The organism is Nocardiopsis lambiniae (assembly GCF_031845465.1).
Lineage (GTDB): Bacteria > Actinomycetota > Actinomycetes > Streptosporangiales > Streptosporangiaceae > Nocardiopsis > Nocardiopsis lambiniae.
Genome location: NZ_JAVREP010000018.1, coordinates 1 through 57,537 on the forward strand (window position 1 = coordinate 1; position 57,537 = coordinate 57,537).

Below are 57,537 nucleotides of genomic sequence, written 5' to 3' on the forward strand. Positions count from 1 at the left end.
CTTTCCTGGGGAATCTACGGGACGACCGGGGGGAGCGTGCCGGGGGCGACCTCCCCGCCCGTCAGGCGACGGGCTCGCTGGCGCGGTTGTGCTCCAAGGCGTACCTGAGGAGGGTCTTGAGGACCTCCCCCGGAGAGCCGCTGGCGGGCGTCGAAGTCGATGATGGGGACCTCCGGGCTGACCTCCAAGGCCTCGCGTACCTGTTCGGCCGTGTAGTCCAGCTGCCCTTCGAACCGGTTCAGCGCCACGATGTAGGGAATGCGCTTGTTCGTCTCGAAGTAGTCGACGGCGTCGAAGGAGTCCGCCAGACGACGGCAGTCGACCACGACGACGGCGCCCACCGCACCTCTGACGAGATCGTCCCACATGAACCAGAACCTCGCCTGGCCCGGTGTACCGAACATGTACATGACGAGTTCGTCGTCGATGGTGATCCGGCCGAAATCCATCGCGACGGTGGTCGTCGTCTTGTCGGGGGTGATCGAGGTGTCGTCATGACCGATGCTCGCCTCGGTCATGATCGCCTCGGTGGTGACGGGCGGGATCTCCGAGACCGAGCGCACCAACGTCGTCTTGCCGGCACCGAAGCCACCGGCGATGACGATCTTGCTCGACATCTTCTTGCGATTGGACCGCTTGTCACTGGAAAAGTCGTTCGAGACCACGAAGAGCCCTCTCCAGAACCTGGTTTTCCGATGGACTGCTGCCGGTGATGGTCGGGTGGATGTACACCAGGTCCTGTTCCGCCAGGTCACTGACCAGGACCTGGGTGACGCCCAGGGGGATGTTCAACTCGGCCGAGACCTCGGCCAACGACCGGGTCTCCCGGCACAGCTTGTAAATACTGATCGACTCCGGCATGAGGGTGCCAGGAGGTTCCTGCCCGGGCTCGGACGTCGAGACCAGGGTCTGCACCATCAGCGGATGCCGTGACCGCGTCCGCCCACCGGTGAAGGTGAACGGGCGAACGCGGTTACTCCTTCGCCTACGGAAGCTCATTGACGTGGCAACCTCATTCCTGCCGAACCGTAACGGGTCACCGTCGTCAGTTCTGGATGACTTCGCGCAGCTGCGAGCGCAACTGCGGCGTGAGCACATGGGCGACGTTCTCGACGAGCTTGGCCATCTGGAAGCCGACGAGCTTCAGCTCGGTCCCGGGGGCGGTGAGCACCGCCATGCAGGAACCGTCGCTGATCGCCATGATGAACAGGTGTCCGTGGTTGAAGCGGACGAGCAGTTGCTCGCACTCACCGCGCTGGAACAGGCTCGCCCCGCCCACGGCCAGGCTGTGCAGGCCACTGGCGATGGCGGCGAGCTGCTCGGCGTGCTCCTCGGGGAAGTCGCTGGAGTGGGTCAGCACCAGGCCGTCGGAGGAGACCACGACGGCGTGCTCGACACCGCGCACGTCCCGCACGAACCGGTCGATGAGCCACGAGAAGTTCTCAACACTGTCGTTCACGGATTCAGTCATGCTCTACCTGCCTCGGCCGAGTGTCATAGGGGTTCGGGGGGATGTGCGCGCGCACTCCGGGTGCGCGCGCCGGGGGGTACGGCCGCTCATTCCTCGGCCTTCCCACCCGCGTCGTCCGTGGTGCCGTCGAGATCCTCTCCCTCCAAGGCCGCACGCTCGCCTTCGAGGAAGTCGCCCAGCTCGTCCCGGATCTGTTCGGCCCGAGCCTCTCCGGTGAGCTTGGGCGGTGTGTTCTCGCGCGCCTTGGAGGCGGCACCGCCGGGTTCGGGGCGCGGCATCATCCGCAGCGGCGAACCGTGCGGGGTGGCGCTGCGCCGGGGCAACCCGGCCGAGGTGATGGAGGAGGTGGCGCCGGAAGGAGCGGACCCACCGGTCGGCTTGCCGTTGGGGGGCGCGGTGGTCGGCGCCGCGGACGCCGGCCGCGTGGCGGGGGCGGTGCCCGTGGGGATCGTCGACGTGCGCGACTGGCCCGGGGTACGCGGCGTGGCCACGCGCAACAGCTCCTTGGGGACGATCGCGTAGGCGCTGACCCCTCGGAAGGCACGGGACTCCAGCTTGGCTTCGAGACCGTGCTTCTTGGCGATGCGGCTGGCCACGTAGAGGCCCATGTGCCGGGGCACCTCCTCGTCGAGCACGGGGTCGCCGGACAGACGCTCGTTGAGTTCGGCGAGCTGCCGGTCCGGGATGCCCACGCCCTCGTCCTCGACGACGATCATCAGACGGCCGTCGTCCATCTCCTGGCCGCTGATGACGACCTGGGAGTGCTCGGGCGAGTTGGCGGTGGCGTTGTCGAGGAGTTCGGCCAGCAGGTGGCTGATGTCGTCGGCCGCCATACCGGTGATGGAGGTCTGCGGCAGCTTGCCCAGCATGACCCGGGGATAGTCCTTGATCTCGGACATGGCGGCGCGGGCCACGTCGAGCAGGGGGACGATCTCGTCGTGGGCGTCGGACTCGCCGCCGTCGTGTCCGGTGAGCACCAGGAAGTTCTCCCCGTTGCGCCGCATCCGGGTCGCGAAGTTGTCGATCTGGAAGAGCTTGTCGAGCAGGTCGGGGTCCTGGGCGTCGGCCTCCAGTTCCTCGACCATCTCCAGGAGCGCGTCGACGAGGGACAGGTCGCGCATGGCCAGACCCGCCAGGGCCTCGTTGAGCAGCCCCTTGCCGCCCGCCACCGCCGAGGGGACGGGCAAGGGAGCGTCGCCGACCGGCTCTCGGGGCGTCTCCCCGGCGCCCCCGGCCTCGGCGAGGGTCGCCGGGGCGGTCTCCTCGACGGCCGCGGCGGTCGTGTCGTCCGCCGCGGGTTCGTCGTCGGAGGCCCGCTGCGCCTCCTCGACCGGCTCGGCCCGGGTGAGCGCCTTGTCCTCGCGGTCCTCGCGGTCCTCGCGGATCTCGGTGGCCTGGGTCTGTTCGGCGAACAGGGTGGCCGCGGAGTCGGCGGTGATGACCTGCGGCGGCTGACCGGCGGTGAACACGATGACGTGCTGGACCGGCTGGCCGTAGGGGTTGGCCTGCCCGGGGTAGAACACCGGCTGGCCCTGGACCACGTAACCGGGGGGCTGGAACGGCGGCGGGTAGACGTTGGGGTAGGCCATCGGGTGCTGGAAGGGCGGCGGGTACACCGGGTAGGGGTAGGCCATCGGCGCCTGGGGGTAGGGGTACTCGCCCTGGGGGTGCGGCGGCTGCGGCGGCGGGGGACGGTAGGCCTCCGGCCGGGGGGCCCGCGGATCCTGCCCGTAGGGGCCGTGGTGGGCACCGTGGTCGGGACCGTAGGGGCCGTGGTGGGCGCCGTGGTCGGGACCGTAGGGGTCGCGGTGATCCGCGCGGGGCTCGCGCGCCGCGTAGGGATCCCGGTAGGGGTTGCCCCGGGGGGCGCGGTCGTAGCGGGGTTCCTCGCCGCGGGAGGGATACTCCGCGCGGGGCGCCCGCTCACCGTATCCGGGGTCGTAGGAGGGCTCTCCGCGCAGCGGCGCCTCGGAGGCGTAGCGGTCGGACTCGGCCGGGCCGCGGCGGGCGCGCCAGGACTCCTGGCGGTGCCGTCTGTCGGGGTCGGGGCCCGGTTCGGCCGCCGCGGCGCGGGGCTCGTGGTGCCCGGAACCCCCTTCCGGAAAGCGACCGCGGTGGTCGTCGCCCTGGGGCGACTCCCGGCGGAGGGGCTCGGGCAGCGGGGACTCCGGTACGGAGGACGCGGGGGTGTGTGACACAGGGGCCTCGAATTGCTCCGTGTGAGGGGGCTCGGACGCGGGACCGGTCGCCGAGGGGACCGGCCCCTCGAACGCGAACGGGGTCTGGTGCACCGGGGCCTCCTCCTCGGACGCGGTGTGCTCCGTCGGAGCGGTGACTTCGGGAGTGCGCGGTTCGGGCTCGTCGAGACCGACACCGCGCCATTGACCGACGGGGGTGACATCGGGCGCGACGTCGTCGATCTCGACGCGCCGGACCGTGGTGTAGGGGTTGGGGACACCGGGCCGGGTGGCGGGTCGGTAGCCGTTCTCGGCGGAGCCGGAGAAGGGGCCGACGGGCCGTTCCACCGAGGGGAGGTCCCCGGGCGGGGCGCTCTGGGCGCCACCCGCCTTAGTCTCCCCCGTCACGGGAGAGGACCCGGCGGTGTACCGACCGCCGTCCCGGTCCGCGGTGCGGCCGGGTTCCTGCGAGTGCGGATGCACGGGCTGATGCACGGGATTTCCTTGCTCGGTCTCCATGGAGCGGGTTTCCTGGATCCTGACCATACGGTAGATGGCCCTACGGAAACGCCCCTCTCGCCTGACTGTGGGCTCCTCCTCCGTCGACGCCTTGGGCCCGTCCCCGGGGGACCGGGGGGCGGAGCCGTCTGCCGGCGGTGGCGCCTCTGCCACTGTCTCGTCTCCTTGGCTCGGGTGGGCGGATCGCCCCCACTCGCACGGGGCGGGGATGGGAACCCATTCCGGAGACAAGCATCCACGGCCCGCACAATTCCTGCACTTCCACCGGTAATCGTCGTTCGGTTCGCCAGACTAACAAAGGTGGACCGGCTTGGCAGAAGAATCGGAGAAGCACCGGAAAAGGGACGCGAACATCACTCTTGACCAGGGAGGACGACAGGGGCCAGAGAGGCGGATCAATGGATGGTTAATGTATTTTATTGTATTTTGTCCAGCTAGGGACTTTGGTCGGTTTTCGGTCAGCGGACCCATGGTTCACACGCCGTCCCGGGGCCGCGCCCTTTCGGCCCCTTCCCCGCGCCGGGCGTTGACCAGGGCCACCCTGTTCCCCCAGGGGTGAACGTTCTCATAGACCTCCTGATGCGCCTCACCGATCTCGTCGAACTCCACCACCGAGGTCACGCAGGGGTCCAGGAGTCCCCGGTCCACCAGGTCGACGACGGCCCGGCAGTCGGCGGTGGTGGCGAAGTGCGAGCCCTGGAGGCGTTTGAGGCGCATCCACAGGAAGCGCAGATCGATATCGGCCCGATACCCCGACGTGGCCCCGCAGGTCACCACCATGCCCTCGTTGTCGCACACGTAGAGGGAGGTCGGCAAGGTGTCCGCCCCGCTGTGCTCGAAGACGATCCGCGGGCCGCGCCGCTCCCCCAGGACCTCCCAGAACCGACGGCCGAAGGCGCGGACGCCCGCGGACCAGGCGGCGTGGGCCTCGGCGTCGCCCTCCTCCGGCATCCGCCCCCAGTGGTCGAACTCCGTGCGCAGCAGGACCCCGACCGCGCCCAGTTCCCGGCACACCCGCGCCTTCTCCTCGGTGGAGACCACCGCCACCGCCCGGCCGCCCGCGTTGCGGACCAGTTGGACGGCGAAGGAGCCCAGGCCTCCGGCCCCGCCCCAGATCAGCACCGGGTCGCCGGGGCGGACCACGTGGGGGTGCCACCCGAAGAGCTGCCGGTGGGCCGTGGCCGCGGCGGCCAGGAACCCCCCGGCCACCTCCCAGGACATGCCCTCGGGCCGGGGGTGGCACTGCACATCGCGCACCAGGCAGAACTGACCGAAGGAGCCGTGGTTGGACTCGTAACCCCAGGCCCGCATGCTCCGCGAGGCGGCCGGGTCCCGGCCGAGACGGATGTCCTCGGAGCGTTCGTCCCAGTCGCCCGGGGAAAGGATCACGTGGTCGCCCACCTCGACCCCGCGCACCCCGTCGCCCACCGCCCAGACGATGCCCGCTCCGTCGGAGCCGCCGATGTGGTGGTCCTCGGTCGCGCCCGCCCTCCGCCGGACCGCGATGACGTCGGCGGGACTCCCCAACGAGGCCCAGACGTTGTTGTAGTTGATCCCCGCGGTCATCGTGTAGACGAGCACGTATCCGGCCTCGACCCGGGGGACGGGAACGATCTCACGGGCGAACGCCCCGCGCGGGGGCCCGTAACGCTCGGCGCGGATCGTCATGGCGTGCATACGGGCGGGCACATGTCCCAAGGGAGGCATGTCGCCGAGGTCGTACAGGTCTGCGGCCATGGGAGGGGGCCTTCCACATCCGTTACGGGCGCGGGGAGGGAGGGCCGGGGCGGTGGAACTCTCCCGGCATTCCAGGAGACTATCGCCAGAAAACCCCCACCAGGTTCCACTCGTCCACTTTCGTGATCAAGCTCGGGACTTTGGTCCCGGCCCCCGCGGACCTCGGGAACGGGGCGGGCCCCGCGTGGGCCCGCCCCGTGACGGCGGTCGCACGGCGCGAGGGTCACTCCCGCCCTCCCGCCGGGTGCGGGCGCCCCGTCACTCCACCGGTTTCAGGTCGCCCTGGATCAGCGACAGGATGACGTGGTTGTCCCGGTAGATCTGGTTCTGCGCGGCCGGGTGGCCGTCATCGAAACTCTCCACGCGGACCCCCTCCAGTGCGGGGGCCAGGTACTTGTACGTCCAGATCGGGATGCGCGGCAGCAGCTCGTTGAAGACGATCGACATCGTCTTCAGGGCTTCGATCTGCTCCTCCTCGCTGGGAGCGGTCTTGGCGACCTCGACCAGCTTCTCCAGGTCCACCTCGCCCTGACTCGGGCTGTCGACCTTCAGGTCGAAGTCCTGGCCCGGGTTCTCCTCGGTGCGCGCGTTCTCCACCAGGTAGTTCATCTGGAAGGCACCCCAGTAACCCGGGATCTCCGGGTTGCCCCAGTGGCGGACGGCGACCTCGAAGTCTCCGGCGGCCCAGATGCCCCACGGGTTGTCGGAGGGGACGTTGGACGCGGTGGTCTTGATACCGAAGTCGTTCCAGGCCTCCTCGACCTGGGTGGCGGTGAGCTCGAAGTCACCCCAGCCGACCACACCGATGACCTCGAAGGCCGCTTCCTCGCCGTCGGGCAGGAGCCAGATCCCGTCCTCCTTGGTCCATCCGGCGTCCTCCAGCAGCTCGGTCGCCTTGTCGTGGTCCAGGTCGTAGGTCTCGAACCCGGCCAGCTCGTCCGCGCTGAAGATCTGCTCGGCCTGGAGGTCGACCAGACCCGCGTAGTGATCGACGCGGCCGTAGGCCTCGCCGCGCGCGACCTGGCCGATCTGGTCGCTGTCGAGCAGGTGGGCCAGCGCCTTGCGGACGCGCACGTCCTTCAGCTCGGGCTTCTTCCTGTAGTTGAACATCAGACCGCAGCCGTCGTAACCGGGGTGCTCGACCGAACGCAGCCCCTCCACGCTCTGGAACGCCTGCTGGTCGGCGGCGGAGGTGGCCAGGGTGGAGTAGTCGACCTCGCCCTGCTGGATGAGCAGGGAGGCCTGACGGTTGTCGCCCTTGTGGACGACGATCTCGTCGAAGCCGACCTCCGTGCCCTGGTAGCCCTCCTCGTTGCGGACCAGGGTGATGCGCGCGTCGGCGAGCTGGCCCGGGTCGAACTTGTACGGACCGCTACAGATGATCTCGTCGGGGTCGAACGCGATGAACTCGGCGTTGAACTCGTTGTGCTCGTCATCGCCCTGGCGGACACCGCCGCCGAACAGCTCGATGGCGCGTTCGCCGAAGTCCCCGTAGGTGGACTTGGAGAAGATGCGGTGCTTGAGGACTTGCAGTTCGATGCCGGGGAACGGAGCGTCGAAGCGGGCCCGGACGCTGAGGTCGTCCAGCTTCTCCAACTCGGTGATCTGCGGGAAACCGACGGACCAGGACGGGGCCTCCAAGGCGCGGATGGCGTAGTTCTGGTGGAGGTCGTCGGCGTTCAGGTCGGTGCCGTCGCTCCACTTCAGGCCCGGGCGCAGGCTGACGATGAGGTCGTCGCCCTCCCACGTGCTGCTCTCCACGAGCAGGTAGTCCCATTCGTGGGTCGCCCAGTTGTAGAACGCGCTCGACGTCAGGAACAGGTCGACGTAGACGGAGTTGGTCAGCAGCGCCCCGTCCTCCACGGCGACGTTCCGGGTCTGGGCGTCCAGGTCGAAGTCGTAGACACCGGTGAACTGGCCGACCGTGGCGTTCGCCGCGTTGTCGCCGCCGGCGCAGGCGGTCAGGACGTTCGCGCCCGCGACGCCGACCGCGCCGAATCCGACGGCCTTGAGAAGGCGTCTGCGGCTGAGGTCCCGGAGGAGGGTGTCGCGGTTGGGGGTGAGGGTCATTCCTGGCGCTTCCTTTCGATGAGGACGGCGAGCAGTCCGAGGGAGAGCACGGTCAGGCCGATCACGACGGTGAGGACACTGATCACGAACTCGGCTGTGCCGGGGGGATTCAGCAGGGCCGTGAGGCCGGCGGTCAGGGTGAGGAAGGCTCCGACGAGCAGGCCGAAACGGCCGATGAGGAGCATCCGCTCACCCCTGGCCGACCACGTGGCAGGCGAGCAGGCGGTCGTGGTCGCGCACCAGTGGCGGCCGGTGGGTGTCGCACACGCCCTGGGCGTACACCGGGCAGCGCGGGTGGAAGTCGCAGCCGGGCGGCAGATCGGTCAGGTCGGGGATGTCCGCGTCGCGCAACCGAACGCGTTCCCTGGTGCGCGCGAGGTCGGGGTCGGGCTCGCACACCGCGGAGATGAGCGCCTTGGTGTAGGGGTGCCGGGGGTCGTTGACCACCCGGGGCGTGGGACCGCGCTCGACGACCTTGCCCAGGTACATGACGGCGATCTCGCCGTCCCAGGCGAAGTACTTGGCCACGGCCAGATCGTGGGTGATGAACAGGAAGCCGACGCCCAGTTCGTCGCGCAGGCGGCCCAGCGTGTTGAGCAGGCTGACCCGGATGGAGACGTCGAGCATGGAGGTGGACTCGTCGGCGATGATCACCTCCGGGTTCATCGCCAGTGCGCGGGCGATGGCGACGCGCTGGCGCTGACCGCCGGACATCTGGTGCGGGTACTTGTCGAGGAAGTCCTCCGCCGGGGTGAGGTCGACCCGTTCCAGCAGTTCGGCGGTGACCCGACGGGCCTCCCTCCGGTCGGCGACCATGCGGTGCCTGCGCAGCCCGGCCGAGACCGTGGAGTGGACGGTGCGCACCGGGTTGAGGGAGGCGTAGGGGTCCTGGTGGATGTACTGGACGGCGCGTCGGAACCCGGACCGCTCCTTCTTGTCCATGGCGTCGATATTCCGGCCGCGGAACAGCACCGAACCCCGGGTCGGGGCGGACAGCCCGGCGGCCATCCGGGCGGTGGTCGTCTTGCCGCAGCCGGACTCCCCCACCAGGCACAGGGCCTTGCCGGGGCGCACCTCCAGGTCGACGCCGGCGACGGCGGGGACGTCACCGCGCGGGCCGGGGAAGACCTGGTGGACGCCGTGCAGGCTCAGCAGGGCGGGGTCCGACGCGGCGTTCGTCGCGGCCCCGGAGGCGGGGTCGGCGGTCGGTGGCACGGAGCGGTCAATCACGGGTGGCCCCCTCGGCGGCGAGTTCACGGGAACGCAGACAGGCGACGGTGTGGCTGAGGCCGTCGCCTCGGGCGTGCAGGACCTCCGGCTCGGGGCGGCGCTCGCGGCACAGGTCGACGGCGTGACCGCAGCGTGGGGCGAAGGAGCAGCCCGGGAGCGGGGAGGACGGTCCGGGTGGGGAGCCGGGCAGGGACTCGGGGACGATCAGGTCCCCGCTGATCGGGGGCACGGAGCCGATCAGCGCGGAGGTGTAGGGGTGGCGGGACCGGTGGAAGATGTCCCGGGTGGTGCCGGTCTCGATGAGCCGCCCCGCGTACATCGTGCCGACGCGGTCGGCGAGTTCGGCGGCCAGTCCCAGGTCGTGGGTGATGAAGACCATCGAGAACCGCAGCGCCTCGCGCAGCTCGCAGAGGCGTTCGACGATGGCGCGCTGGGTGAGCAGGTCCAGGGCGGTGGTGGGCTCGTCCAGGATGAGCAGCTGCGGTTCGAGGGCCAGGGCCAGGGCGATGAGGGACCTCTGGCGCATGCCGCCGGAGAGTTCGTGGGGGAAGGAGCCCAGCACCCGTGCGGGATCGAGGCGGACCATCTCCAGCAGGGCGGCGGACTCTTCGAGGATCTCCCTGCGCCGGCGGGGTCGTCCGGTCTCGTGGGCGCGGAAGGTGTCGACGAAGTGGTCCTCGATCCGGAGCACCGGGTTGAAGGCGTTCATCGCCCCCTGGAAGACCATGGCGGCCTCGCTCCAGCGGAAGCGGCGCAGGTCCTCCTTGGCCATGGAGCGGATGTCGACGGTGGTTCCGTCCTTGCGACGGAAGCGGATCTCGCCGGCCGAGACCAGGCCGGTGCGGGGCAGGAGCCGCAGCAGGCCCAGGCCCAGGGTGGTCTTCCCGCAGCCGGACTCCCCCACCAGGGCCATGGACTGGCCGGGGTGGAGGTCGAAGGAGACGTCGTGGACCGCGGTGAGCAGGGTGCGGCGGCCGGTGCGGTAGCCGATGTCGACGTTGCGGACCGAGAGCAGCGGTCCCTCGTGCGGGACGGGTGCGGTAGGGGATGCGGTCACGGGGATCACCTGTCCCGGAGTCGTGGGTCGAGGGTCTGCTCCAGGGAGCGGGTCATGGTGACCAGGCCGATCTGGAAGAGCATGATCATCGCCATGGGGGCGAGCAGGAACGGTACGGCGGCGGGCACCAGGAAGGCGTTGTTGTCCCAGGCCTGCTGGATCATCAGCCCCCAGTTGGCGGCGGTGCTGGGCAGCAGGCCCAGCAGGTACATGCCGACGACGGCGTAGATCGCGTTGGTGATCGCGATGATGAAGTTGATGAAGATGTAGCCGGCCATGTTGGGCAGCACCTCGACGAAGAGGATGCGGGCGGTGCCCAGGTCCTGGATGCGGGCGGCCTCGACGAACTCGCGTTCGCGGAGCGTGAGGACCTGCGCCCGGATCGACCGCATGAGGTAGGGCCAGGTGACCAGGCCGATGATGAAGGCGACGACCATCGGTGACGTGGTGCGGTAGAAGGACGCCACGACCAGCATCAGCACGATGAACGGGATGGTCATCGTGATGTCGGTGAGCTGGAGCAGGAAGTGGTCGATCCGGCCGCGCACGTAACCGGCGATCCCGCCGAGGACGACGGCGATGGCGACGGTGATCACGGCGGCGACGATGCCGACCCAGATGGGTTCACGGCCGCCCAGGACCAACTGGACGAAGGTGTCCTTGCCCTCGTGGTTGGTGCCGAGCCAGTGCTCGGAGGTGATCGGCCCCCAGATCTTGGTGACGTCGGTGGGGTTGTCGGTGTCGATGAGCAGAGGCCCGACGAAGGCGAAGAGCAGGACGCTCAGGACGATGCACAGGCCGAGGAACCCACTGGTGCTGCGGGTGACGCCCTGCCAGATCGCGCCCCAGACCCCGGCTCCGCCCGAGGCGACGGTGGTGACTGCCATGGTCTCCTACTTCCGGATCCGCGGGTCGAGCCTGGTGTAGAGCAGGTCGGCGATGAGGTTGGCGGCCACCACGCAGGTGGTGAGGACGACGAGGAGGCCTTGGAGGAGCGGGTAGTCGCGGTACTTGACCGCGTCCAGGAGGAGTCCGCCGACGCCCTTGTAGACCAGCACCTGCTCGACGAAGATCGCGCCGCCGACGAGCGTGCCGAAGGAGATGGCGATCTGGGCCACCAGCGGCAGGATGGCGTTGCGCCCCACGTAGGCGACCGCGATGCGCCGGTCGCGCAGTCCCCGGGCCCGGGCGACGGTCACGTAGTCCTCACCGAGGACCTCGGTGGTGGAGGCCTTCATGACGAGCATCCACGTGCCGATGATGGCCAGGACGTAGGTGAAGATCGGCAGCCCGGCGTGATAGAGGGCGTCGCCGACGAACTCGACGTTGAACCCGATCTCGACGCCGGGGCTGAGGGTGCCGCGCAACGCGATGGGGTTGAACCAGCTCAGGTACATACCGCCGCCGACGACCAGGACCATCGCGATGAGGTAGTTGGGGATCGCCCCCAGGACCGAGGCGACGACGCTGAGGGCGTGATCGAGGAGTCGGTTGCGGCGGTAGGCCATGATCATGCCGAGCGTCAGACCCAGGACGACGGCGATGACGGTGCCGACGCCGATGCTGAACAGGGTCCAGGGCAGGTAGGCGGCGATGGATTCGGTCACGCTGAAGCCGGGCCGGTTGATGGTCATGCCCATGTCGAAGGTGAGCAGGCCGACGAAGAAGTCCCACCACTGTCGGTAGAGGGACGCCTCGGGATCGTAGGCCAACGAGTTGGCCGCGATGACGCGCGCCTCCTCCATGCTCATCCCGCCCTGGGTGAGCCGTCCGGCCATGACGTCGATCGGGTCGCCGGGCATCGCGCGACCGAGGAAGAAGGTCACGTTGGCCACGACGAAGACGACCACGACCGCCTTGCGGACCTTGACCAGGACGTAATGACGCCAGATCCGGAGGGGCAGGGGGACCGGAACGTCGTTCGACGCCGTGGTCCCGGCTTCCGGTGGCGGTGGAGAGGCCGTGATTTCGGTGGCCACGGGGCTCCTAGCGGGGAGGGGGCTCGGGGGGCGGGGGCTCCGCTCGTGGGGCACGCGAGAAGGGCCGCAGGGACACGGCCACTTCTATTAGGAAACTTTCCTAATAGAACGACAAGGTAACCCGAGGAGTGTGGCGAGCACCACCCTCGTGACCAAACGGCGTCCTTCGCGCGACGTGATCGGCATGGCAAAAGCCCCAAAAAATAACAAATGCATAGATATCTATTCGTTGGCCATGGCCGCCTCCGGCCACACGCGCGGATCCATGACTTTTGTGGGTGTTGCCCATCCATGGGCGATACGTACGGTTACCGAGCCGATGCACACCCCCCGGCGTCGCCCCCGCGATCCGGACCGGAGAAGCAAAGGAACGACCCCCGTGCGCAGAGCACCCGTCCTCACCACGGCGGGCACCCTGGTGCTCGCCCTGGCCACGTCCGTCATCGCGGCCGCACCGGCCGCAGCCGACGATCCACTGAGCGCGTTCCACGACCAGGAGGTCGTGTGGGCCCCCTGCGAGGAGGACCTCCTCGCCGAACTGGAGTGCGCCGGGATCGAGGTCCCCCTCGACTACGCCGACCCCGGCGGCGAGCGGGCGACCATCGCCGTCAGCCGACGCTCCGCGACCGACCCCGAACGACGACGCGGCATCCTGTTGACCAACCCCGGCGGCCCCGGTGGGACCGGCCGCCATCTGCCGATCGAGCCGCGCCCCGACCTTAACGTCCATTTCACCCTGGGCGACCAGCGTGTCACCGAGGTGTACGACGTCATCGGCATGGACCCGCGCGGCAGCGGTGCCTCCACGCCGCGGCTGGACTGCGGCAGGGGGATGCCGCTTCCCCCGCCCCGCCCCGACGATGACGAGTTCTCGACCATCACCCGGACCGCCATCGCCACGCAGCGGGCCTGCGAGAGCGCCCACGGCGACCTCATCCCGCACATGACCACGGCGAACACCGCCCGGGACATGGACGTCATCCGGGCGGCGCTGGGAGAGGAGCAGACCTCCTACTACGGCGTTTCCTACGGCACCTATCTGGGAGCGGTGTACGGGAGCCTGTTCCCCGAGCGGTTGGACCGAAGCGTCCTGGACTCCTCCGTCACCCCCGACGGGATGTGGCGGGGCGTGTTCACCCGCCAGAGCGAGGGCTACCACGCCAACATGGAGCGGTACACCGCGTGGGCGGCCGGGCACGACGACGTGCTCGGCTTCGGGTCGACACCCGAGGATGTCCTGGCCTCCATCGAGGGCGTGCGCGACCGTCTTGAGGACGAACCCAGGTACGACATCCCGGGAATGCCCGAGGGGGTGCCCTTCACCGGGGACGACTTCGACTTCTACGTCGGCATGGTGGTCCGCCCCCAGCACCTGTGGGACCTGATCTCCATGGAACTGGGGCACTTCGTGCACGACGTGCCCTTCCCCGAGTACGAGTTCCCCGAGCCCGGGGACCCCGGTATCGAACTCGGCAACGACTCCCTGCTCATGGCCGTGTCATGTGAGGCCGAGTGGCCCTCACGACTGTCGGGCTACCACTCCGACATGCGTGAGATCCGCGAGTGGAACCCGTACGGGATCGGGGCGATCTGGCACGCGCCGCAGCCCTGCACGTTCGCGTCCGAGGGGCCGACCGAACCGCTGGTGGAGCTCGAACGCGACGGATACCCGACCGGGTTGATCATCGCGGCCGAGTACGACGCGAACACCGTGTACGAGGGCGGACCGCTCATGGCGGACCGGCTCGACAACGCTCTCATCACCGTCACGGACGAGGGCGGCCACGGGTTCTACCCGATCCCGGGCATGGACTGTGTGACGGACGCCGTGGACGCCTACCTGGTGGACGGCGCGGATCCGGGCGACCTGACCTGTCAGGGGCTGCCCCGGGCCGAGGCCCCCCTCCCGGTCGGCGCGGAGAACGCGGTCGGCGAGGGGATCGCCGAGGTGATGGGGCTCCGGGAGGACCCGCTGCGGGCGATGTCGCCGGTGTGGCGGCCCGCGATCGGCTGACCCGGGGAACGACGACGGCCCGCGCCGCCGAGCGGCGGCGCGGGCCGTGCGCGTCCGTCACCGGACGACCGTCACAGGGCGGTGCCCCCCAGGCTCCCGACGGTGTCGCCGTCGCGGTCGTAGATCAGGCACAGGACCTCGCGGTCGCCCTCGTTCCACCCGTTCTCGACCGGGAAGAGCGGCTCGATGTCCAACGAGGAGGAACCGTGGGCCTCGCCGGTGAACGTCTCGAAGGGCTCGACGCAGAAGTCGAAGGCCATCCGGCCCAGCTCGTCCTGACCGGGATAGGAGCCGCTCTCGGAGAGGTCGCCCACGTGGTAGACCTCGTAGAGGTGCGGCTCCGCGCAGTCCACCCGGGGCACCGAGGAGATCTCGCCCTCACCGAACTCGGTCAGGCAGTCGCCGAGGAAGATGTCGAAGACGTCGGTGTCCTCGGGACCGGCCGGGGTCTCCGTCTCGACGGGCTCCTCGTAGGGGGTCTCCGTCTCGACCGGGTCGACCTCCTCCGGGGTGGGGGAGGGCTGCGCGTCGGTCCGCAGCGCGGGCGGGAGCAGTTCCAGCGGGCCACAGGCCGTCAGCGACAGGGCGGCACCGATGACCAAGGGGCCGATCACGAGACGGCCGTAGGGCGAACGGCGCTTTTCGGACAACATGGCGACTCCACTGGATTCTGTGATTCGTGCCGGTCGGGACATGACCTGTCGGCACTTATCAAGATGCGCCGGAGTCGGTGGTGGTTCCCGGCCGGATCCGGAAATCCGGATCCGGCCGGGTCACCGACGATCGATGAGCGGTCGTCAGGCGGCGTAGCCGGAGAGGGTGCCGGTGACCGTCTCGCCGACGATCACGGCGTAGCAGGTGATGTCGCGGCCGTTCTCGAAGTCCCAGCTGCTCTCGATCGGCAGCAGGGCGCCGTAGTAGATCGTCGAGTCGCCGGCGGGCACACCGTACGAGAGGATCTCGTCGTCGTAGGCGACGCCGACGAACTCGGCGAGCCGGGTGCCGCAGGTCTCGTCCGCCGCCGTGCTCACCACGGAGTCGCCGGGGTAGTCACCCTCGGGCAGCGTCTCGACGTGGTAGATCTCCGAGTCGTGCTCCTCCGAGCAGTCGACCAGGGGGATGTCGCTGACCTCTTCGCTGCCGAGGACGGAGTTCATCTCATCCTCGGTGAAGCAGTCGCCGACGCCGAGGTCGAAGACGTTGCCCTGCGTGCCGAGCACGCTGTTGAGGACGCCGCAGCCGCTCAGGGCCACGACGGCGCCGCACGCCAGGGCGGAAACGGCGAGGGCACGGGGAATGGTGGGGGAAGAGGGCATGGGGAATTCTCCGGAGGAGTCAGGGGAAGCCGACCGGAATGGGCGGCAGGACACCGTTTCACCAGGTGAGGGGCGGCGTCAATCCGTTTATGGATAACTACATTCTGGAAATGGAGCACCACGAAGAGTGGCGGACTCGTTTTCCTCCCGGGCCAAGGGGATCGCGGTACAGCACAGCACACGGCGACGACATTCGTGAATCCGCCCCCTGAGAACGCCACGAGGGCCCCCGGCCAGTGGCCGGAGACCCTCCCGTGTGCGTCATCAGGGACTCGAACCCCGAACCCGCTGATTAAGAGTCAGCTGCTCTGCCAATTGAGCTAATGACGCTCGTCGCGGTGCGGCGACATCGTCGATTCTATCGGAGCCACCGACAGGACATCGCCGTCCTGGGTGTGGTCCGCGCCACCCGGCGCGACCGGGGGCATGCGACAGGATCGACCCCGGTGGAAGGTGTGGCCTTCTGCCGGGGTCGTTCGCCGTGCGTCATCAGGGACTCGAACCCCGAACCCGCTGATTAAGAGTCAGCTGCTCTGCCAATTGAGCTAATGACGCCTGCCGCTCGTGGTGGGAAGCCCGCCCCGTGGGCCGTGCTCCCCGGCGACGTCGTTAACTCTAGCAGGACTCACGGAGTGGTCGCGAACCGTTTGAACGGTCACCGCGAGGCTCAGGCGAAGGCCAGCACCAGCGCGACGATGACCGCGATCGCGGCGACCGCACCGACGCCCGCGAGGACGATCGGCAGGATCGGCCGACGCTCGGGCGCCGCCGCCACGGGGTTCTCATCGACGAAACGGCGGAAGTGCTGGGTGCTCCCCGCCGGGTCCAGGTTGGGATCGTTGTTCTGTGTCATGAGGTCGACACTAGCGACTCCTGTGACCCGACAGCACCCCTGAGAACGGATTCGGGCGATATCACAAGGACGCGCGACCGTCACCCCTGTGAAAGGCGAACGTAAGGGCCCCCGACCAGACTCGTTGCCGGCGGGCCCGAACGACCGGTACTTCCCCGCGGCCGAGACGGCCCTCCTCCGGACCCGGCGCGCGACCGCGCGGCCATCGACACCGCACGGGGACCGTGTGCCGGGTCCGCCCCCACCGGCAGGAACCGGCCCGACCGTTCCGCCCCGGGTCCGCGACGAAACCGGTCACCGCCACGGCCGAGGTACTTGCCGCCGCGCCGCCCACTTGGAATCCTGGATTCTCCCGCTTTTTCCCTTCCGCGCGTTGACTCTGCACCAACACCGAAAGAAACTTTCCTCCATGGCGCACATTCCGAAGCCCACGGAAGGCCGCGTGGAATCCGGGATTCCACAGGTCCCCACCACCGTGCTCCGCATCCGTTCGCTGCTGCCCTCGCTGGCACCGGCCGAACGCCGGGTCGCCCAACGCATCATCGACGACCCCGAACGGGCCGCCGCGTCCTCCATCACCCAGCTGGCGAAGGACTGCGCCACCTCCGAGGCCACCGTGATCCGCTTCTGCCGGACCATCGACTTCAGCGGGTACCGGGAACTGCGACTGGCCCTGGCCACCGAGGCCGGCCAGGCGCGCGGCGCCCGGACCACGGGTGGGCCCGAGCCCGACGGGGACATCAACCCCGACGACACCCTGGTGACGGTGGTCCAGAAGATCGCCTACACGGACGCCCGCGCGGTCGAGGAGACCGGGGCGGCCCTGGACGTCGACGTGCTGCGCACCGTCATCGACACGATGGGCGCGGCCCGGCGCATCGACGTGTACGGAGTGGGCGCGAGCGCGTTCGTCGGTGCCGACCTGCAACAGAAACTGCACCGGATCGGACTCACCTCGTTCGCCTGGTCGGACGCGCACGTGATGCTCACCAGCGCGGCCCTGCTGGACGAACGGGACGTGGCGATCGGCATCTCGCACAGCGGCAGCACCATCGACACGGTGCAGGCGCTGGCCGAGGCCGGGCGCCGGGGCGCGCGGACCGTGGCCATCACCAACTTCCCGCGCTCCCCCATCGGATTCGCCGATCACGTGCTGACCACCGCGGCCCGGGAGACCACCTTCCGGTCCGGGGCGACCGCCAGTCGGCTCGCCCAGCTGACCGTGGTGGACTGCCTGTTCGTGGGGCTGGCGCAGAGCCGGTACACCGACAGCAGGACGGCTTTGGAGACCACCGCCGAGGCGGTGCGGGGACTGCGGATCAACGACGACCGCAAACGTCGTCGGGACCGCTCCGACGACAAGACCAGCGACGACTGAGCCGGGGGCCGTCCCCTCGCCCGGAGACCCGGGCGAGGGGACGGGCGGCACCGGAGGGAAGGGAACGGCAGCGGGTGCGGACCGAACAGGAGAGCACTGTGGAGCACTACGGCGGGGACGAGGGCCCCGGGCGGGCCGATCCCCCGGAGGCCCCCTCCGGAGAGGCCGTGATCGTGCGCGCTCCCACCGAGGCCCGCAACCCCGGTACCCACGACATCGACCTGCTGCCCGCCCTGGAGATCCTGCGCCGGATCAACGCCGAGGACGCCACCGTGCCCGCCGCGGTGGAGGCGGCCCTGCCCCGATTGGCCCGGGCCGTGGAGTTGGGGGTGGCCGCCCTGGAGAGCGGGGCGGCCATCCACTACTTCGGTGCGGGCACCTCGGGGCGCATCGCCGCCCAGGACGCCGCCGAGCTACCGCCCACCTACGGGGTGCCGGCGGACTGGGTGGTGGCCCACCACGCCGGAGGTGGCGAGGCGCTGGCCCGCGCGGTGGAGGGCATCGAGGACGATTGGGAGGCCGGCCGCGCCGACGCCGCCGGCATCGCCCCCGGTTCGCTGGCGATCGGATTGGCCGCCAGCGGACGCACGCCCTACGTGGGCGGCGCCTTGGAGGCCGCCCGGGAACGATCCGCGACGACCGTGCTGATCAGCGCCAACCCGGAGGCCCCGCTGGCGGGTCGGGTGGACGTGCACGTGGGCATGGACACCGGCCCCGAGGTGATCGCCGGGTCGACCCGGATGAAGGCGGGGACGGCGCAGAAGCTGGCGTTGAACGCCTTCTCCACGGCCGTCATGGTCCGCATGGGGCGCACCTACTCCAACCTCATGGTGGGCGTCGACGCGACCAACGGGAAACTGCGCGGCCGGGTGGTGACGATCCTGGCCGAGGCCACCGGGTCCGACGTGGAGAGCTGCGCGGCCGCGTTGACCGACGCCGACGGCGACACCCGGACGGCGCTGGTGTCGCTGCTGGCCCGGGTGCCGGCGGCCCAAGCCCGCCAGGCGCTGTCGACCGCACGCGGCCGTGTCCGCGACGCCCTGGCCACCCTCGCCTGAAGCGCCCCGACCGTGTTCCCGCGAACCCTCTCCGTGCGAGAGCGTTCGAGAACAGGTCCTAATCCTCCGCGGCCGTGGCGAGGGCGTCGTCGACGGCGGTCTCGTAGCGGCCCAGGAAGGTGGGGTCGGGTCGGACGATGACGGTGCCCAGGGCGGCCACCGCCGCGGGGACCTCCCGCAGCCAGCCGTAGGTGGTGGCCGTGGCACGCTCGGCGGCGGCGTCATCGGCGACACCGACCGCGTCGATGCCCGCCGCCCGGCACAGGCGGACCGCGCGGGGCAGGTGGAAGTCCTGGGTGACGACGGTCGCCTCGTCCACGCCGAACACCTCCCGGGCGCGCACACAGGACTCCCAGGTGGAGAACCCGGCGTAGTCGCCGACGATCCGGTCGTCGGGGACGCCGGAGGCCACCAGGTGCTCGCGCATCGTGTCGGTCTCGTTGTAGTGCTCGACACTGTTGTCGCCGGTGACCAGGAGGACCTCGACCTTGCCCGCGAAGTACAGGTCGGCGGCCAGCTCCAGGCGGCGGGCGAGCAACCGGGTGGGCTGCCCGTCGGCGCGCACCCCGGCACCCAGGACCAGGGCGACCGGCCGTTCGGGGACGGCGTCGACGGTGTCGTGGCGCTGTCCGGACGTTCCGGCGAGCATCCACGCGAACGGCGCGCACCCCGCCACCAGGGCGAGGACGAGCGACAGGAGCAGGAGGCGGCCACGGTGGCGGGGACGCCCGGTGGCGGCGTCGTCAGAAGTCAGCACACTCGGGAGACGACCGGCGACGCCGTACGGTTCCGCGAGCCGCCACATCGGTCGGCCCGTCGGTCCGAACGCTCAGGGGCTCTCCCCGTCGCGAGCGGCGTATCGGCGCGGTCGTCGCCGGGCCGGAGGGGGCCGGGACGGTGTCCCCTGGATCGGTGAGGGTCCGGAGGAAGAGGAGGTCTTCGCCTGCGGGACGCCCTTCGCAGGCGCCGGGGCGGCGCACGACAGGGTGTGCACGAACAGGGCACGCCCGTAGGGTCGTCCCATGTCTCCACACCCTGAGAACGACGAACTCCCCCTCCGTCTGCGGGCCTTGGCCGACCTCATGCCCGGGGCGATGCGCGAGGGCGCCGGCATGCACGAGTACGACGGCCGCATCGCCGACCTGTCCCCCACCGGCGTCGAGGCCGCCCTGGCGAACCTGGGCGGCGCGCGGCTGGACGATCCGCACGACGAGGCCCACCTGGCCGCTTTCGAGGCCGGCGCGCGCTACGCGCTGGGCGAGGCGCTGCTGTACCGCGCCAACCCCCTGTACCACCTGGGCGAACTCGACGTCTCCGGCTACGACCGGGACTACGCCCCCGAGGCCGAGCGCGGACGGGCCCGCGACGCCCACCTGACGCAGTGGACGCAGGGGGTGGACAACGCCATCGCCGCCTTGGACCGGATCCCCGCGCCGGTGGCCCGCTCCCTCATCGGTGCCGTCCGAGGGTTGGCCGAGGGGCTGGCCGAGGACGTGCCCGCCGACGTGCGGGAGATCGCCCTGGCCGCGCACGCCCGCCTGGTCGCCCACGTGGAGCGGGCCGCCGTGGAGGGGCCCGAGGACGCCGCCCTGGGCGCCGAGGGACTGGCCCGGCTCATGGGCGTCGGCGAGGCCATGGAGGTCGACCCGGCCGAACTGGCCGACCGCGCGCGGGCCGAACGCGACCGGTTGCGCGCCCGCCTGGCCGAGGCCGTCGGCCGGATCGCCCCGGGCCGCGACGTCATGACGGTGGTCCGGGAACTGACCGCGCGGGGACCGAACGGCGAGCGTGTGCTCGACAGCGCCCGCCGGTGGACGGAACTGTCGCTGGGGTTCACCGCCGAGCGCGGACTGGTGCCCTACGACGACGGCGAGTGCCGGGTGGACCTGTCCCCTCCCGCCCACCGGTGGGCCACCGCGATGATGTCCTGGTCGGGGCCGTGGGAGAGGGACACCCCGTCCTTCTACTACATCACTCCGCCCGATCCCTCCTGGGGCGAGGAGGAGACGAGGGAGTGGCTGGAGATGTTCAGCGACACCACGCTGCCCGCCGTGAGCGTGCACGAGGTGGCGCCGGGGCACTTCTCCCACGGTCGGGCGCTGCGTCGGGCGCCCGGGGCGGTCCGTCGGGCGCTGCACTCGATGACGTTCGCCGAGGGGTGGGCGCACTACGCCGAGGAGATGGTCCTGGAGGAGGGCTTCGGGGCGTACGCCGCCGAACGGTCGGGCGTCGAGGGGTGGACCGCCGATCACTACGAGGCCGGCGTGTGGGTGGAGGCCCTCATCCGGGTGACCCGCCTGTCGGTGGCGCTCGGCATGCACACCGGGACCATGACCGTGGAGGAGGCGGCGTCGCTGTTCTCCGAGGACACCCCGTTGCAGGGCCCGGCGGCGCTGTCGGAGGCACGGCGGGCCACGTTCGACCCCACCTACGGCCGGTACACGTGGGGCAAGCTGGAGATCCTGCGGCTGCGCGAGGAGGCCCGTGAGACGTGGGGGCCGGAATTCTCCCCGGGTCGGTTCCACAAGGCCCTGCTGGACCTGGGCTCCCCGCCCCTGGGACTCATCGGAACCGCCCTCGAACGCGGCTGACCGGAGCGTCGTCGGGCGGTTCCGGTGTCCCCGGGAACGATCGCCGCCGTTCCCGGGGACACCCGTTCCGTCGGCTCAGCGACCGCCGCCGAACAGGCGGCCGAGGATCCCGCCCTGAGGCGGGCCGGTCGGCTCGGGCCGTCCGGTCGGGGCCGACGCCTCCACGACCTCGGGTTCGGCCTCCACGCCCACCAGGGCGCGGAACTCCTCCGGGTCCTGCGGCAGCGCCCAGGCCGCCAGGGTCTCCCGGAACCCCTCGTCCTCCCAGGCGCCGGCGGGCAGTTCGGCGATCGCCCACAGGACCTTGAGGATCTCCTCGTCGTACTCGGCCTGGACGTGCTCCTCCGCGGTGAACCCCTTGGCGCGGGGACCGAGGACGAGTTCCAGCCCCACCCCGGTGACCAGGGCGCGCGAATCGTCCTCGTCCTTGATGAGGCCGAGCAGGATGTCCAGCCGGAGACGACGGGCGCGGTCGCCGGCCCGCCCCAGGGCCAGGAAGCCCAGGACCCGCGGCGAGCGGGGGCCGCAGTGCGGCCACGATTCGTTGAACAGACCCTCGTAGCCGCTGGTGGTGCCGCCGCCCCGCCCGACACGGCGCAGCGCTTCGCGCGGGGTGTCGGGACCGTGGATGAGCACCAGGGCCACCGACGCGGCGAAGGAGTTGTACAGGTTGCCGCCCGCCATCTGGTGGGTGAGGGCGACGGTGAGGTCGATGTCGTCCGGCCCGGCGAGCAGGCCGAGGGCGAACAGTTCGGCGGGCAGGGGTTCGGAGCCGCCCTCCAGCGCCTGGTCCATGATGCCGCGCAGGCCGGAGGCGGTCTGGCGGGTCGGGCGCAGGTCCCTGGCGAGCAGCATCTGGGACGAACCGGTGATACCCGCGACGATCCGATCGGCGTCGGGGGTCAGGAAGGCCAGTACGTAGGAGACCCACTCCCCCGCCCGGTCCAGGCCGCCGCGGTTGCTCGCGCCCTTGAGGAGTTCGAGCAGGTCGGGGACCCGGGCGCGGACCGCCTCGAAGGTGTCGAGTTCGGCTTGGAGCAGGGCCGGGCCCTCGGGCAGCTCCAGGACGTCGAGGCGGTTGCGCATGCGCCACCGCTGCTGCTCGTCGGGGGCCTCCTCCACCCAGGCCCGGTACTGCTCGTGGACCTTGGCGATGTCGGTGGTGGCGATCCAGGCCACCTCGTCGCGCCACTGCCCGAGGTCGCGCGGCTCGGGGAAGAGGTCCTCCGCGTGCGGCGAGACCAGTTCGAGCAGCAGGCTCAAGGGGCGCCAGCGGTCGGTGGCGGGTGTCAGCGGGGAGCAGGCCGCGTCGACGAGGTGGTCGACCGCCTTGGGGGCGGCCGTGTGGCCGGGGGCGGGGAAGGCGATGATGTCGTGCAGTTCGGAGAGGGCGGTGTCGCTCCGGGTGACCTCGGCCAGGAGGGGCGCGATGCGGTCGCCGCCCTCCGGGGCCAGGGCCGCCCAGTCCACGCTCTCAGCGTCGTCGTGTGCGTCGTTTCCCGTGGTCGCGTTCATGTCCCCAAGTATCCCGGTCCGGCCGGTGTCAGGGACCGCTGTGGGCGGGGGCGGGGCGCAGGACGGCGTCGCGCAGGGCCTTGACGGCGGCTGCGGCCTCACGCGCGTAACCGATGACGGTGGAGCGTCGGCGGGCGCCCATGCTGGGATCGCCGACACCGACGGCGTCGATCCCGGCCGCCCGTGCCAGGGCGATGGTGCGGGGCAGGTGGAAGGACTGGGTGACCATGACGGCGGCGCGGACCCCGAACAGATCGCGCACCCGCACGCAGGTGTCCCAGGTCCGGTAGCCGTGGGGGTCCGCGTCGACACGGTCGGCCGGCACCCCGTGGGCCAGGAGGTAGTCGGTCATGGTGTCGGTCTCCCGGCACGACATCTCGCGGTTGTCCCCCGAGACGATGACGCGTTCCACCCGGTCGTCCAGGTACAGGCGTACGGCCAGGTCCAGACGGCGGGCCAGCAGAGGCGAGGGCCCGTCGGTCCAGGCGCCGGCGCCCAGGACGACGGCGACCGGTCGGCGCGGGACCGTGTCGGTGGTGCGACGGCGACCGGCCGAGGCCGTCATGAGCCAGACATAGGGCGTCAGGGCGGCGGCGCACGCTCCGGCCACCACGATCCACAGCGTCACCGGTCGCTCCTCTCCCACCCGTCCCCGGCACCGCCCGCCTCCCGGCCGCCACCCTGGAGGGGTGGCCTGCGGCCGTGGGATGTCCCACTCGCGGACGGCCTGCGGCCGACGGACTTCTTCTCCGTGCGCGCCGTCGTGGCGGGCATCCCCTCATGTTCCCAGGGTCCGGACCCTCAACCGAACAGGTCGCTCCAGGAGAAGGGGCGGCGATGGCCCACCCGGAGGTTGCCGCCGTGGCAGGTGCCGGTGATGACGAAGTGGGGCGCGGGCGGTCTCGGGATCGCGTCGGCGTCGACCTTCATTCCGCCGAACCAGGAGGTGTCGACGTCGACCTCGGCGGTGGCCCGTTCGGGCAGGATGACGTCGGCGCCGCCCCAGGAGATCTCCAGGTGGACCTCGACCCGACCGTGGGGGATGTCGGCCTCGCGGAAGTCGAGCCTGGTGGAGCCGTACTTGTTGCGGATCTCGACGCGGCGGGGCACCTGCCAGCGCCCCTTGCGGACGATGCTGTCGCCGTCGGAGCGGACGATCATCACGTCCTCGGGGTGGACCCGGTCGACGGGGCGGTTGTCCAGGACCACGGGGACGGGTCCGGTGGGGGCGCCGGGCGAGCCGGGTAGGTCGGAGGTGATGGGCTCCAGGTCGGCGTAGGTCTTGGCGTTGAAGGCCGCCTCAAGACGTTCGTCGAGTTCGTCAAGGGTGATGCGCCCTTCGGCCGCGGCCTCCCGGAGCACCTCGGCCACCTGGTGGCGTTCGGCGTCGGAGACCCGCAGACGACCTCTCTCCTCGGAGACCACGTCCCCACCGTTCCCTTCCATCGTTTCCCACTGCCACGGTAGAGCACGGTCCGCGAAGCGGGAAAAAAGGGGGAAGGTCCCCACCCTCCGGCGCTTTGACGCGGGCCGGGGCGGGGTAACGCTTCTGAAGGGTGACCCGGGACTCTGCCGGGGTAGGACGGACCCCGGCAGAGTCCTGGACCACGTGGTGGGCACATGGCCGTCTCCCCTGTGCGTTACACGATCTCGCGCCCGGAACGGATCTGCACAGAGCGTGTCCGAAACCGGCCAGTACGTGAGACACCGCTCCAAGGAGGGCCCGAATCCGGGTGTTCCGGAGCCCGTTCCCCTCGCACGGTTTTCGGTCCACCTGTGCGCAGAGGCACTACGTGTCCCAATGCCCCCACCCTCACCGCCCGGATCAGGCATTGTCGCGGCGCGTGATCAAATTTCGGACAGTCGATAAACACCTTTGAGGACACCAGAAGATCGCGGAGAACCGCAGGTCAGGGATCCCCCTCCCCCGCCCCTAGGAAAAGCCCCCGATCACCCTCGAACGGGAGTTCGTAGAACCTGCTCTGACCTGCGACCATGACACGGGGGAAAACCTCCGGGAACCTGACGGGAATCCGACTCTGAGCAGCGTTTGCCGGAATTCCGCGCCGAGCATGTTCTCTGGTGAGAGCGGCGGCCGACCCGCCCTTCGCCCCGACACCGCCCGCCCGCTCCGAGCACCTCGGACCCCGGACCATCACCTGGTCGAAGACCGGAGGAGACCCACGACGTGTCCGCCTTTGCGATCGCCCCGACCTTCCTCAGCGACTTCACCCACCTCACGCCCGACGTCCAGCTCAGCACCCTGGCCGTGATGCGCGCCTACCAGGCCGGGGAACGCCCCGACCTGGAATCCGTGACGGACGCCGCCGACCCCCGGGTCCGGATCGTCGGCATCGCCCCCGACTGGTCCGGCGTCGTCGTCCCGGCCCCGGCCGACGACGACCGCGAGGACGAGGGCCCCGGAACGCACCCGGAGACCCGGTACCGCCTGCTCACGGTGCTCCCGCACGAGGAGGCGCTCCGCTTCGCCCGCCGACTGCTCCCGATGGGTCCCAAGATCGTCCCGCTCGGTCCGGGGGGTCCGATCGATCCGCGCCCCAGCGGGCCGCCCGAACTCGCCGGCGCCCTGCGCGCGCCCTTCCGGCAGTGGCAGGTCACGCTCCACCCCGATCAGCACCGCATCACCGAGGCCCACTACAACGGCGCCGTCCAGATCACCGGCGGCCCCGGCACCGGCAAGACCGTCATCGCCCTGCACCGCGCCGCACACCTGGCCGAGCGCGATGCCGCCGCCCACCCCGAGGACCACCGTGAGTCGGTCCTGCTCACCACCTACAACCGGGCCCTGGCCCAGTCCCTCGCCGACCGCCTCGACCAGTTGCTGCCCGACCCCGACGTACGCGCCCGGGTCCGGGTGGCCACCATCGACGGCCTCGCCCGGTCCGTGGTGCAGGCCCACGGCGTTCCGCCGCGCCTCATCGGCAAGGACGAACTGGCCCGTCGCTGGCGGGCGGTGGCCATGGCCGACGGCCTGCCCTTCTCCGGCCGTTTCCTGGTCGACGAGTGGGAACAGGTCATCCTCGCCAAGGGGCTCGACCTGCTGCCCGAGTACATCCGCTGCGAGCGCAGCGGACGGGTCCAGCACCTGGCGCCCGAACACCGACGCCAGGTGTGGGAGACCATCAGGCGCTATGTCGGTGCCATGCGGGTGGAGGGTCTGTGGTCCTACCCGCAGCTGGCCGCCGAGGCCGCCCGCGTCCTGGGCCGGAGCGGCCCGCTGTTCCGGCACGTGGTGGTCGACGAGGCCCAGGACCTGCACCCGGCCCAGTGGCGGATGGTGCGCGCCGCCGTCCCCGAGGGCCCCGACGACCTGTTCATCGTCGGCGACCCGCACCAGCGGGTGTCCGACAACCGGGTCTCGCTGGCCTCGCTCGGCATCAACGTGCGCGGACGCGGCCACCGGCTCCGGGTGAGCTACCGGGTCACCCAGGAGATCCTCGACTGGAGCATGCCGATCCTGGGACGGCGGGCGGCCCTGGGCATGGACGACGACGCCGACACCCTCGCCGGTTACCGCTCGCTGCTGCGCGGTCCGGCACCGGTGGTGCGCGGCTGCGCCGACCGCGCCGAGGAGCTCACCGCCCTGGGCGACTGGGTACGGGTGTGGCTGGAGGCCGGGGTCGATCCGACCGAGATCGCGGTGGCCGGGCGCAACCACTGGGTGGTGCGCGGCATCGCCAAGGAGCTGACGGCCCGGGGCATCCCGACCGCTCCGCTGGAGGAGTCCGGTGGCGCGGAGGCGGTGCGCGTGGGCACGATGCATCGGCTCAAGGGTCAGGAGTTCCGTTGCGTGGCGCTGGTGGGCGTCAGCGACCACCTGTTGCCGCCCAAGGCCGCCATCGAGTCCGCCGACGGCGACCAGGTCGCCCTGGAGCACGCCTTCCAGCAGGAGCGGACGCTGCTGTTCACCGCCTGCACGCGGGCCCGCGACGCCCTGTACGTGTCGCACGTGGGCCGGCCGAGTCGGCTGATCACCGAGGTCCGGTGAGCGTCCGCTCCCGGTGAGGGGACGGACGGAGCAGACGGGGGCGTCGCGCGGATCGCGCGGCGCCCCCGCCGGTTCTCCAGGGCGGTCAGCCGCCGTACAGCCCGTTCAGGTTCGGGATGTTCATCCGATCGGTCCCCGCCGTGGGTCGGGAGACGTCCACGTCGGTGACGTACATGTACGGCAGCAGCAACGGCGGGGGGAAGTCCGGCGTGAAGGTGAGCGGGATGCCCAGGATGCGGACCCTCATCCGGGTGACGTGCATGGTGACGTCGCCGTCCATGACCATGGTCGGCAGTCCCAGGCTCATCCGGGCCCCGGCCTCCTCGAACCACAGCTCCCCGCCCCGCAGGTCGGCCCGGCCCATGGTGAGCCGGAGGTAGCGCTGCGGGCCGTCGGCGGTCGGGCATTCCACGACGCCCCGGTAGCGGGCGCCGCTCATGGTCAGGCTGTCGGCGGTCAGGCCGGAGGGGTTGACCGAACCGCGAAAGCAGTCGTAGCCCTCGTCGACCGTGATCTCGGGGAGTTCGTCCGCGTCCAGGGCCGCCTGGCAGGCCAGGACCGTGTCGAGGAACTCCTGTTCGCTCTCGGTCAGGGCACCGTCGCCGATGCGGAGCTCGCAGTCGGCGGGGTCGGCCTCCCCGTCCTCCTCGGTCCCCTCTTCGTCGGTCTCCTCCTCCGGTCGCTCCTCCCCGGGTTCCTCGGATCCGGGGTCGGTGCCGCCCCCCTCCGTTCCGTTCCCGGGTGCTCCGGGCGACGGTGACGGGGAAGGCGAGGGGGAGGGGGAGGGGGAGGACTCGTCGTCCGGTCGTTCCTCCTGGCCCCCGCCGTCGGGGAGGAACCAGTCCCACGGCCACCCCAGGGTGGGCGCGGGCGCGGCGGTCAGGAGGAGGGTGGCCGCCACGGGGAGGGCGAGCGCGGCCAGAGGCCGGGTGCCGCCCTCGCCCGTGGGCAGTTGATCGGCGCGGGTGCCGGGGTCGTCCCCGTCGGAGGGGTCGCCGTCCGCGGCCGTGCCCTCGGGGGCCCCCGCCCGTCGGCGCCCGCGCGGGCGCCGACGGACCTTGGGACCCCACGCGAACACGAGCGACCCACCGACGATACCGAGCAGCATGCCGATGACGAATCCACCGAAGTTGGAGGTCACGAAGGTCACCAGGGCGAGCAGGACTCCGACGACGCCGAAGAACGTGTGCTGGGCCGGCTGGAGCCAGCTCAGCACACCGAGCACGATCATCAGCACCGCGATGAGGGTGCCGGACACGCCGGCGATGCCGGCGTAGATGATCAGGTCGATCGGGAGGACGAGGGTCTGCGCGGCCGGGGCGACCAGCAGCTCGATCCCGGCCGCGATGAGGATGACGCCGCCCCAGAACGGGCGGTCGCGCCGCCAGTGGCGGAACCGTCCCCACCCCGAGCGCAGGAGGGTCAGTGCACGGGTCATGGGATCAGAAGCACTCGTGGGCGCCGGGCTTGATCGACAGTCCCAGACCGGACAGCCGCAGTGAGCCCGAGGTGACCGCCCAGGTGGTCATCTTCATGTCCGAGACGGTGATCTTGTCGGCCTGGAGACCGAAACCACCGGCGGGTCCCTGACCGCCGTCGGCCTTGTCCAGGGTGCTGGCGTCGCGGCCGATCTCGATCTCGCTGAACTCGGCGTTGCCGCGGAGCTGCTCGATGTCGATGACGAGGTCGGTCCCCTCCACCGGCGTGCTCGCGCCCGCGGTGATGACGAGGGTGGCCTGGCCGATCGGCATGTCCCAGAGCGAGGACATGCAGAGGTTTTCGAGTTCGGCGGTGTTGACCGTGGACAGGCCGACCGCGCGGCCGGTGCCGTCCACGGACGTGGCGACGTCACCGTACTGGGTGAAGCCGTTCCCGACGAGGCTGTCGGCGGACATCTTGAAGCTGTCGCCGGAGACGGCGAACGAGGCGGCGAGCAGGCCTTGGGTGGTCATACCGCCGAGGACCGCGGCGGCCACGAAACCGGGCACCGCGACGAGGGCGAAACGGCGCCAACGGGTACCGCGCGCACCTTCGTCCTGCTCAGGCGCATCCTGGGACACCTCTGGCGTCTCGGAAGCGTGGGGCATGAGAACCTCCAGTGATCCACCGCCCCGGGGGGCGGTGCGGGGGAGAGAAACTTGCGCCGATGCACGCCTCGCGTGTTACATGGAACACACCTTACTCGGCGGTAGTGACGAACATTACAATAGTTATTGTCACAATTCTAGATGGCGCAAAGAATGTTGCGGACTCGTATCCGGCGCACTACGGACCATCCGCAACCGAGGGATAGCGAGACCTGGACGTGCCCCGAGAGAGCAATGCGGGTTCCCCCGCCAACCCCGACAAGACAACCGATACCGACGGAAACGACCGATTCGACTACGACGTGGTGGTCATCGGGTCCGGATTCGGCGGATCGGTCAGCGCCCTCCGCCTCACAGAGAAGGGTTACCGCGTCGGCGTCCTGGAGGCCGGGCGTCGTTTCACAGCCGAAACCCTGCCGTCATCCTCCTGGGACCTGAAGAACTTCCTCTGGGCCCCCGGGGCCGGGCTGTACGGCATCCAGCGCATCCACCTGCTGCGGGACGTGATGATCCTGGCCGGCGCCGGGGTCGGCGGTGGTTCGCTGAACTACGCCAACACGCTCTACCACCCGATGGACCCGTTCTTCGAGGACCCGCAGTGGCGGCACATCACCGACTGGAAGCGGGAGCTGGCACCCTTCTACGACCAGGCCCGACGCATGCTGGGCGTGCGCACCAACCCCACCGTCACCCCGTCCGACCGCCACCTCAAGGCCGTCGCCGAGGAGATCGGCGTGGGGGACACCTTCCGGCTCACGCCCGTCGGCGTCTGCTTCGGCGACGGTGAGGACGGTTCGGGCGCCCAGGCCTCCCCCGGCGCATCCGTCGGCGACCCCTACTTCGGCGGCGCCGGGCCGGATCGCAGGGCCTGCATCGAATGCGGCGACTGCATGACCGGCTGCCGGCACGGCGCCAAGAACATGCTCACCGAGAACTACCTGTACTTCGCGGAGCGTGGCGGCGCCGATGTGCACCCGTTGACCACCGTCGAACGGATCCGCCCCCTCGCCGAGGGCGGGTACGCGATCGACGCCCTCCGCACCGACGCACCCCGGCGCCGGGAGAACGCCCGCACGTTCACCGCCCGCCAGGTCGTCGTCGCGGCCGGCACCTACAACACCCAGACCCTGCTGCACCGGATGAGGAACGGGGGTCTGCTGCCCCGTTTGTCGGACCGGCTGGGCACGCTCACCCGGACCAACTCCGAGGCGCTGGTCGGCGCGATGAGCCGGCAGGTGCCCTGGCACGAGGACCTGACCCGGGGTGTGGCCATCACGTCCTCCATCCACCCCGACGAGAACACCCACATCGAGCCGGTCCGCTACGGCAAGGGCTCCAACGCGATGGGGCTGCTCACCGCCATCCAGGTGCCGGGCGACGGCCGGACCCCCCGCTGGTTGCGCTTCCTGGGCCGGGCGGTCCGCCATCCGGTGGTGTTCGCCCGCAGCTTCTCCAACCGACGCTGGTCGGAGCGGACCATCATCGGCCTGGTGATGCAGTCGCTGGACAACTCCCTGACCACCTCGGTCGAGAGAGGCCTGTTCGGCGGACGCGAGAAGCTCACCTCACGCCAGGGGCACGGCGAGCCCAACCCCACGTGGATCCCCGCGGGCCAGGACGTGGCGACCCGGTTGGCCGAGCGCATCGACGGCCATCCGGGCGGCACCATCGGCGACGTGTTCGACATCCCGATGACGGCGCACTTCCTGGGCGGCTGCCCGATCGGCGACAGCGCGGAGAACGGTGTCATCGACCCTTACCACCGCCTGTACGGATACCCGGACCTGCACGTGGTGGACGGGTCGGCGATCAGCGCCAACCTGGGCGTGAACCCGTCGCTGACCATCACCGCGCAGGCCGAGCGGGCGCTGTCGATGTGGCCCAACAGGGGCGAGGAGGACACCCGCCCGGCCCAGGGTGAGGCCTACCGCCGGGTGAAGCCGGTGTTCCCGCGCGACCCGGCGGTGCCCGGCGGCGCCTTCGCCGAGCTGCGCTACACCACCTCGCTGCCGCTGTCGGTCGTCCCGCCCGAGACCGCGACGAACAAGGACAGGGCGCAGGATCCCGCTTCCTGAGCGGGACGACGCTCCCCGGGGGCGGGCGGGGCCCGCCCCCGGGGGACGCGAACGGGCCCGGACGGGGGACGTCCGGGCCCGTGAAGTCGGTGGAGGGGGTCTCAGGCCCGCTTTCCGGGCTCGGGGGAGGCGGCGGGGAGGCCGTCGCGTTCGCGGTTGAGGAGTTCCATCGCGTCGGCGAAGTGCTCGCCCATGACGTTGGTCAGCTGCTCGGCCATCTCCTGGGCCAGGACCGCGTCGACGGCCTGCTGGGCGAGCGGGCGGACCTTGCGGATCGCCTCGGCGACCTCGGCGGGGTCCTCGGTGCGCAGCACCGTGCCGGGGGCGTACTCGGCGATGATGTGGTCGGCGACCAGGCGGGTCATGTGCTCGGCGACGTGACCGATCTTGTCACGCAGGTTCTCGGCGATGTCCAGCACGGAGGCCACGGTCATGCCCATGCGCACCAGTTCGACGCCGGCGTGCAGGAGTCGGGGGCTGGGCACCCGGAACCGCAGGCCGTCGCGTTCGATCACGCCGAGGTCCAGCGCGCGCTTTATCGTCTTGGGCGTCACGCCCTTGCCGAAGAGGTCGCGCAGGTCCCCGAGGGTGAGGTAGTCGGCGATCTCGTCGCTCCAGGCATCGCCGATCGCCGATTCGAAACCGAGGATCTCGGAGAGGTCGCCGCCACGCTCCCACACCTGGAACATCTCGCCGATGTTGGCGAAGGTGTAGCCGCGTCGGAGCAGTTGGCCGATCAGCCGCAGACGTGCCAGGTGCGCCTCGGAGTAGATGCCCACGCGGCCCTCCCGGCGGGGAGGGGCGAGCAGCCCTCGATCCTGGTACACCCGGACGTTGCGCACCGTCGTATCGGCCAGCCGGGCGAGTTCGTCAATGCGGTATTCGGCCATGGGACCAGCCTAGAGACACCCTGGAACCTTACTTGTCAGTATCTTCCCGCCCTGGACGTTTTAGATCATGACAACAGACGTTGTCACGTTTGCGACAGGAACGCAAGAACCCGCACATCCACCCCAGGGAGGAACATCCCTACGGGCGATCGGCACTCGATCCCACAGCGGACCACGTCCCTTCGATCGCGCGGGGACTTCTCGAAATTCACTTCAGGATCGTCCGCAATCCACGAGATCGACGCGTGACACCATCATCACCCCTCGGACGCCCCCACGGAACCGCCCGTGAGAGACCCCTCGGACGCGACCCCACCAGGCCTCCCCGCCACCCCCTTCCACCCGAGACCCCGGCGCGCACCCCTCCCCGACCCCGTAACTTACCCGCGAGTAAATTTCCAACGACACCCCATTGCATTGTGACAATACTCGTTGTAACGTTCCGGCAATGACTGTGGAGGAGATCACATGACGACCCCCTTGCCGCGTCACCTGCGCAGGTTGACCGGGCAGAACGCCATCGTCACCGGCGCCTCCGGGGCGTTCGGCGGTTCCACCGTGGCCGTCCTGCGTCACCTCGGCGTGAACGTCATCGGCCTCGACCGCAAGCCCGCTCCGGGTGTCATCGGATGCGACATCACCGACGACGAGCAGGTACGCCAGGGCGTCGCCGAGGCCGTCGAACGGCTCGGCGGTCACCTGGACCTGCTCGTCCACTACGCGGGCGTCGGCCCGGCGGTGGACATCGGCCGGGCCCCGGACGTCCACGTCCACCAGGCCCTGGAGGTCAACCTGCTGGGCACCTGGCGGGTCACCGCCGCCGCCATGCCGGCCCTCCTCCGGAGCCGGGGGCGCGTCGTCATCACCGCCTCCCTGCTCTCCCACCTCCAACTGCCGTTCGCGGGCGCCTACACGGTGTCCAAGCGCGCGGTCACCGCCTACGCGGACTGCCTGCGCGCCGAGTACGGCAGTCACATCGGGGTCACCACCGTCTACCCCGGTTACGTGGACACCCCGATCCACGACAGCTCCCGCGCCACCGGCGTCGCGCTGGACGGCCTCGTCCCCGCCGAAACGGAACGCGACACCGTCATGGCCGTGGTCCGGGCCGCCGGAGCCGGGCGCGCACCGCGCGACGTGGCCTCGACCGCGCTCGGAACCGCCGGACTCCACCTGTTCCGGCACTTCCCCGGCACGACCGAGCAGATCGCCTCCTTCCGGATCGGTCTGCTCCTCGCCGACGGCGCCTTCGCGGACGCGGAGATCGCCCAGGGACTCCACGCACGTCACGGCAGCCCCGCAACCCAGCCGACGGCGTCCTGAGGAGGACGACAATGACCGCAGAGATCACCGCCAAGCCCAAGATCACCGACCGGGAGGACATCGCCAAGCGCCTCCTGCGCGGCTCGGCCAAGGCCTCCTTCGACCCGCTCGTCGAGATCGACTGGGAGGCCCCCGTCGACCCCGACATGTGGGCCATCCGTCCCGAGCGGATCTCCATCTACGGCACCCCGCTGTGGGACTCCCTCAGCGAGGAGAAGCGCAAGGAGCTCAGCCGGCTGGAGGTCGCCAGCGTCGCGACCATCGGCATCTGGTTCGAGACCATCCTCATGCAGATGCTGGTGCGCCACGCCTACCGCAACGACCCCACCACGCTGCACGTCCAGTACGCCTACACCGAGATCGCCGACGAGTGCCGCCACACGGTGATGTTCGCGAAGATGGTGGAGAGGCTCGGCTGGCACACCCACCGGCTCGACCCCGTCGCCTACCACCTGGGCCGACTCTTCAAGGCCATCGCGCACGGGCCGCTGATCTTCGCCGGCGCCCTGTTCGTCGAAGAGGTCCTGGACCAGCTCCAGCGCGAGGCCGTCCCCGACGAGCAGATCCTGCCCCTGGTCCGCTCGGTCGCGCGCATCCACGTGACCGAGGAGGCGCGCCACATGCGCTACGCCCGCGAGGAGTTCCAGCGGGACTGGGTCCGGCGCGGCCCCCTCAACAAGGCCTACAGCAAGATCGTCCTGGGCCTGGTCACGTATTACTCGGCCACGCGCCTGATCAACCCGAAGGTCTACGAGCAGGTCGGCCTGGACCCGCGCGAGGCGTACGAGGCCGCGCGGTCCAACCCCCACTGGATCGACACCAAGACCTGGGCCGCCCGCAAGGTCGTCGGCACGCTGGAGACCGCCGACGCGATCAGCGGTCTGGGCCGCCACTTCTGGAAGAAGGCCGGCCTCCTGGGCCGGTGACCCCACCGGTGCCCCTCCTCGGGGCACCCCACGAACCCCACCGTCGGAAGGCGAAACGCGCCACGTCCTCCGACGGTGGACCCGACCTCTCGGGGGCGAACGCGCCACGTCCCCGAGAGTCGGCTCCCCGGAGGGTGGAACGCGCCACCCCCTCCGGGGCGGCACTCCCCCGGGGGCGAAACGCGCCACGCCCCCGGGGGACCACATCACCCGGCCCGCGAAGGATCCCACCCGCGGTCCGGTCGCACGAAGGGATGGACAGTGACCGACGCACCACCGCATTTCCGGGTGGCCATCATCGGGTCCGGTTTCGCCGGGCTCGGCATGGCCGTCCGGCTCAGGCAGGCCGGGCTTCGGGACCCCGGGGACTTCGTGATCCTGGAACGCGCCGACGACATCGGCGGCACCTGGCGCGACAACTCCTACCCGGGTGCGGCCTGCGACGTCCCCTCACACCTGTACTCGTTCTCCTTCGCGCTCAACCCCGGCTGGAGCCGGACCTTCTCCCCCCAGCCCGAGATCCTCGCCTACATGAAGCGGGTCGCCGGGGAGTACGGCATCCCGAAGCACGTGCGTTACGGGCACGAGGTGCTCTCCGCCCACTGGGAGCCCGGGGACAACCGCTGGCGGATCGAGACCTCCCAGGGCACGATCACCGCCCAGTTCCTGGTCAGCGGCGCAGGTCCGCTCGCCGACCCCGCCCACCCCGACATCAAGGGGATCGACACGTTCGAGGGCACGATGTTCCACTCGGCGGACTGGGACCACGACCACGATCTCACCGGTCGCCGGGTCGCCGTGATCGGCACCGGCGCCTCCGCCATCCAGTTCGTGCCGCGGATCCAGCCGAAGGTCGGTCGGATGACGCTGTTCCAGCGCACCGCCCCCTGGGTGATGTTCCGCCACGACCGCGACATCACCAAGGTCGAGAGCCTGCTGTACGAGCACCTCCCGATCGCCCGGCAGATCGCCCGCAAGAGCATCTACTGGGGCCGGGAGACCTACGTCTTCGGCTTCGCCAAGAACCCGAGGCTGCTGTCGATCGTGGAGCGGCTCGGCCGGGCCAACATCGCCCGCGGCATCAAGGACCCCGGGCTGCGCGCCAAGGTCACCCCGGACTTCCGTGCCGGGTGCAAGCGCATCCTGATGTCCAACGACTACTATCCGGCGCTGGCGCGGCCCAACGTGGACGTGGTCACCGACGGCATCGTCGAGATCCGCCCGAACTCGATCATCACCCGGGACGCGTCCGGGAAGGAGACCGAGCACGAGGTCGACACGATCATCCTCGGCACCGGCTTCCACGTGAGCGACCCGCCCGTCGCCCGCCGTGTCTTCGACTCCGAAGGCCGTTCCCTGGCCGACCACTGGGGCACCGACGCACAGGCCTTCCGCGGCACCACCGTCGCCGGGTTCCCCAACGCCTTCATCCTCGCCGGGCCCAACACCGGGCTGGGGCACACCTCCCAGGTCTTCATGATCGAGGCCCAGATCCGGTACACGATGGAGGCGCTCAAGTACCTGTGCAGGCAGGGACTGGACCGCCTCGACGTACGCCCGGAGGCCCAGCGCTCCTACAACGCCATGGTCGCCGAGAGCATGGCGGGCACCGTGTGGGTGACCGGCGGCTGCGACAGCTGGTACCTCAACGAGCAGGGCCGCAACACCACCCTGTGGCCCACCTTCACCTGGAACTTCGCCCTGCGCACCCGTTGGTTCGACCCGCACAACTACGACCTGCGGGTCGACCGCGCCCGCAGGTCCGGACGCGGCCGGGTCCGCGGCACGGCCTGACCCCCGGTCCCGGCGAAGGAGGACGACATGAGCGGATTCGACGACGACGAAGAGGAGTACCGGGGCGAGGTGACCCTCACCCCCCTCGACGGCGCGGGAAGGCCCTCCGCCGAGCCGATCGGCGCACGATGCCACGTGGCCGGGCACTTCTCCCCGTTGACCGGCGACTACCGGTGGTCGGGACGGCTGTCGCCCTCCCCCGAGGTCACCGCGGCCTACGAGAGCGGTGTGCGCGCGGTCCTGGTCCGGACCCCCGACGGTCACGAGGGCACCGGGACCCTGGCCGAGGCCAACCTGTGGGGCGGCCACCCGATCAACGGCTCGGGCACCCCTCCCTACCCGGTCCCTCGGATCGACCCGAGCGAACTCCTCGACTGACCCCCACCGTCACCCCCCGGGCCGCGCGTCGGCCCGCCCCCCATGGCGCGGCGGCCCGGCCCGCCGCGCCGTTCCCCCTGAGTGAGAGGTATCCCCGATGGCGATCCGACACCTGGGCCCGGCCCGGGAGACACAGGTGCGCTCCGACGACGGCACCCCGCTGCACGTCGAGGTGCGCGGCCCCGAGGACGGGCCGACCGTGGTCCTCTGCCACTGCTGGGCGACGTCGCTGGCCTCCTGGGGCCCCGTGGTCCGGTTGCTCGACCAGAACCTGCGGGTGGTGCTCTACGACCAGCGCGGTCACGGGCGCACACCCGTCCCCCTCACCCCCGCCGGGTACGCCGAGGAGAAGCTGGCCGACGACCTGTGCGCGGTGCTGGAGGCGACCGTCCCCGAGGGCGAGCGCGCCGTGGTCGCCGGGCACAGCATGGGCGGGATGACCATCATGGCCACCGGCGCCCGCGAGGTCTTCCGGGAGAAGGCCGCGGCGGTGCTGCTCACCAACACCGGGTGCGCGCAGCTGACCGAGCGGACCACGTCGATCCCGCTGCCCAAGGCCCTGGGACGGGCCGCCGCGACCGCCCTCACGTTGCGCGCCCCGCTTCCGCTGGGCCCGCGCACCGCGCTGACCACCGCCGCGCTGAAGTTCATCGCGATGAGCCCGGGCGCCGACCCGCGCATGGTGCGCCTGTGCGCGCGCATGGTGCACGAGTGCAACGGCGTGGCGCGCGGCCGTTGGGGCGACATGATGACCCGCCTGGACCTGGACGAGACGGTCCGCGCCATCACGGCCCCGACCGTGATCGTGGCGGGCACCGCCGACCGGATGACGCCGCCCTGGCACGCTCGCCACGTGGCCTCCCTCGTGCGGAACTGCGAGGAGGTCGTGGAGGTGCCCGACGCCGGGCACATGGGTCCGCTGGAGTTCCCCGAGGTGCTGGCGGGCCGGATCGAGAAGCTGGCCGCCGACCACCTGGGCGCCACCCTGGCAGGCTGACCCTCGCCGGTCCGCACGCGGACGGACGCCCCCGGAGAGAACCGGGGGCGTCGTCGTGCGTCAGGCCGGGTCGCGGATCAGGGTGGGCACGACGTGCTCGGAGACCTCGGAATGGACCTGGTGCAGTCGGGCCTGGACCGCGCGGCGCAGTTTGGCCAGGCACTCGACCAGGGTGATGTCGTCGCCGACCAGACCGCCCTTGGCCACGACCGGTGTGCCGTCGAGAGGGCCGCCGCTGATGTGGCCGTGGACCGCCAGCGGCACGACCTCGCCGCCGACGTCGAAGGCGTGCACGCCCAGCTCGTCGAACAGGCCCGACACCAGATCGCCGCCGGTGAGGTAGAGGCCGCTGGGCAGGGCGTGGACACCGGTGCTGTCGGCGATCTCGTGGACGGCGTCGGAGACCAGGCGGGCGATGCGGCCGGGCAGCTCGGCCCGGGCCCGGACGGGCAGCGCGCGCACCCGGTCGGAGGTCGTGATGACCCGCAGTACGCACAGGTCGGGGAACCCGGCGGCGAGGAGTTTCTCCGTGAGTTCGACGGCGACCTCGTCGGCGTGGTCGCTCTCGGGGTCGGTGAAGGCGACCGCGTCCAGGTCGACGAAGCGGACCGCGCCGGTGCGCGCCACCGTGGCCAGCTGGCGTCGGGTCAGGTCGGTGGTGCTGGCCGCGACCCCCAGGAGGGGGCCGCGCGTGCCGGCCTGGCCGCGCAGGCGCAGGGCGTAGGCGAGCAGCGCCCCGGTCGGTCCGGGGTCCACCGACACCCACACCGTGCCGTCCTCGTGGTGGGCGGCTGCGGCGGCCTCGGCGATGTCGGTGAGGTGCCGCTCGGTGGTGGCGTCGCACAGCACCACGGGCTCGTCACCGGCCAGGAGTTCGGCGGTGAGCATGCTCTGGGTGACCTGGCGGACCGGGACGTGGCGAACGGGGAGCCCGCTCTGGGCCGCGACGATGTCGGCGACCACCCCCGTGGCCATGGGGCACAGGGGGTCGTCGACGAGTTCGGTGTCCTGGAGGGGGACCCCGTTGAGGAGTTGGACGCCGTTCTCGGTGGTGCGCCCGCTCCCGGGGAAGGCCGGGGTGAACAGCACCCGGACCCGGGTCCCGGCGGGCACCCGGTCGCGGACCTCCCGGTAGGCGGCCTCCAGTTCGGCCCCGATGTTGCCGCGCAGGGTGGAGTCGGTGCGCTTGACCACCAGGCCCACCGGCCAGACCGCCTCCACGACGTCGGCGATGAGGTCGACGGCCTGTTCGGCGGGGACGTGCCGGCTGTCGAGATTGGCCACCACGACGTCGTAGTCGCCGGCGACGCGGCTGACGTGTTCGGGGGTCACGGTGGCCACCCGCATACCGGTACGGGCGAACCGGGCCCCGGTCGCGTTGGCACCGGTGAGGTCGTCTGCGACCACGAGGACCTGGGCCACGACAGTCTCCTTCGACGAAACGCTCGGGTAACCTCCCTCCAACATAGGCCCGCCCGGGGGTGCCCGGGGCCGAACACGACCGACCGCGGGAGATGTGCGCGCGGACACCCGGGAGGAGTTCGGGGAGTTCCCCACCGGGTCCGTCCGGGCGCCGTGACCCAGAGGAGGCTAACGGCCGGGAAGGGTGATGACCGTCCCGGTGCGGGCACTGCGCCGGGCGGCCTCGATGACCTCCAGCCCGTGGATCACCTCGTGCGGGTCCACCGGCAGGGGTTCGCCCTCCCCCACCGCGTCGCGGACCCCCGCGTAGAACTCGGGGTAGGCGCCGCGGGCGGAGGGCACCCTGCGGGTGGCCCCGTCCACGCCCACCAGCCCCAGCTCGGCCTCGGGGAGCACGCCCCAGTCATCGGCGGTGGGGCTCTCCCCGGCCAGGAGCCGGGCCTCCTGCCCGTCCATCCCGTGGCTGGTGAAGGCCGCCACGTCCCCCAGGACCCGGAAACGCGGGCCGCCCTGCGCGGTGAGCGCGCTCATCCACAGGTGGGAGCGGGTGCCCCGAGAGTGCCCCAGCGACAGGAAGACGTCGTCGTCGGCCTGCACCCCTTCGCGGAGGGTGTCGATCTCGGCGTAGACCGAGGCGACGGGGCCGAAGAGGTTGATCGCCTGGTCGATGAGGTGCGGCCCCAGGTCGTAGAGCAGCCCGGCACCCGCCTCCACCGCTCCGCTCTCGCGCCAGGTCCCCTTGGGCTCGGGCCGCCAGCGCTCGAACCGGGACTCGAACCGGTGCACCCGCCCCAGGGCGCCCTCCTCGACCAACCGCCACAGGGTGAGGAAGTCGGCGTCCCAGCGGCGGTTCTGATAGACGGTGAGCACCCGCCCCAGCTTCTCGGCCAGGTCGGTGAGCTCGCTCGCCTGGGCGGCGGTGAGCGCGAACGGCTTGTCCACCACCACGGACATGCCCGCCTCCAGGGCGGCACGGGCCAACGGCGCGTGGGTGTCGTTGGGCGTGGTGACGACGGCGATCTCGTAGCGGCCGGCGTCGGCCCACAGGTCGGCGACGGTCGGGTACACGGTGGCGTTCGGATGGCGTTCGCGTACGGCGCGGACGCGTTCGGGGTTCCCGGTCACCACGGCGGACAGGCACAGTCCGGGGACCGCCTCGATGATCGGCGCGTGGAAGACCTCACCCCCCTTGCCGTAACCGATGAGGGCGACGTGCAGTTCGGGGCCGTCGTGCTCGGGAACCTGCGATGCGTTGGACATGTCGTCCAATCTACGGCGCGGACCGCCCCGTGCGAGAGCGTTCGGACACGGTGCGTCGCCAGCGGGAGAGGTGTCGGCTCATGGGCTCCGAACAGCGCGTTTCAGCATCGTTACGAAAGTATTTGCGAATTTTGTAGACATTTTCATGAGATGCGGCTTCGATCGTGTTCCAGCGTGCCGTGGGTCACAGAGCCCCGGTGGTGCCCGTCCCCGATCGCACTAGGGAGAGTCATGCCGAGATCAGACCTCGGGAACCGTCGACACCTGGCACTGGCCGCCGCGGCAGGAAGCGTCGTGCTCCTGTCCTCGGGTTGCGCCTACCTCAGTGGTGAAGGCGGCGGCGGTGGCGGCGGCGACGCCTCCGGCGTCGACTGCGCCCCCTTCGAGCAGTGGTCGGACGTCGAGGGGACCGTCAGCATCTACTCGTCCATCCGTGACGAGGAGGCGGAGCGGATGGACCGCTCCTGGGCCGACTTCGAGGCCTGCACCGGCATCGACATCCAGCACGAGGGCAGCGGAGAGTTCGAAGCCCAGCTGCCCATCCGTCTGGAGGGTGGGAACGCTCCCGATCTGGCCCTCATCCCCCAGCCCGGCCTGCTGGAGCGGGTCGTCTCGGACGGCTACGCGGTGCCCGTCTCCGATGGCGTCAAGACCAACGCCGAAGAGGGCTGGGGCGAGGACTGGCGCGGCTACGCCACCTTCGACGGCGAACTGTACGGCACACCCTACGGCGCCAACATGAAGTCGATGGTCTGGTACTCGCCGTCCTTCTTCGACGAGAACGGCCACGAGATCCCGCAGAGCTGGGACGACATGCTCGCCCTCAGCGACGAGATCGCCGAATCGGGCGTCAAGCCGTGGTGCGTGGGCTTCGAGTCCGGCGACGCCACCGGCTGGCCCGGCACCGACTGGATCGAGAACGCGCTGCTGCGCACCGCGGGCACCGACGTCTACAACCAGTGGGTCTCCCACGAGATCCCCTTCGACGACCCGCAGGTCGCCGAGGCCTTCGACCTGGCCGACGGCGTCATCCGCAACCCCGACTACGTCAACGGCACCTTCGGTGACGTGGAGAGCATCGCCGTCACCTCCTTCCAGGAGGCCGGTCTGCCCCTGCTCGACGGCGGCTGCGCCATGTACCTGATGGGGTCGTTCTACTCCGCGCAGTTCGAGGAGGGCGTCACCGTCGCCGAGGACGGCGACGTGTACGGGTTCGTCCTGCCGCCGCTGGAGGCGGGCGCCGAGGTCCCGGTCATGGGCGGCGGCGAGTTCGCCGTGCCCTTCGCCGACCGACCCGAGGTCGCCGCCGTCCACGAGTACCTGTCCACCCCGGAGTACGCCAACAGCCGCGCCTCCCAGGGTGCCTGGGTGTCGGCCAACCAGAACATGGACCCGTCCGTGATCGAGGACCCGGCGTCGCAGTTCGCCGCCGAGGTGCTGCTGTCCCCCGACACGGTCTTCCACTTCGACGGCAGTGACGCCATGCCCTCCTCCGTCGGCACCAACGTGTTCTGGAACGGCATGGTCGACTGGGTCACCGGTTCCTCCACGGACGACGTCCTGGAGACCATCGAGTCCGCCTGGCCGTAAAGGTCCCCTCCGCCGGGCGGGGCGCGCCCCGCCCGGCTCCCTTCTCATCTGTTACCGACAAGGGGACCACCCATGGAGTTCTCGTTCCTGAACGAGCTTCCCAAGATCGTGTGGATGCTCATCGGGATCGTCGCCTTCCTCGGCGTCATCGGTCTGCTGCTGGTCGTCATCGATGTGCCCCGCACCCGACGCGACCGGTGGCAGGCGTTCCTCTTCCTCGCGCCCGCCCTGATCCTCCTCGTGGGCGGGCTCGTCTACCCGGCCCTGCGCACCACCTACCTGTCCTTCCACGACCGCTCCGGTGACGAGTTCGTCGGACTGGCCAACTACCTGTGGATGTTCCAGCGGCCGGAGATCCTGCTGGTGCTGCGCAACACCCTGCTGTGGGTGCTGTTCGCGCCGGTCCTGTCCACCGCGATCGGCCTGGTCTACGCGGTGCTGGTGGACCGCTCCCGGTTCGAGCCCGTGGCCAAGTCGCTGGTGTTCATGCCCATGGCGATCTCGTTCGTCGGCGCGAGCATCATCTGGCGGTTCGTGTTCGCCTACCGGCCCGCCGACCAGGAACAGTACGGCCTGTTCAACCAGATCATCGTGTGGTTCGGCGGCGAACCCCGGTTGTGGCTGCTCGAACAGCCACTGAACACGTTCCTGCTGATCATGGTGCTCATCTGGGTGCAGGCCGGGTTCGCGATGGTCGTGCTGTCGGCGGCGATCAAGGCCATCCCCGCCGAGATCAACGAGGCCGCCCGCATCGACGGCGCCGGCCCGGTACAGCTGTTCTGGCGCATCACCCTGCCGTCGGTGTGGCCGACCGTCCTGGTCGTGCTCATCACCATCACGGTGCAGACCCTGAAGGTGTTCGACATCGTCCGCACGATGACCGGCGGCAACTACGGCACCAGCGTGATCGCCAACGAGATGTACAGCCAGGCGTTCTCCCAGGGCCAGATCGGTCAGGGGTCGGCCCTGGCGGTGTTCCTGTTCGTGCTGGTCGTTCCACTGGTGGTGCTACAGATCCGCCGTACCCGCAAGGCGAGGGAGCTGTCATGACCTCCACCCCCACCGTCGTCCCCGACCCCGGGCCCGTCGACGCCCGGAGGCCTGGACCGGCCGCCCGGGTGCGGCGTCGGCTGAGCGGGACGGCGGCGAGCATGGCCGCGCTCGTCATCGCCGTGCTGTGGACGCTGCCCACGGCCGGACTGTTCATCTCCTCCTTCCGGCCCGCCGACCAGATCCGCACCACGGGGTGGTGGACGTTCTTCGCCTCCCCCGAGGTCACCCTCGACAACTACCGGGACGTGCTGTTCGGCACCGCCAGTGACGGGCGGTTGGCCACCCACTTCGTGAACTCGTTCGTGATCACGCTGCCCGCGACGGTGTTCGTGCTCGGGGTGGCCGCGCTGGCGGCCTACGCGCTGGCCTGGATCGACTTCCGGGGGCGCGACTGGCTGTTCCTGGGCATCTTCGCGTTGCAGATCGTGCCGTTGCAGATGTCGCTGGTGCCGCTGCTGCGCTTCTTCTCCCAGGGCGTGTCCGTGGGCGGGCTCCAGGTGCTGCCCGCCTGGGAGCTGAGCGGGGCGATGGCGTTCACCAACGTGTGGGTGGCGCACACGATCTTCGGCCTGCCGCTGGGCGTGTTCCTGCTGCACAACTTCATCTCGCAACTGCCGAGGACGCTGTTCGAGGCGGCCCGGGTGGACGGCGCCGGGCACGGCCGCATCTTCGTGCGGATCGTGCTGCCGCTCATCGCCCCGGCCCTGGTCTCGCTGGGCATCTTCCAGTTCCTGTGGGTGTGGAACGACCTGTTGGTGGCGCTGATCTTCACCGGCGGCGACACCGCCACCGCGCCGCTCACCGTGCGCCTGGCGGAACTCGCCGGTACCCGAGGCGAGGCCTGGCACCGACTGACCGCGGGCGCGTTCGTATCGATGATCGTGCCGCTGGCGGTGTTCTTCCTGCTCCAGCGCTACTTCGTCCGCGGCCTCCTCGCCGGAAGCGTCAAGGGCTGACCGCCGCCGAGGCCCCGCGGGCTCCGGCCGCGGGGCCTCGGCGGGGTCCTGGTGGTGGGGCGGAAGACGGGGCCGCGGGCCCGCGTCGCTCGACACCTCGCGACCGTCGAACGTCCCCCGGGACGGGCCGAACCCGCGCTCCGCTCCGGTCCGTGCTCGGCGCGCCGGGAGAACGGGGACTACGACCAGCCCTTGAGGGCGGCGCGGGCGGCCTCCAGGACGGTGGTCCGATAGGCGGCGCCGAACAGGCACACGTGCACCAGGAGCGGGTGCAGTTGGTGCAGCGCCACCCGTGAACGCCATCCGGTGGCCAGCGGCGCCACCTCGTTGTAGGCGTCGCGGACCCGCTCCAGATGCGGGAGGCCGAACAGGGTGAGCATCGCCAGGTCGGCCTCCCGGTGCCCGCCGTGGGCGGCCGGGTCGACGAGCACCGCGTCCTGACCGCGCCAGAGCACGTTCCCGCTCCACAGGTCCCCGTGGATCCGGGCGGGCGGTTCGGGGTCTCCGGCCAGGTCGGCGACGCGGTCCACCACCTTCTCCACGATCCGCACGTCGGAAGGGGTCAGTCCGCCCTGGTCGGCGGCCCGGCGCAGGTAGGGGAGCAGCCGTTGTTCGGCGTAGAAGGTCGGCCACTTCCGGGACGGCGTGTTGTCCATGGGCAGCGGGCCGACATAGCCGGGCCACGGGGCGCCGAAGTGGTCGGCGCCGGTCAGGTGCATCCCGGCGAGCCGACGGCCCAGGCGTTCGGCGGCGGACGGGGAGGGTTCGCGTTCCTCCACCCAGGGGAGCACCAGGATGCGGTCGTCCCAGGCCACCGGTTCCAGGGCGGGCGAGCCGAAGGCGCGCCCCAGCCAGGTCAGCCCTCGGGCCTCGGAGGTGAGCACGGCGCTGGGCGCGGCGGTGCGCGGCAGGGACTTGACGAACAGGCGGGTGCCGTCCTCGACCTCGGCGTAGGAGATGTCCCAGTCGTGGCTGCGTTCGGCCCGGGCCGCCCGACGCACCCGGTGACCGAGCAGGGCGGTCAGCCGTTCCGCCATGGTCCCCTTGACCGGGTCCCGACGTCGCCCCTCGTCACCGCCTGCGGCGCACACGGATCCCCCCTCCACCACCGGGCCCCGTCTACCGCTGCTTCAGAAGGGCGGTGAGTTCACCGGTCAGGCCCTTGGCGGCGGCCTCCACCATGTTGAGCACCGCGGTGAACCCGTCGTCACCGCCGTAGTAGGGGTCGGGTACCTCGGCGTTGGGCCCCGCCCCGGGGGCGAAGGAGCGGAACAGCCGCAGCCGGGAGGGGTCGAAGCCGTGTTCGGGCCCGTGGCGGTCGATGACGCGGCGCAGGTCGTCGAGGTTGTCCAGGTCCATGGCCAGGAGCAGGTCGAGGCCGGCCAGATCGGACGGATCGAACTGTCGGGCGGTGTGATCGACGAGGTATCCGTGCACACGGAGTGTGGAGGCGGCCCGTGGATCCATCGCGCCGCCCACATGCCAGTCGCCGGTACCGGAGCTGTCCACCTCGACGAGGTCCTCCAGTCCGGCCCGTTCCAGGTCGGCCGTCAGCACCTTGGCGGCCATGGGCGAGCGACAGATGTTGCCCAGGCACACCACGCCGACGCGGTAGGGGCCGGCGGGGTCGCGGGGTTCCGGCAAGCTCATACCCCTTACCGTAACGAAAAACAGGCGCGCCCACCCGTTTCGCGAACACGCGCGTTCGTCGGATCCCGCTCCGGCTCCGGTTCAGCCCTTGGGCAGCCGCACCACGGTGACGAAGAAGTCGTCTATCTGCCGAACGACCTTGATGAACTGGTCGAAGTCGACCGGCTTGGGAACGTAGGCGTTGGCGTGCAGGCGGTAGCTGCGCAACACGTCCTCCTCCGCCTCGGAGGTGGTGAGCACGACGACGGGGATGTGCGCCAGTTCCTCGTCGTTCTTGACCTCCTGGAGGACCTCCCGCCCGTCCTTCCGGGGCAGGTTGAGGTCGAGGAGGATCAGGTGCGGACGTGGGGCCTCGGCGTACTCGCCCTCCCGGCGCAGGAAACGGAGCGCCTCGACGCCGTCGGAGACCACGTGCAGGCGGTTGCCCAGCTTGTGTTCCTCGAACGCCTCCTTGGTCATGAGGACGTCGCCCGGGTCGTCCTCGACCAGCAGCACCTCGATCGGATGCACCAACATGACCTCGCTCAACCTTCAGAACCCCTGTCAGGTTCCGCCCCGTTGTCGGGGGGAACCGTACCGCCATCGGGTGCGGGCGCACCGGAGGGTGTCCCGGGGGCATCGCCCTCGGGAGCGTCCGTCTCCGGGTCGTCCCCACCCCTGGACCATCGTGCGGCCGCCGGTGCCGGGTCCGCGGGGGCGGGCTCGACCTCTCGGACCCCGTCGTCGGCGATCTCGGCGGTCCGGGTCCCACCCGGTTCCGAAGTCGCTTCCAGCCCGGAGTCGACGGGCAGAGACCAGCATATGCGCGTTCCGGTACGGGGGGACTCCCCCTCACCGGTGGTTTCGGATCCGTGTGCGGTGTCGAGCCAGACGCGACCGCCGTGGAATTCGACGATCTTCTTGCACATCGCCAGACCGATACCGGTTCCCGTGTACTTCTCCCTCGTATGCAACCGCTGGAAGATCACGAAGATGCGCTCGGCGTACTGCGGTTCGATCCCGATTCCGTTGTCCTGGCAGCTGAAGATCCACTCGTCGCCCTCGCGTTCGACGCCGATGTGGACCCTCGGGTCGTCCTCACCGCGGAACTTCACGGCGTTGCCCACCAGGTTGAAGAACACCTGGGTGAGGAGGGTGCGGTCGCCCCGGACGGTGGGCAGCTCGGCCCAGGTGACCTCGGCCCGTGTCTCCTCCAGGCGGGTGGACAGATTGCTCAGGGCGTCGTCGAGGGCCCGTTCGAGGTCCACCGGGGAGGAGTCCTTGGTGCGGCCGACCCGGGAGAAGGCCAACAGGTCGTTGATGAGGGTCTGCATGCGCTTGGCGCCCTCGACCGCGAAGTCGATGTAGGAGTCGGCTCGCTCGTCGAGCTGGCCGTGGTACCGGCGCTGGAGCAGCTGACAGAAGCTGGCGACCTTGCGCAACGGCTCCTGGAGGTCGTGGGAGGCGACGTAGGCGAACTGCTCCAGTTCCAGGTTGGACCGGCGCAGCTCCTCGGCCTGGTATTCCAGCAGGCCGGACTGTTCCTGGAGTTTGCGCCGGGCCGACGCGACCTCGTCCAGGTCCTGGACGATGCGTTCGCGCATGGCGTCCACGTCCCGTCCGAGCCGGACGATCTCGGGCGGTCCGTGCAGGGAGATGCGGTGGGCGTAGTAGCCCTCCGACACCTGGCGCATGTGCCCGGCGAGCTCGTCGAGGGGACGCAGCACCCACTGCTGGAGCATCACCCACAGGAACACCGAGAGGAACACCACGACCAGCCCGACCAGCACCAGCAGGGCGACGACCTGCTGGGTGGCCAGGGTCAGGCCGCTGCGGGCCTCGTCGATCTCGGTCCCCAGCTGCTGGACGGTGGCCTCGCTGGCGCGGGTGAGCTCCAGGTAGAGGACCCGACCGCGGCGCAGGTCGTCCTGGGAGGGCTCCTGGCCGTTGCCGACCTGCTCCAGGGTGGGTTCGGCGAACTCCTCGGTCCAGATGTCGCCGGCCGCCAGCAGGGCGTCGATGTTGTCCGCCAGGAGCGGGTCGGTCTCCCTACTGGACTCGGCCAGCTCGCGCAGGACGGCCCGCTCCTCGGTGAGCCTGAACCGCGCGTCGATGTAGGGCTGGAGGAACTCGCGCTCCTCGGTGAGGATGTAGCCGCGCAGGGCGTGATCCTGGGTCAGGTAGGCCGCGCGGGTCTGTTCGACGGAACCGACCGCCGGGGTGAGCGAGTCGACCTGGAGCACCAGGGAGTCGCGGGCGCTGAAGGCGGCCAGGGTGATGATCGAGACCGCGACGACCAGGACGACCGCGACCACGGTCAACAGGCTGGTCACCCGACGGCGCAGGCTCCACGACTGGTGGGGGGCCGCCGGGCGGCCCTTGTCCCCGTTAACGAAGTGGGTGCCGCCGATGGAGGGGACCGGGGCCACGTGGGAGCCCGAAGGGGTTCCGGCTCCGTCGGTGTCGGTCGCCATGGCCGCCCCCTCCCCGGCAGGAGTCACTCCCGCTCTCCGTTCCCCTGGTGGTCGTCGTGGCTGATGAGGAGCATCGCCACATCGTCCTGGAGCGGTCCGCCGTTGCTCCGTTCGGCCTCGTCCACCACCCGTTCGGGCAGGCGGGCGAGGGACACGCCCTGTTCCAGGACACCGGTGACCAGCCGGCGCAGGCCCGCGACCTCCAGGCGCGCGGGCGGGGTCCCGTCGTAGGCGTCGACGAGGCCGTCGGTGTACATCAACAGGCTGGACCCGCGCGGGAGCACGACCTCGTCGACGTCCGTGTCCTCCACGGGGAAGACCCCGAGGGGAGGCTGGGGGACGACCGGGGTCTCCTTCACGGAGGCGTCCCGGACGATCATGGGCGGCGGGTGACCGAGGACGCGCAGCCGGACCCGGTCGTCGCCGGTGTCCATGCTGGCCATGCACAGCGTCGCGTACATCTCCTCCTGGGCCCGCTCACTGACGAGGATGGCCTCCAGGTTGGGCAGCACCGTGGGTTCGGCGACGCCGGCCATGATGAGGGTGCGCCAGGCGATGCGCAGGCTGACGCCGAGGGCGGCCTCGTCGGGGCCGTGGCCGCTGACGTCGCCGATGATGATGTGGGTGGTGCCGTCCTTCTCGACCGCGTCGTAGAAGTCGCCGCCGACGATGGCGCGCTTGCGGCCGGGCCGGTAGTAGGCGCGATGGCTGAGCGGTGAGCGCTGGAGGAGGACCTGGGGCAGCAGGCCGCGTTCGAGGCGCATGTTCTCGCGGGCTCGCAGACGGGCCTCGCGGAGCTGGTGGGCGTTCTCGTCGGCGCGGCGGCGTTCCAGGGAGTAGCGCAGGCTGCGGCCGAGGAGGGAGCCGTCGACCTGGCCCTTGACGAGGTAGTCCTGGGCGCCGGCGGCGACGGCGGCGATGCCCTCGTGCTCGTCGTCGAGTCCGGTGAAGACGACGACGGCCGCGGCGGGGGCGCTCTGGAGGACCTCCCGGAGCAGGTCCAGGCCGTGCGCGTCGGGCAGGTTGAGGTCGAGCAGGACGCAGCCGCGGAAGCCCTTGAGGTGCTCGCGGGCGTCCTTGAGGGTGGAGACCCAGGTGATGCGGGTGGTGAGCGCCGTCTCGGCGAGCAGTTCCTCGGCGAGGAAGGCGTCACCCGCATCGTCTTCGATCAGCAGGACGTCAACCGATTCGACGGCAGCCTCCACCCGTTCGTTCAGGGCGGCCTCGCCCGGCGTGGCGCGGCCGTTGGCGGCAACACCATCGGCGGGAACGGCGTGCGCCGCCCCCGCACCGATCACCGCTGTGGGATCGTGCCCTGTTCTCCTGGTATCCACTCATCGCCTTCGGTCTGACGGTCCGCGGCTGCTCGCCGTCACGCCGCCCGTGGTCCGAGACGGACACCCCGGGGTGGTTCGGACCGCATGGCTCCCCAAAAGATAAACGCCCCGAGGACCTGTTGACCAGCAGGCGTGGGGGAGACACATACAACGCCGGGCGGGGGAACCGGGCTTCCGACGAGGGATCGGGAGCCGGGAAGTCGCTCCGGACAAGGGAATCCGGGGTGCCTTGGGCCATGGGAGGGTGCGCGTGCAGGGGCATGTGCACCGCATGGGACACCACATTGTGACGCCCGACACACGCCAGGCGCCCCGCGGTCGTTTTTTAACGACAACCTGTCGTATCCATCTTGAAGGAAGGCTCACCTAAATGACATGATGTCATCAAAGGTACCGACCTAGGAAGAGGGAGAACGCGGATGAGCGTCACGGCCGAAGCCCCCACCACGGCCCCCGACTCGGAGCTGTTCTCCGAGCGGCTCAAGGCCGCCACGTGGAGCGACCACCAGGCCGCCGAGGACCACGGCTTCACGCAGGCCCTCATGTCCGGCACCCTCCCCCTGACCGGGTACATCGCGATGGTCGCCCAGCACTACTTCGCCTACGTCGCCCTGGAGCGGGTCGGCCGGGCGCTGATCGAGGACCCCGTGGCCGGCCGGTTCCACTACCCCGAACTGGAGCGGGTCCCCTCCCTGGTCCGCGACCTGGAGCACCTGCTCGGCGCCGACTGGCGCGGACTCATCTCCCCCACCCCCGCCACGCGCACCTACGTCGCCCGCATCGAGCAGATGATCGACCGCCCCGAAGGGTTCGTGGCCCACCACTACACCCGGTACATGGGCGACGTCTCCGGCGGGCAGTTCATCCGCCGCACCGCGGCCAAGGCCTACGGGCTCGCCGAGGAGGGGGTCTCCTTCTACGTGTTCGACGGACTGGGCAGTCTGCCGAGGTTCCGCGCCGGCTACCGCGAGCGGCTCGACTCCCTGGAGCCGGACGCCGCGACCGCCGACCGGCTCATCGACGAGACCCGCCTCGCCTACCGGTTCAACACCGAGGTGTTCGCCGACCTGGGACGGCTGCACGTCACCGGGGCCTGACCCCGCGGCCGGGTTCGGACATCCGGCCTCACCCGGGCGAAAGCCGTGGGGAAGGACGGCGTCGAGGCCGGACCGGTGCGGTCCGGCCCCCTCGGCGTGCCACCATAGAGGAATGCCCAAGATCACGGCGCCCACCATCGCCGCCCACCGTGCCCGCACACGGGAGCGCATCATGGAGGCCGTCGACGAGCTGATCAGGTCACAGGGGATCGATCGCGTCTCCATGACCGACGTCGCCAACGCCGCCGGCATCACCCGCACCGCGCTCTACAACTACTTCCCGGACAAGCCCACCCTGCTGTTGGCCTTCACCGAAGAGGTCAACAACCGCTTCGTGGAGAGTTACCGGCGCGAACTCCCGTCGGGCGTGTCCGCGGCACGACGGCTCTCGGCGTTCGTCCGCCTTCAGCTGGAGGGCATCATGGCGCACCCGCACCCGCCCGCCGCCGAACTCGGCGCCAGCCTCGGCCCGCAGGCCTACCGGGCGCTGGCCGCCCACGTGGCCCCGATGCAGAGTCTGCTGACGGAGATCCTGGAGGAGGGGATCGCCGGCGGCGAGTTCGACGCGATGCCCGCCGAGGCGGTCGCCCGGCTCACCCTGTCGATGGTCGGCTCCCAGCGCATCCCCCTGGTCAGCGGGGATATCGACCTGGAGGAGACGCACGCCCTCGTCACCCGGTTCGTGCTGCGCGCCCTGGGGGTGGCGTCCGAAACCGTGGAGACCATCGTCCTTGAGCGCCCCAGGAACGACACGTTCGGCGACCACCCGTGAGCGTCGGGTCATAAGGGTCCGCCCGTAAAGGGCATCGGCGTGGCCATCGGGCGATACCGAGTCGAGAACCGCACCCCGGATCCGGTAGGAATCATGATCCCGGACCCGAGTCGTGAAGGTTCTCCCCTCCGTGTCGCTCACACTCCTGACGATCGGCGCCGTACTGGTGCTGATCGCGATGTTCAACAAGGTGCCCTCTTACGTCCCCGACCGACCCGGCGGCCGTCCGACGGCCACCCGGACCGCGACGGCCCCACCACGCTTGCGGCTGGCCTCCGCCCGCTTGACCGAACAGGGCCGCGCCCTGCTCACCACCCTGGGCGGCAGCGCGCTGATCGTCGCGTTCTTCCTCGTCCTGTCCGGTTACTGACGCACTCGGAGGCGGTGCCTCAGCCCCGCCAGCAGGCCACCGGCCGCCAACCCTCCGGCGACCGCGACCGCCGCCGCGACCCGGCGACGCGTGCGCGCGTCCCGGTGCGCCGCCATCTCCGCGATGGCCCGGTCGGTCGCACCGAAGGCGCCGCCGCACAGCAGCGGGTCCAGTTCCAGGGAACGCCAACGGATGTCGGCCCACGGGCGCGGGCTGAGCAGGTCCCCGGGCGGCGCGGCTGTGCGCGGCTTCCAGCGGACCCCCTCCGCGGGGGCGCCCGCGGGCACCGGGACCCGGCGCGGCGCGGGGATCGCGACCGGGAGCGGCGGCGCGCCCCGGTAGCGCAGTTCCCCCGGGGCGTTGGCGATCATCTCCACCAGGAGTCGCGCACAGGCGCGGGCGTCACCCAGGGCGGTGTGCTGACCGGTCGGCCACACGCCGCTCAGCGTGTACGAAGCCTTGGGCAGCGAATAGCGCTCCAGGTCCACCTGTGCGCGCAGGGCGCGCAGCGTGCACAGCCCCGGCAGGCTCTCGGGGAACCCGAAGGGCACCAGTTCCGAGGTGAGGAAACGCTGCTCGAAGTCGAGGTTGTGGCCGACCACCACGGCACCCGAGAGCAACCGGACCACCTCCGGTACCACCTCGTCGGCGGTCGGGGCGCCGATGACATCGCCGTCCCCGATGCCGTGGAACTCGCGGCCGGTCACGTCGGCGCGGGGGTCGACCAGGGTGGTGAACTCCTCCAGGAGGGTGCCGTCGCCGCGCACCCGGACCACCGCGATCTCCACGATGCGGGCGCCCGTGCGCGGGTCCAGACCGGTCGTCTCCGTGTCGAGCACCGCGTACTCCAGGTCCGCCGCCCGGAGGCCGACCCTGCGCCGGGTCAGCGCGCCCATCCGCAGCGTTCCCATCGTGTGCCCGTTCCCTTCGTCGTGACCCGTGGTCCCACCGCCACGACCTTACTCCCGGCCTCCGACGTACGGGGCCACCCCTCGTCTCGGGCAAAAGGAAGAAAGAGCCTGACGGTAACGTTCTGACGCATGTCCGTACACCCACGGACACTCCACGCACTCTTCGACGATGAGGAGCCCCGTATGACCCGAGCCCTCCTGCCCGAATACGTTCCCCTCGCCGAGGTGACCCGTTCGGGGATGCGTGAGAGCGTGCACTACGGCGCGGTCGTGGGACTGGCCGCCGACGGGCGGATCGCCCACGCGCGCGGACCCGTGCACCAGTCGATGTTCCCCCGCTCGTCCGCCAAGCCCTTCCAGGCCCTGGCGATGCTGCGCGCCGGCGCGCCGCTGAGCGGCCCGTCCCTGGCCATCGCGGCCGGCAGCCACGGCGGCGAACCGATCCACGAGGAACGCGCACGGCTCATCCTCGCGGAGGCCGGACTCACCCCCGACGCGCTGCGCTGCCCACCCGCCGTCCCCGGTGGTTCGGCGGCCCGGCAGGAGTTCGTGCGGGCCGGCCGCGAACCCGACCGCCTGCTGATGAACTGTTCCGGCAAACACGCCGGGATGCTCTCCGCGTGCGTCGTCCGGGGGTGGGACACCGAGGACTACCTCGACCCGGGACACCCCTTCCAGGTGCTCGTCCGCGAGACCATCGAGGACCTGTGCGGCGAACCGGTCGCGCACACCGCCGTCGACGGCTGCGGGGCGCCCCAACTGGCCGTCTCCCTGGCCGGCCTGGCCCGAGGGCTGTGGCGGATGCGCACCGCCCCCGAGGGGTCCCCCGAGCACGCGATCCTGACGGCCATGAGCACCCACCCCGAGTACGTGTCCGGCACGGGCCGGGTGGACACCGACCTGATGACGCGCATGCCCGGCCTGGTCTCCAAGATCGGCGCCGACGGGGTGCTGGTCCTGGGGGCGGCCACCGGGGAGACCGTCGCCGTGAAGATCAGTGACGGGGACGCCGCCGAGCGGGCGCGTACCCTGGTCGCACTCGACGCCCTGCGCACCCTGGGCGTGGACGTCACCCCCGTCGAGGACCGGCTGCGGGTCCCCGTCCACGGTGGCGAAGCGGTGGTGGGGGAGGTCCGCGCGCTCTGAACGGAGACACAGTGCGAAACATCGTCATCGTCGGTGCCGGCACGGCGGGCCTGTACACGGCGGCCGGTCTGCGCGAGCGCGGCTTCGAGGGACGGATCACGCTCCTCGGGGAGGAGGCGCACCGCCCCTACTCCCGCCCGCCGCTCTCCAAGGAGGCGCTGACCGGGCTGGGCCTGGCCCCGGGCCCGCTGGCCGGGAACCGGGCGCTGCGGCTCATGGAGGACGCGGAGATCGACGCCCTGGACCTGGACTTCCGTCCGGGCACCAGGGCCATCGGGCTGGACACCGACGCCCGCTCGGTGAAGCTCGACGATGGCGACGTCGCCTACGACGGACTGGTGATCGCCACAGGGGCACGGGCCCGCCGGCCCGACACCGACCTGGCCGGCGTGCACGTGCTGCGCACCCTGGACGACGCCGAGGCACTGCGTCCCCTGCTGACCCACCACGGTCGGCTGGTGGTCGTGGGGGCGGGGTTCGTCGGCGCCGAGGTGACGGCGAGCGCACGCGCCCTCGGGGTCGACGTGACCCTGGTGGAGGCGGCCCCGACGCCGCTCACCCGGGTGATCGACCCGCGTCTGGGGTCGGTGCTGACCGAGCTGCACCGCGAGAACGGCGTGGACGTGCGCCTGGGTTCCGGGGTGGCGGCCTACGAGGGCGACGGCACGGTCGAACGGGTCAGGCTCACCGACGGGACCGCCATCGGGACGCCCCTCGTCGTGGCGGGCATCGGAGTGGACCTCAACACCGGGTGGCTGCGGGGATCGTCCGTCGAACTGCTGGCCGACGGGTCGGTGGCGTGCGACGTGTACTCGGCGACCACCGCACCCGACGTGTACGCGGTCGGCGACCTGGCGAACTGGCCGCACCCCCGATACGGCGGGCGCGTCCGGCTGGAGCACTGGACCAACGCCGTCGAGCAGGCCGCGGCGGTCGCGCACAACCTGCTCGTCTCCCCGGAGGAGCGCGAACCCTTCACCCCGGTGCCCTACTTCTGGTCGGACCAGTACAAGATGAAGATCCAGCTTCTGGGGCAGGGCGCCCCGGCGGATCAGGTCGCCATCGTGCACGGCTCCGTGGAGGACCGGAAATTCGTGGCGTTCCTCGGCCGGGGCGGCGTGCTCACCGGCGTGCTCGGACTGCGCTCCACCCCGCGCACCATGCGTTATCGGGGACTGCTGGAGCGGACGACCACCTGGGACGAGGCCCTGGCGGCGGCCGGCACCTCACGGTGACGGCGCGCCCCGGTCGACGGACCCTCCCCTGCCCGTCGACCGGGGGACCCGCGGTCGAGCCGCACGGGAGGCCGCCGTCCCGGCTCCCGGGGGACGCCCCGCGCGCGGGGCGTCGCTCTCGCACGGGCCGGCCTCGACCGGCGCGGGCCCGGGAGCGCCGCGGCGGCGCGCCCGGGCCGCGGTCACTTCGCGAACCGGTCCGTCGCCTCGATCAGCCGGTCCAGGATGCCGGGCTCGCTGAACGCGTGCCCCGCGTCGTCGACGATGTGGAACTCCGCCTCCGGCCACGCCCGGTGCAGGTCGTAGGCGGTGCGCACCGGGGTGCACACGTCGTAGCGGCCCTGCACGATCACCCCGGGGATGTGCCGGATGCGCTCGGCACCCTCGATCAGCTGTTCCGGCGTGAAGAACCCCTTGTTGACGAAGAAGTGGTTCTCGATCCGGGCGAACGCCAGCGCGTACTCCTCGTCCGCGTGGTGCGCGCGCAGTTCCTCGTTGGGCAGCAGCGTCACGGTGGAACCCTCCCACACGCTCCACGCCCGGGCCGCCGCCAGCCGGACCTCCCGCTCCGGTGACTCCAGGCGGCGGGCGTAGGCGGCGATGAGGTCGTCGCGCTCCTCCTCCGGGATGGGCGCCAGGTAGGACTCCCACAGGTCGGGGAACATCATCGACGCCCCCTCCTGGTAGAACCAGCGCAGCTCCTCGTCGCGCAGCGTGAAGACGCCCCGCACGATCAGCTCGGTGACCCGGCCCGGGTGGGTCTGCGCGTAGGCCAGGGCCAGACAGCTCCCCCACGACCCGCCGAACACCTGCCAGGCGTCCACGCCGATCATCTCGCGCAGCCGCTCCATGTCCTCCACCAGCGTCCAGGTGGTGTTGGTGGACAGGTCGGCGTCCATCTGCCCGGCGTGCGGAGTGGAGCGCCCGCAGTTGCGCTGGTCGAACAGCAGGATCCGGTACCGCTCCGGGTCGAACAGCCGACGGTGGTCGGGGACGCAGCCGCCGCCGGGTCCACCGTGCAGGAACACCACGGGCTTGCCCGCGGGGTTGCCGCACAGCTCCCAGTAGACGCGGTGTCCGTCGCCGACATCGAGCATGCCCGAGTCGTACGGTTCGATGGGCGGGTACAGGGTGCGCACAGCGTGGCCCTTCCTGAAGGTCGTCGTACGCCCCGGACGATCCCGGGGCGGGGCAGGGGGGTGTCCGGGTTCTTCCGGAGGTCTCAGAGGCGGTCGAGGAGTTCGGCCTTCTTGGTCGAGAACTCCTCGTCGGTGAGCAGCCCTTCGGCGTGCAGCCGCCCCAGTTCGCGGATCTTGGCGAAGATGTCCTCGGTGCCGCCCGTGTCGCCGGCGCCGCTCTCGACGGCGGCCGGGGCGGCCCCCTCGATGTGGGCGTTCAAGGTCGCCGCCATCAGGAAGGTCTCCTCCGCGCCCTTGGAACCGTGCGAGGCGAGGGTGAAGAAGTCGTTGTCCAGCGCGGTCGCCTCGGGCAGGGTGACCCCGCGCAGCACGATGCGCATGCACCCCTCGGTGACGTCGGCCGGCGGGTGCCAGAGCACCGACTCGATCTCCGCCAGCCGGTACTCGCGGGACTTCTCCTTCTCCTTGGCGGAACTGGCCAGCCACCCGTCCCATTGCAGGCGCACCTTGTCGCCGTCGAAGGAGGCCGACCCCTCGGCCGTGCGCACCTGCAACGGTGGACGGGCCACCAGGGCCCGGGCGATCTCGCCCCGGTCGGGCGGGGTCGCCAGGGTCTCACGGACGTAGTGGGCACCGGCCCTGATCCGGTCGGCGACGTACTCGGCGACGAGTTCGCGGTCGTGCGGGCCGGCCAGGACCAGCGGGGTGAGCTCGTCGCGGGCGGACACGCCCAACATCACGTACGGGTCGGTGCCGCGGGCCAACTCCAGCCGCAGCCGCCATCCGCGCTTGCGATCGCCCCTGTCGAAGTCGACGTCGCGCACCGCCGCCAGCGGCACCGTGCAGCCGCCCAACGCCTTGAACAGCGTGGGCACCCTGCGTCCGGAATCGAAGCGGATCCGTATCGCCTCGTCGTCGATTCTCCAGATGCCGTGGTAGCCCCGCAGTTCCTCCATGCTTCACCATCCTAGGACCGCGCGGGGCCGGGACAGGGGCGCCAGGCGTCACCCGTGCCCATCGCGGGTAGAAACCGCAGAACACCGGCCCTGGACCGAGGCGGGCGAAGATCCGAAAGGTCGAAGCGATGTCCAAAGAGGCGGCGGCCGAAGGGGCCGCGGAGTTCCGCGCGGCGCGCGATCTGCTCCTGCGGCTGCGGGACGACCGCGAGGCCGCTCACCGGGAGTTCATCTGGCCGCGACCCGCGGTGTTCAACTGGGCGCTGGACCACTTCGACGAGGTGGCCGAGCGCAGACCGGACCGCACCGCGCTGTGGATCGTGGACGAGGAGGGCGAGGAAGAGAAGTACACCTACCGGTACATGTCGGAGCGCTCCTCGCAGGTCGCCAACTGGTTGTACGGCCAGGGCGTGCACCCGGGCGACCGCATCCTGGTGATGTTGGGCGCGCAGGTGGAGCTCTGGGAGATCACCCTGGCCGCGATCAAGCTCGGCGCGGTGGTGGTGCCCACCGCCACCAACCTCACCGAGGGCGACCTGTTGGACCGGTTGGACCGCGGCGAGATCAAACACGTGGTCTGTTCGCCGGTGGACACCGAGAAGTTCATCGGCCTGCACGGGCACTGGACCCGGATCTGCGTGGGGTACATGGACGGCTGGCTCGGTTACCCGGACTCCGAACACGCCGGACTGGAGTTCCACCCGCCCTCCCGGGTCGGCCCGGACGACCCCCTGCTCATCTACTTC

Annotated in this window: 50 protein-coding genes, 2 tRNA genes and 1 pseudogene (1 of these 53 only partly in view); 20 read left to right on the top strand and 33 right to left on the bottom strand. The window is 70.8% G+C overall.

The window, feature by feature from the left end; all coding sequences use genetic code 11:
- Positions 1-61: 61 nt before the first annotated feature.
- The 11 genes and pseudogenes from RM479_RS21685 to RM479_RS21735 all read right to left on the bottom strand — a co-directional run bounded on the left by RM479_RS21685 (position 62) and on the right by RM479_RS21735 (position 12,240).
- Positions 62-617, bottom strand: a pseudogene (locus RM479_RS21685) (GTP-binding protein).
- 22 nt (positions 618-639) lie between these two features.
- Positions 640-1,098, bottom strand: a complete 459-nt coding sequence (locus RM479_RS21690) for a DUF742 domain-containing protein (RefSeq protein WP_311513602.1) — start codon at positions 1,096-1,098, stop codon at positions 640-642.
- Positions 1,046-1,471: a roadblock/LC7 domain-containing protein gene (locus RM479_RS21695; RefSeq protein ID WP_311513603.1), complete on the bottom strand. Its 426-nt coding sequence runs from the start codon at positions 1,469-1,471 to the stop codon at positions 1,046-1,048. Before RM479_RS21695 ends, RM479_RS21690 begins: the two co-directional genes overlap by 53 nt.
- Positions 1,472-1,557: 86 nt before the next feature.
- Positions 1,558-4,143 carry an ATP-binding protein gene (locus tag RM479_RS21700; protein WP_311513604.1) on the bottom strand — a complete coding sequence of 862 codons (2,586 nt, stop codon included), beginning with the start codon at positions 4,141-4,143 and terminating at the stop codon, positions 1,558-1,560.
- Between the two features lie 498 nt (positions 4,144-4,641).
- Complete coding sequence (gene ccrA / locus RM479_RS21705) at positions 4,642-5,904, bottom strand: crotonyl-CoA carboxylase/reductase (RefSeq protein WP_311513605.1); 1,263 nt, start codon at positions 5,902-5,904, stop codon at positions 4,642-4,644.
- Positions 5,905-6,162: 258 nt separating this feature from the next.
- Entirely contained in the window at positions 6,163-7,974 is a 1,812-nt protein-coding gene (locus RM479_RS21710; RefSeq protein WP_311513606.1) for an ABC transporter substrate-binding protein, read from the bottom strand.
- Positions 7,971-8,159, bottom strand: coding sequence for a hypothetical protein (locus tag RM479_RS21715; protein WP_274807429.1), 189 nt, complete (start codon positions 8,157-8,159; stop codon positions 7,971-7,973). The genes RM479_RS21710 and RM479_RS21715 overlap by 4 nt, the downstream gene beginning before the upstream one ends.
- A gap of 4 nt (positions 8,160-8,163) precedes the next feature.
- Positions 8,164-9,204 carry an ABC transporter ATP-binding protein gene (locus RM479_RS21720; protein ID WP_397222823.1) on the bottom strand — a complete coding sequence of 347 codons (1,041 nt, stop codon included), beginning with the start codon at positions 9,202-9,204 and terminating at the stop codon, positions 8,164-8,166.
- Positions 9,197-10,261, bottom strand: coding sequence for an ABC transporter ATP-binding protein (locus RM479_RS21725; RefSeq protein WP_311513607.1), 1,065 nt, complete (start codon positions 10,259-10,261; stop codon positions 9,197-9,199). Before RM479_RS21725 ends, RM479_RS21720 begins: the two co-directional genes overlap by 8 nt.
- A 5-nt stretch (positions 10,262-10,266) precedes the next feature.
- Positions 10,267-11,148, bottom strand: a complete 882-nt coding sequence (locus RM479_RS21730) for an ABC transporter permease (RefSeq protein ID WP_311513608.1) — start codon at positions 11,146-11,148, stop codon at positions 10,267-10,269.
- A gap of 6 nt (positions 11,149-11,154) precedes the next feature.
- A complete protein-coding gene (locus RM479_RS21735) occupies positions 11,155-12,240 on the bottom strand; it encodes an ABC transporter permease (RefSeq protein ID WP_311513609.1) in 1,086 nt (361 codons plus the stop codon).
- A gap of 379 nt (positions 12,241-12,619) precedes the next feature.
- On the opposite strand from RM479_RS21735, the gene RM479_RS21740 reads away from it, so the two are divergent.
- Complete coding sequence (locus RM479_RS21740) at positions 12,620-14,254, top strand: alpha/beta fold hydrolase (RefSeq protein ID WP_311513610.1); 1,635 nt, start codon at positions 12,620-12,622, stop codon at positions 14,252-14,254.
- Between the two features lie 71 nt (positions 14,255-14,325).
- On the opposite strand, the gene RM479_RS21745 is transcribed toward RM479_RS21740, so the two are convergent.
- The 5 genes from RM479_RS21745 to RM479_RS21765 form a co-directional block, all read right to left on the bottom strand.
- Complete coding sequence (locus RM479_RS21745; RefSeq protein ID WP_311513611.1) at positions 14,326-14,907, bottom strand: septum formation family protein; 582 nt, start codon at positions 14,905-14,907, stop codon at positions 14,326-14,328.
- 144 nt (positions 14,908-15,051) lie between these two features.
- Entirely contained in the window at positions 15,052-15,570 is a 519-nt protein-coding gene (locus RM479_RS21750; protein WP_311513612.1) for a septum formation family protein, read from the bottom strand.
- 257 nt (positions 15,571-15,827) lie between these two features.
- Positions 15,828-15,900 (bottom strand) — tRNA-Lys (locus RM479_RS21755).
- Between the two features lie 152 nt (positions 15,901-16,052).
- Positions 16,053-16,125, bottom strand: a tRNA-Lys gene (locus RM479_RS21760).
- Positions 16,126-16,237: 112 nt separating this feature from the next.
- A complete protein-coding gene (locus RM479_RS21765; RefSeq protein ID WP_274807422.1) occupies positions 16,238-16,423 on the bottom strand; it encodes a hypothetical protein in 186 nt (61 codons plus the stop codon).
- Between the two features lie 409 nt (positions 16,424-16,832).
- Here RM479_RS21765 and RM479_RS21770 point away from each other — a divergent pair, with 409 nt between their 5' ends.
- Both RM479_RS21770 and RM479_RS21775 read left to right on the top strand, forming a co-directional pair.
- Positions 16,833-17,801, top strand: coding sequence for a MurR/RpiR family transcriptional regulator (locus tag RM479_RS21770; protein ID WP_311513613.1), 969 nt, complete (start codon positions 16,833-16,835; stop codon positions 17,799-17,801).
- A gap of 74 nt (positions 17,802-17,875) precedes the next feature.
- On the top strand, positions 17,876-18,859 hold the full coding sequence (locus RM479_RS21775) for an N-acetylmuramic acid 6-phosphate etherase (protein ID WP_311513614.1): 984 nt from the start codon (positions 17,876-17,878) through the stop codon (positions 18,857-18,859).
- Positions 18,860-18,917: 58 nt separating this feature from the next.
- On the opposite strand, the gene RM479_RS21780 is transcribed toward RM479_RS21775, so the two are convergent.
- Positions 18,918-19,613, bottom strand: a complete 696-nt coding sequence (locus tag RM479_RS21780; protein ID WP_397222861.1) for a SanA/YdcF family protein — start codon at positions 19,611-19,613, stop codon at positions 18,918-18,920.
- A 268-nt stretch (positions 19,614-19,881) separates the two neighbouring features.
- Between RM479_RS21780 and RM479_RS21785 the strand changes: the two genes are divergently transcribed.
- Positions 19,882-21,450 (top strand): DUF885 family protein, encoded by a 1,569-nt coding sequence (locus tag RM479_RS21785; RefSeq protein ID WP_311513616.1) that lies wholly within the window; start codon positions 19,882-19,884, stop codon positions 21,448-21,450.
- A gap of 75 nt (positions 21,451-21,525) precedes the next feature.
- On the opposite strand, the gene RM479_RS21790 is transcribed toward RM479_RS21785, so the two are convergent.
- The 3 genes from RM479_RS21790 to RM479_RS21800 form a co-directional block, all read right to left on the bottom strand.
- Positions 21,526-22,965, bottom strand: coding sequence for a hypothetical protein (locus RM479_RS21790; protein WP_311513617.1), 1,440 nt, complete (start codon positions 22,963-22,965; stop codon positions 21,526-21,528).
- 28 nt (positions 22,966-22,993) lie between these two features.
- Positions 22,994-23,593 (bottom strand): SanA/YdcF family protein, encoded by a 600-nt coding sequence (locus tag RM479_RS21795; protein WP_311513618.1) that lies wholly within the window; start codon positions 23,591-23,593, stop codon positions 22,994-22,996.
- A 173-nt stretch (positions 23,594-23,766) separates the two neighbouring features.
- Positions 23,767-24,411, bottom strand: coding sequence for a DUF1707 SHOCT-like domain-containing protein (locus RM479_RS21800; RefSeq protein WP_311513619.1), 645 nt, complete (start codon positions 24,409-24,411; stop codon positions 23,767-23,769).
- Positions 24,412-25,153: 742 nt separating this feature from the next.
- Between RM479_RS21800 and RM479_RS21805 the strand changes: the two genes are divergently transcribed.
- On the top strand, positions 25,154-26,974 hold the full coding sequence (locus tag RM479_RS21805; RefSeq protein WP_311513620.1) for a UvrD-helicase domain-containing protein: 1,821 nt from the start codon (positions 25,154-25,156) through the stop codon (positions 26,972-26,974).
- 85 nt (positions 26,975-27,059) lie between these two features.
- Here the strand turns inward: RM479_RS21805 and RM479_RS21810 are convergent, their stop codons facing one another.
- Together RM479_RS21810 and RM479_RS21815 are read right to left on the bottom strand one after the other, a co-directional pair.
- Positions 27,060-28,412, bottom strand: a complete 1,353-nt coding sequence (locus tag RM479_RS21810; protein WP_311513621.1) for a DUF6114 domain-containing protein — start codon at positions 28,410-28,412, stop codon at positions 27,060-27,062.
- 4 nt (positions 28,413-28,416) lie between these two features.
- Complete coding sequence (locus RM479_RS21815; RefSeq protein WP_311513622.1) at positions 28,417-29,061, bottom strand: DUF6230 family protein; 645 nt, start codon at positions 29,059-29,061, stop codon at positions 28,417-28,419.
- Between the two features lie 302 nt (positions 29,062-29,363).
- On the opposite strand from RM479_RS21815, the gene RM479_RS21820 reads away from it, so the two are divergent.
- Positions 29,364-31,136 carry a GMC family oxidoreductase gene (locus tag RM479_RS21820; protein ID WP_311513689.1) on the top strand — a complete coding sequence of 591 codons (1,773 nt, stop codon included), beginning with the start codon at positions 29,364-29,366 and terminating at the stop codon, positions 31,134-31,136.
- Positions 31,137-31,237: 101 nt separating this feature from the next.
- Here RM479_RS21820 and RM479_RS21825 read toward each other — a convergent pair whose 3' ends face one another.
- Positions 31,238-32,026, bottom strand: a complete 789-nt coding sequence (locus RM479_RS21825) for a MerR family transcriptional regulator (RefSeq protein WP_311513623.1) — start codon at positions 32,024-32,026, stop codon at positions 31,238-31,240.
- Positions 32,027-32,494: 468 nt separating this feature from the next.
- On the opposite strand from RM479_RS21825, the gene RM479_RS21830 reads away from it, so the two are divergent.
- The 5 genes from RM479_RS21830 (at position 32,495) to RM479_RS21850 (ending at position 37,444) form a co-directional block, all read left to right on the top strand.
- Positions 32,495-33,349, top strand: a complete 855-nt coding sequence (locus tag RM479_RS21830) for an SDR family NAD(P)-dependent oxidoreductase (RefSeq protein ID WP_311513624.1) — start codon at positions 32,495-32,497, stop codon at positions 33,347-33,349.
- 11 nt (positions 33,350-33,360) lie between these two features.
- Positions 33,361-34,275, top strand: coding sequence for an AurF N-oxygenase family protein (locus tag RM479_RS21835; protein ID WP_311513625.1), 915 nt, complete (start codon positions 33,361-33,363; stop codon positions 34,273-34,275).
- Positions 34,276-34,536: 261 nt separating this feature from the next.
- On the top strand, positions 34,537-36,069 hold the full coding sequence (locus RM479_RS21840) for a flavin-containing monooxygenase (RefSeq protein WP_311513626.1): 1,533 nt from the start codon (positions 34,537-34,539) through the stop codon (positions 36,067-36,069).
- Between the two features lie 27 nt (positions 36,070-36,096).
- Positions 36,097-36,447, top strand: a complete 351-nt coding sequence (locus RM479_RS21845) for a DUF4873 domain-containing protein (RefSeq protein WP_311513627.1) — start codon at positions 36,097-36,099, stop codon at positions 36,445-36,447.
- A gap of 97 nt (positions 36,448-36,544) precedes the next feature.
- Positions 36,545-37,444, top strand: coding sequence for an alpha/beta fold hydrolase (locus RM479_RS21850; RefSeq protein WP_311513628.1), 900 nt, complete (start codon positions 36,545-36,547; stop codon positions 37,442-37,444).
- Positions 37,445-37,504: 60 nt separating this feature from the next.
- Here the strand turns inward: RM479_RS21850 and RM479_RS21855 are convergent, their stop codons facing one another.
- Positions 37,505-38,866 (bottom strand): four-carbon acid sugar kinase family protein, encoded by a 1,362-nt coding sequence (locus RM479_RS21855; protein ID WP_311513629.1) that lies wholly within the window; start codon positions 38,864-38,866, stop codon positions 37,505-37,507.
- A gap of 168 nt (positions 38,867-39,034) precedes the next feature.
- Entirely contained in the window at positions 39,035-40,126 is a 1,092-nt protein-coding gene (locus RM479_RS21860) for a Gfo/Idh/MocA family protein (protein ID WP_311513630.1), read from the bottom strand.
- Positions 40,127-40,357: 231 nt separating this feature from the next.
- On the opposite strand from RM479_RS21860, the gene RM479_RS21865 reads away from it, so the two are divergent.
- The 3 genes from RM479_RS21865 (at position 40,358) to RM479_RS21875 (ending at position 43,725) form a co-directional block, all read left to right on the top strand.
- Entirely contained in the window at positions 40,358-41,716 is a 1,359-nt protein-coding gene (locus RM479_RS21865; protein WP_311513631.1) for an ABC transporter substrate-binding protein, read from the top strand.
- Between the two features lie 72 nt (positions 41,717-41,788).
- Entirely contained in the window at positions 41,789-42,766 is a 978-nt protein-coding gene (locus tag RM479_RS21870) for a carbohydrate ABC transporter permease (RefSeq protein WP_311513632.1), read from the top strand.
- Positions 42,763-43,725: a carbohydrate ABC transporter permease gene (locus RM479_RS21875; RefSeq protein ID WP_311513633.1), complete on the top strand. Its 963-nt coding sequence runs from the start codon at positions 42,763-42,765 to the stop codon at positions 43,723-43,725. Before RM479_RS21870 ends, RM479_RS21875 begins: the two co-directional genes overlap by 4 nt.
- Before the next feature lie 179 nt (positions 43,726-43,904).
- On the opposite strand, the gene RM479_RS21880 is transcribed toward RM479_RS21875, so the two are convergent.
- The 5 genes from RM479_RS21880 to RM479_RS21900 all read right to left on the bottom strand — a co-directional run bounded on the left by RM479_RS21880 (position 43,905) and on the right by RM479_RS21900 (position 49,162).
- Positions 43,905-44,831 (bottom strand): fructosamine kinase family protein, encoded by a 927-nt coding sequence (locus RM479_RS21880; protein ID WP_311513690.1) that lies wholly within the window; start codon positions 44,829-44,831, stop codon positions 43,905-43,907.
- A gap of 13 nt (positions 44,832-44,844) precedes the next feature.
- Positions 44,845-45,375, bottom strand: coding sequence for a low molecular weight protein-tyrosine-phosphatase (locus tag RM479_RS21885; RefSeq protein WP_311513634.1), 531 nt, complete (start codon positions 45,373-45,375; stop codon positions 44,845-44,847).
- Positions 45,376-45,456: 81 nt separating this feature from the next.
- The gene (locus RM479_RS21890) at positions 45,457-45,891 is read right to left on the bottom strand and encodes a response regulator (RefSeq protein WP_274807400.1); all 435 of its coding nucleotides are present in this window, start codon (positions 45,889-45,891) and stop codon (positions 45,457-45,459) included.
- An 8-nt stretch (positions 45,892-45,899) separates the two neighbouring features.
- Positions 45,900-47,828: a sensor histidine kinase gene (locus RM479_RS21895; protein WP_311513635.1), complete on the bottom strand. Its 1,929-nt coding sequence runs from the start codon at positions 47,826-47,828 to the stop codon at positions 45,900-45,902.
- Between the two features lie 23 nt (positions 47,829-47,851).
- The gene (locus RM479_RS21900) at positions 47,852-49,162 is read right to left on the bottom strand and encodes a PP2C family protein-serine/threonine phosphatase (protein ID WP_311513636.1); all 1,311 of its coding nucleotides are present in this window, start codon (positions 49,160-49,162) and stop codon (positions 47,852-47,854) included.
- A 422-nt stretch (positions 49,163-49,584) separates the two neighbouring features.
- On the opposite strand from RM479_RS21900, the gene RM479_RS21905 reads away from it, so the two are divergent.
- From RM479_RS21905 to RM479_RS21915, 3 genes are all read left to right on the top strand, one after another.
- Positions 49,585-50,262 carry a biliverdin-producing heme oxygenase gene (locus RM479_RS21905; protein ID WP_311513637.1) on the top strand — a complete coding sequence of 226 codons (678 nt, stop codon included), beginning with the start codon at positions 49,585-49,587 and terminating at the stop codon, positions 50,260-50,262.
- A 112-nt stretch (positions 50,263-50,374) separates the two neighbouring features.
- Positions 50,375-51,034: a TetR/AcrR family transcriptional regulator gene (locus RM479_RS21910; protein WP_311513638.1), complete on the top strand. Its 660-nt coding sequence runs from the start codon at positions 50,375-50,377 to the stop codon at positions 51,032-51,034.
- Positions 51,035-51,164: 130 nt separating this feature from the next.
- Positions 51,165-51,404, top strand: coding sequence for a hypothetical protein (locus RM479_RS21915; RefSeq protein WP_311513639.1), 240 nt, complete (start codon positions 51,165-51,167; stop codon positions 51,402-51,404).
- Here the strand turns inward: RM479_RS21915 and RM479_RS21920 are convergent.
- Positions 51,398-52,315: a 3'-5' exonuclease gene (locus RM479_RS21920; RefSeq protein WP_311513640.1), complete on the bottom strand. Its 918-nt coding sequence runs from the start codon at positions 52,313-52,315 to the stop codon at positions 51,398-51,400. The two genes, RM479_RS21915 and RM479_RS21920, sit on opposite strands and share 7 nt — an antisense overlap.
- A 183-nt stretch (positions 52,316-52,498) precedes the next feature.
- On the opposite strand from RM479_RS21920, the gene RM479_RS21925 reads away from it, so the two are divergent.
- A complete protein-coding gene (locus RM479_RS21925; protein ID WP_311513641.1) occupies positions 52,499-53,461 on the top strand; it encodes an asparaginase in 963 nt (320 codons plus the stop codon).
- A gap of 11 nt (positions 53,462-53,472) precedes the next feature.
- Entirely contained in the window at positions 53,473-54,696 is a 1,224-nt protein-coding gene (locus tag RM479_RS21930; protein ID WP_311513642.1) for an NAD(P)/FAD-dependent oxidoreductase, read from the top strand.
- Positions 54,697-54,878: 182 nt separating this feature from the next.
- Here RM479_RS21930 and pip read toward each other — a convergent pair whose 3' ends face one another.
- Positions 54,879-55,835, bottom strand: coding sequence for a prolyl aminopeptidase (gene pip, locus RM479_RS21935; protein WP_311513643.1), 957 nt, complete (start codon positions 55,833-55,835; stop codon positions 54,879-54,881).
- Positions 55,836-55,918: 83 nt separating this feature from the next.
- Positions 55,919-56,791 (bottom strand): DUF4429 domain-containing protein, encoded by an 873-nt coding sequence (locus RM479_RS21940; protein WP_311513644.1) that lies wholly within the window; start codon positions 56,789-56,791, stop codon positions 55,919-55,921.
- A 128-nt stretch (positions 56,792-56,919) separates the two neighbouring features.
- Here RM479_RS21940 and RM479_RS21945 point away from each other — a divergent pair, with 128 nt between their 5' ends.
- Positions 56,920-57,537, top strand: the beginning of a protein-coding gene (locus tag RM479_RS21945) for an AMP-binding protein (RefSeq protein ID WP_311513645.1). The gene runs 1,101 nt beyond the window's last position; only the first 618 of its 1,719 coding nucleotides appear in the window; it begins with the start codon at positions 56,920-56,922; its stop codon lies off the right edge, out of view.

Excerpts from the sequence above, each read along its gene's own strand:
- RM479_RS21875 (WP_311513633.1), top strand. The coding sequence starts at position 42,763 with ATGACCTCCACCCCCACCGTCGTCCCCGACCCCGGGCCCGTCGACGCC.
- RM479_RS21860 (WP_311513630.1), bottom strand. The coding sequence starts at position 40,126 with ATGTCCAACGCATCGCAGGTTCCCGAGCACGACGGCCCCGAACTGCAC.
- RM479_RS21825 (WP_311513623.1), bottom strand. The coding sequence starts at position 32,026 with ATGGCCGAATACCGCATTGACGAACTCGCCCGGCTGGCCGATACGACG.
- RM479_RS21910 (WP_311513638.1), top strand. The coding sequence starts at position 50,375 with ATGCCCAAGATCACGGCGCCCACCATCGCCGCCCACCGTGCCCGCACA.
- RM479_RS21715 (WP_274807429.1), bottom strand. The coding sequence starts at position 8,159 with ATGCTCCTCATCGGCCGTTTCGGCCTGCTCGTCGGAGCCTTCCTCACC.
- RM479_RS21690 (WP_311513602.1), bottom strand. The coding sequence starts at position 1,098 with ATGTGCTCACGCCGCAGTTGCGCTCGCAGCTGCGCGAAGTCATCCAGA.
- ccrA (WP_311513605.1), bottom strand. The coding sequence starts at position 5,904 with ATGGCCGCAGACCTGTACGACCTCGGCGACATGCCTCCCTTGGGACAT.
- RM479_RS21810 (WP_311513621.1), bottom strand. The coding sequence starts at position 28,412 with ATGACCCGTGCACTGACCCTCCTGCGCTCGGGGTGGGGACGGTTCCGC.
- RM479_RS21790 (WP_311513617.1), bottom strand. The coding sequence starts at position 22,965 with ATGAACGCGACCACGGGAAACGACGCACACGACGACGCTGAGAGCGTG.
- RM479_RS21920 (WP_311513640.1), bottom strand. The coding sequence starts at position 52,315 with ATGGGAACGCTGCGGATGGGCGCGCTGACCCGGCGCAGGGTCGGCCTC.
- RM479_RS21695 (WP_311513603.1), bottom strand. The coding sequence starts at position 1,471 with ATGACTGAATCCGTGAACGACAGTGTTGAGAACTTCTCGTGGCTCATC.
- RM479_RS21815 (WP_311513622.1), bottom strand. The coding sequence starts at position 29,061 with ATGCCCCACGCTTCCGAGACGCCAGAGGTGTCCCAGGATGCGCCTGAG.
- RM479_RS21765 (WP_274807422.1), bottom strand. The coding sequence starts at position 16,423 with ATGACACAGAACAACGATCCCAACCTGGACCCGGCGGGGAGCACCCAG.
- RM479_RS21710 (WP_311513606.1), bottom strand. The coding sequence starts at position 7,974 with ATGACCCTCACCCCCAACCGCGACACCCTCCTCCGGGACCTCAGCCGC.
- RM479_RS21835 (WP_311513625.1), top strand. The coding sequence starts at position 33,361 with ATGACCGCAGAGATCACCGCCAAGCCCAAGATCACCGACCGGGAGGAC.
- RM479_RS21870 (WP_311513632.1), top strand. The coding sequence starts at position 41,789 with ATGGAGTTCTCGTTCCTGAACGAGCTTCCCAAGATCGTGTGGATGCTC.
- RM479_RS21865 (WP_311513631.1), top strand. The coding sequence starts at position 40,358 with ATGCCGAGATCAGACCTCGGGAACCGTCGACACCTGGCACTGGCCGCC.
- RM479_RS21750 (WP_311513612.1), bottom strand. The coding sequence starts at position 15,570 with ATGCCCTCTTCCCCCACCATTCCCCGTGCCCTCGCCGTTTCCGCCCTG.
- RM479_RS21905 (WP_311513637.1), top strand. The coding sequence starts at position 49,585 with ATGAGCGTCACGGCCGAAGCCCCCACCACGGCCCCCGACTCGGAGCTG.
- RM479_RS21730 (WP_311513608.1), bottom strand. The coding sequence starts at position 11,148 with ATGGCAGTCACCACCGTCGCCTCGGGCGGAGCCGGGGTCTGGGGCGCG.
- RM479_RS21850 (WP_311513628.1), top strand. The coding sequence starts at position 36,545 with ATGGCGATCCGACACCTGGGCCCGGCCCGGGAGACACAGGTGCGCTCC.
- RM479_RS21800 (WP_311513619.1), bottom strand. The coding sequence starts at position 24,411 with ATGGAAGGGAACGGTGGGGACGTGGTCTCCGAGGAGAGAGGTCGTCTG.
- RM479_RS21745 (WP_311513611.1), bottom strand. The coding sequence starts at position 14,907 with ATGTTGTCCGAAAAGCGCCGTTCGCCCTACGGCCGTCTCGTGATCGGC.
- RM479_RS21830 (WP_311513624.1), top strand. The coding sequence starts at position 32,495 with ATGACGACCCCCTTGCCGCGTCACCTGCGCAGGTTGACCGGGCAGAAC.
- RM479_RS21785 (WP_311513616.1), top strand. The coding sequence starts at position 19,882 with ATGTCTCCACACCCTGAGAACGACGAACTCCCCCTCCGTCTGCGGGCC.
- RM479_RS21895 (WP_311513635.1), bottom strand. The coding sequence starts at position 47,828 with ATGGCGACCGACACCGACGGAGCCGGAACCCCTTCGGGCTCCCACGTG.
- RM479_RS21925 (WP_311513641.1), top strand. The coding sequence starts at position 52,499 with ATGACCCGAGCCCTCCTGCCCGAATACGTTCCCCTCGCCGAGGTGACC.
- RM479_RS21770 (WP_311513613.1), top strand. The coding sequence starts at position 16,833 with ATGGCGCACATTCCGAAGCCCACGGAAGGCCGCGTGGAATCCGGGATT.
- RM479_RS21885 (WP_311513634.1), bottom strand. The coding sequence starts at position 45,375 with ATGAGCTTGCCGGAACCCCGCGACCCCGCCGGCCCCTACCGCGTCGGC.
- RM479_RS21940 (WP_311513644.1), bottom strand. The coding sequence starts at position 56,791 with ATGGAGGAACTGCGGGGCTACCACGGCATCTGGAGAATCGACGACGAG.
- RM479_RS21890 (WP_274807400.1), bottom strand. The coding sequence starts at position 45,891 with ATGTTGGTGCATCCGATCGAGGTGCTGCTGGTCGAGGACGACCCGGGC.
- RM479_RS21845 (WP_311513627.1), top strand. The coding sequence starts at position 36,097 with ATGAGCGGATTCGACGACGACGAAGAGGAGTACCGGGGCGAGGTGACC.